Genomic DNA, 56,778 nt, shown 5'->3' on the forward strand with positions numbered 1-56,778 from the left:
GGGTAACGCCGGCTGCTTCAGCCGCGCCCTCAGGCGCTGGTAGGCGATGACGAACAAGGCCGCCGCCACGAAAGCGAAGGTGACTCGGAGCGCCACATGGAGTGGAAGCTGTTTGGCCGCGCCGAGGAAAATCGGGTGGCACAGGTAGATGCCGAACGTCGCATTGGCCAGTGTCTGCATCACGGGCGACGGAGGGATCCGGTCTCCCCAGCGCAGTGCGGCCAGCAGCACCAAGGCGGCAATCATGTGCGGCAGTGCCACGCCAGGCAAAGGGGAGAGCACCCATGTGGCCGCCACCAGCATCAATGCAACAGCAAGCGCTTGCGCACCCCATCGGGTGCTGCGGTGGAGGCCTATCAACAGCCCGATCAGCACGGCCGTGGAGGCCTGCATCCACTGCGCCAATGGATAGCCAATCTGGCGCGACCAGGGTTCCCATAGCCCGACCGTCGCCAGATTCGCCACGGTCGCCGTCATTGCCAGCCAGAACAGCACCTGGCGATCGACGGAGCGCTTCATCGCCGCCAGTGTCACGATCAGAGCGAAGATGAACGGGATGTACCAGAGGTGGATGCTGCTGCCGGCAAGTACCCCGGCGACCCAGCCCCCGCTGTAATCCAGCGACATGAAGGGGTGATGGCGTGCAAGGTTGATGGCACCAAACACCACAAACCAGAATGCCCACGGAATCAGCAGACGGCGCGCCAGCGCTGCGATCCGCACACGACGTGACCAGTTGCTGCCCACCTCGAACAGCATGGTGAGCATCAGGAATGCCGAGAGGCCGCTGTAGCTGATCTCGCTTCCCGCCGCCTTCGAGTGGTACCAGACAATGGCGAACGCAGCCAGGACGCGTACCAGCTCAATGCCCTGGTTGCGCCCGGAACGCTGCGTCACCGTCGTGAACTGTGCAGTCACCGGCCTGCGTCCAGCGCCTTCAGAAAGCGCACGCCACGATCGGCCCAATCGAAGCATCCCTGGGTACCCTCATAGGCATGGTTCTGCAGTCTGTTGAGGTAGTCGAAATCATCAATGCGTTCGCAAACCCCCTGTGCCAGCGCCGCCAGGTCGTTGAACTCGGTAAATGCGCTGGGCGCACTCACCCCCAGGCCGGAAACGGCGCCTTTCATGGCAAACATTGGCAGACGGTTGAAGACGTAGGTCAGCAGGCGCACCTTGAAGCCGCCGCCCAGGAAGTCTGCGACCACACTTGCCCGACAGGTCGCAAGGAATGCGTCGATGTCATCGACAAAGCCCATGAACCGTACGGTCGGGTAGCGGCTGGACAACGTGTCGCCGAGTGCATCATCGATCGGCCCAACCACGGCCATCTCGACGCCGGCACGATGGAAGACGGGCGCTGCATGCTCGAGCCAGCGCTCCAGGATCACCTGCTTCTGACGGGATTCACGCCCGCCCAGTACCACGACGCGTCGAGGAACCGAGGCATCGATCTGGCGTTGGACCACGCTGTTGCCCTGGTAGCCGGGGGTCAAGGTGACGTACTGCACACCTGGCAACTGGGCCTTGTAGAGTGTGGCATCATCGGGGTTGATCAGTGATAGCAGGTCCACTGATCGCACAAGGTCAAGCTCGGCCTTGCCCACCTTGATGCCATCCAGTTTGAGGGCAAGGCGCAGCAGCGGATTGCCGCCATACGCTGCGTATTTCTCCACGCGCACCGAGGCTTCGTGCTCATGTGAAATGTAGGAGACGCGCGTTGCCGGACGACGGGCGCGGTAGGCCATTACCTGGGGCAGAACATGGTAGGACCCAATATGATCGATGACGATCACGTCCCACTCTTCCTGAAGGGCAAGTGCCAAGGCCCTCGTGTAAGCAGTGGTCTGTCCGCGCCAGGCAATGTTGGGCAGGCGGGTGGCGACCGATCCCATGCGTCCCTTGCGCGGAGCGCCTGCGACGATCCAGCGTACCCCGTCTTTGTCGACCGGACCATCGGGCTGCACGCCATTGGTGGCAACCACTGCGGTCACGTCTGCGACGTGGGCAAACGAGATGGCCAGCCCCCTGGAATAGCTCATGTCGCCGCCGCGCGCCGGTGCGTACGGGAAAAGACGGCTGAGGATGAGAATGCGCTTACGGCGAACGGACGACATCGTGTTGTTCCTTGGTGCGGATGGGGGCCGGGACCGGACTGCTCACGTCCCAGTCCAGCTCGGCTGTGTCGCCGGGCTCCAGTGTGATCAACCATCCCTGCCGATCCTGCAGGTAGCGGCTGGCCCAGGACGAGGCGCGGAGATCTGCCACGTGGCCCTTGCGGATCACCAGATCGACGAGGATCCCGTCCTGTGCGAACTGCAGATGGTTCCCTTCGCGCGACACCACGTGCCAATCGGCGGAGATGAGCAGGTTGGTGCGCGGCCGGGGAAGATCCCCGTGCCAACGGTCGCTCACATGCAGGCAACCGTTCCGCAGCATCACACTGCGATCTGCGGTGCCATGCGTGAGATGCAGTGCCCCGGACACGCGATGTCCGCCCGCGACCGGGCCACATTCGGTCAGCTGCGCCTTGCTCATACGGCCCACCTTGAAACAGCCGCTGTACTCGACCGGCTCGACCTCATGCCAGCCTGGACCATTGTGGCTGGCCGCCGAGCGCTCGAAGCGTCTGCGCTCGCCTGTCGAGTACTGGTAAGTGCCCGGATCCACAATGAACCTTCTGCCGTGCAGGTCGATCTCCACCGCCAGGAAGTCGGCGTGCCCGTGCCCCGGATTCCAGTACGGGCCAATCGCACCGGCATCAAACAAGGCGAAGCAGCTTTCATCCTGCAGGCGGGCGTAACCGGCATGCCGCAGCACTTCAAGCGGCTGCAGTGAGGTGGGCTCCATCAATGCACCGACCGGAGGAACTTCGCCGAACCAACTGTCGTTGAACAGTGCAATCTCACCATCCGGATGCGACATCACCGCCCACGCATGCTCGGCCAGGGCGAGGCGCTCGCGGGCAAGTTCACGCGTGGTGGCGGCCAGGAACAGGGTGTCCCGGAACACGCGCAAGGCCATGACGGTCAAGCCTTGGTACATGGCCGAGCGCTCGGAAAGTAGTCCATCTTCGAGGACGCAATCCAGAATGATCCGATGCACGTCGTGGTTCAGGCGCGCCGCGATCGACGTCGGAACCTCTTCTGCGTGGCTGTAGTACAGACACAGCGCCGCCAGATTGCGTTCTACGTGATTGTTCTTGAGCTCATGCTCGATGGTGTCAAGCACGAAGGCGACATCGCGGCGGAGAAACGCCTCGATGGCGGCGACGAGTGAGGGCGCGAGCGTACGCTCCTGGCGTGCGACAAGGTAACCACTGAGTACGCTGAGTATCCGGTGCGACGCACTGTACGGGAACCAGTAGGAACTGAAGCATCCGCTCACCGCGAAGCTGCTGATGGCATTGAAGCGTGCCAGGATCGCTTCGACGGCGTGGTGATGTGTGACCGTGCCGGAAACCAGCATGGGGCAGATGAATCCCAAGTGCGCCAGCTTCATCCGCCAGAGATGAAGGTCCTTCTCGACGGCAATGGTGTGGTGCCAATCGATCGCTCCGATACTGCCGAAATCCACGGATTGACCGAAGAAGGTGAAGTGGCCACGGGCCACATCATCCATATCGTCCAGATACTCGTCACGATAGAACCGGGAGACGAACGCCACGGCCGTCCCAGTTGCTTCGGTGACGCGCGAGGCGATGGCAGGCACACGCGTACTGAGCCGCTCAAGGCGTCGCGCGTAGGCATTGGGAAACTGCCGGGCAAGGACGTTGCGAAGCACGCGCTTGAGATGATACCCAAGCATCTTCGCATCAAGCCGCGATGCGGCTTGCAAAGTTCGTAGATTGATTTCCAAAGTAGTCGTCCAGTTGCATCCGTCCTTGGAGGGCGCCGATAGAATGCCATCGGCGTCCCGTGCTTCATCGGGAGGCGATCCGCTCCAGCAGGGTGGGGTGGAGGCGCTCCAGATACTGGGTTCCGTAGTCCTGCGTGCCTGGCAGGGGACCAAGTGGTGCGAACGTTGTGGTGGGACGCGTCGCCAAGCCCTCAGGACCTGCGCCCTGGATCAGCAGCGTCAGTTCGTTCAGATGTGCGATGAAATCGGGTGACAGATACTGCGGCTGGCCGTCCCTTATCTCGCGCGCCATCTCGGCAATGCCGACAAACTTGTCCTGCGCGTAAACCTCCTTGCGACGTACCCATTCCTTGACGCGGGTTCGTAGGGAAGAACGCACCGATTGGTCCTTTTCCACCGCGTCGGACTTCCAGTTCCGTACCAGTCGCATGCGGCGCCCGCCGATGCCGAACAGCCTGCCCAACAGGCGGCTGTTGCGCAGCACCTGCAGCTTGCGCGCACTCAGGCTGCCTTTGGAGTAACGCTCCAGGTGGACCGGAGAACGGTACTGGCGGTAGCTGTCGGTAGATACCTCTCCTTCGGTGCCGATCACGCGCATGCGATGGTCGCGGGGCGCCACCACGCTGCAGGTGATCCGGGCCGATGCGCCATTGGCAAACGTCAGGCAAGCAACCGAATAGTCCGGCGTCCCGGAGCGGCCGGGCACGGCTGCTGCCTTGGCCTCAATCAGCTCATTGGAGTAGGCGGTAACCGCCGTTGCGGGGCCCAGCAAGCCACAGATCCAGACGAGATGGTAGCCCACGTGCTCAAAGGTGCAGCCTTCAAGGATCTCCTCCTCGAGTGGCCACGGGGCACCCGTGGGACTTCTTACCTTCTCGAACTCCATCAGGTGGATGGGGTTGTCATCCAGCTCGGCGTACACCAGAAGCGGTTTCCCGATCGCGCCGTCGCCAACCGCCTTGAACAGCGTCCTCACCGAGTCGCTGTAGATATTGCAGGGCGCGCCGTACATGCGCACGCCCTTGGTCGCGGCGATGGCGAACAGTTCCTGGGTTTCCTGCAGATCCCGGGTTATGGGCTTCTCACTGTAAACGTGCTTTCCAGCACTCAATGCCCGACGGCTCACGTCGAAATGCGCACCGATATTGGTCAGGTTCACTACGATATCCACCCGGGCATCCTTCAGCAGGGCATCCAGCGAGGCATAGCGCTCAAGACCATAGTAGGCACACACGCGATCCATCCGATCGGCTTTGAGATCGAAGACGCCCACGATGGCCAGTTCCGGATGAGCCCTGACGGTCCGCATGTAGATGTCGAATACAAACCCGCAGCCCACGATTGCAATGTTCACGATTCAGCTTCCACGTTGCGGTCAGGCAGTGTGCTGGCGATCAGGCCAGCGGCCCGCGCAGCGACCTTCATATTGGAGATCTTGGTGGTGCCTACCAAGACAGTGGCGATACGGGGATCATCGTGCAGCTCCTGGATGCGTGCCGTGGCGTACGCCGAGGGATCCTGCGCGACGGCCATCGCGCTCTGACCACCCAGGACTTCGCGGGCAATGACCTTCACGCCCTGCTGGAAGGCCTGCGCCAGGACCTGATCGTAATCGTGGGCACCAGGATGGAGCGGAAGCTGCAAGGCGCCTATTCGCGGATCCGCCAGCGCTGCCATGGCCGTGCCGACGTCATCGACCGATACGCCAACGACACGAATCTTGCCGGCTTGCTGGGCGTTGCACAGCGCCTGAATGGCTTCCCCATCGCGCAGCGTGCTTTCCTGCGGGCTGTGCAACAGGTAGACATCGATCGCGTCACGCCGCAGTCGACGCAGACTGCCGTCGATTGCCGCAGATATGAAGCCGGTGTCCCAGCGCGTGGGCAGCGGCTGACTACGCAGACTGCTTACGCCGTTTCGTGCCGCGTTGGATCGGCGCGCGACAAGCCGGATCAGGCCCTTTACCGGTACCAGAATGCGCTTGGAGAAGGGCAGATACTTGCCTCCCTTGGTGCACACCAGGCAGTCACTGCGGTTGCCGATAACGTTGCCGATCAGCCGCTCGCTATCCCCCTGGCCATACACGTTGGACGTATCGAAGAGCCGATAGCCCTCGTCCAAAGCGGCTGCAAGCAAGCGGGTGGCATCTGGGCCGGCAACCCCATTGACCGATCCGAGTCGGCTGCATCCCAGACCCAGCGGGGCGGGCTGCGTGCGGGAATCATCGCGCATGCATCGCTCCAGGCGCGACTACAACGCTACCAACGTCCGGGACGGGGGACTCAAGTTCGGCATGCGCGCGAGGCGGAATACAGAATATGGCCAGTGCGAACCAGGAGATCGGATCGACGAATGCCGCACCGGCGTACCAGACAATCCACGCACACACGATCGCCCGGAACGGGAGGGCCACACCCATCGTGCGCAGCAATGCCTTGGTCAGGGCCATGAACAGGAGGCCACCGACCGCCCCCATGTAGATCCACTGCCACCAGAATCCGTTCGACATCAGATCATTCGCCCGCAGCGTCGGGTCTGCGAACCAGGGGAACAGAGCGAAAGCACCCTTGTTGAGCCAGTTGCTGTCGATGATCGGGCGCGCGGCCTCTGCATTACCGACACCTACGCCCAGCAACGGATAGCGCTCCAGAACATCGATGCCGACGCTTGGTCCCACGGCGATGCGTCCAAAGAAGCTGCCGGTGGCACCGTGATCACCAAGCGCCAGCTTGCTGAGGGCGGCGAGCTGTGTCATGTACGACTGCGCAATCAGCGTCGAAACCAACGCGCCGCCCAGAAGGAACAGAACCAATGCACGCCCCTTCTTTGTCCGCGGCCAGTACATCCACGTCGCGATGGCGGCCATGAAGAACACGATGATCATGCTGGGACAGACCAGGTAAGTACCCGCCAGCATGAGCAGGCCGTTCCTCACCGCGTGTGGCTTACCTGCCGAGCGCATGCTGAGGATCGCCATGGTGCACAGGCAGAGCAGGGTGGTGGCCAGGAACGAAGGTTCGGTGGCCATGACCTTGGGCCGGATCTGGCCATACATGAGCTGATCGCGCTCGACGCCGTTGTACACGCCACGGCCAGATGCGGAGTAGATCGCCTGGCTGATGGCCTCGAACACGTCGCGCAAGGCGACGAATTCAAGAAGTGCAAGCAGCACAAAGAACAGCCACAGGCGCGTGGAAAGCTTTGCGAGTCGCGCTGGCTCAACGGTCGTTACCAGTGCGGCAACAGCGAGCATGAGCGTCATCGATACCAGCAACTGGATGCTGCCCTTGTACGTCTCAAACACTGCGGACGTGGACAGGAAAGGGAAGTTCAGAATGGGGGCAAGCACCAGTGCCGCAGCAAGCAGAAGCATCAGCGGAAGCGCCTTGAGAAGCGCCCTGTGATACAGCGCTGCAAGCGCAGCGCCGGCGGCCAGGCAGATGAACTGGGGAATCAGTACGCTGCCACCGCTATAGATGGACAGTCTGAGGTGTGCGCCGACGAAGAACGCGACCAGCAGCGTCAGCCCTACTGTCGAGCGGCTGAAGCTTCCATGCGCGTGGGGCGGTGCGTAGACGTGGTTCATCATGACGTGATCAACTTAAGGGCATGGTGCGATGAGAGGAAATCACCGGCCATTCTCCCCCACAGATGATGTGCGAGGGTGGCCGAAAGAAGGGTCGCGGCCAGGGCCAGCAGGTTCCACGGCTGTGCGACGCCGGCACTTGACCAGGTGGGGGCTGGGCGATTGAATATGGCAGGCAGAATGTCACCTATGGCCTTGCCGGCGAGGATGCCAATCACTGCTGCAGTTGGCCCGTACTGAATGCCAAGAAGGTAAGCCAGCGCAGGAGACAGTACGCCGGTGAGAAGCTGTCCGCCGATGTTCGCATTGATGGTGCCGTGCGCTATTCCCCAGAAGTAGGAGGGTGCACAGAGGATGTTGATCAGCCAGCAGACCGAAATCATCGCGACCAGTAACATGAACTCACTCGAGTATGTCTGTAGCCATAGAACGGACACCAATGGCGCTACGCCAATGGCTGCGATCATGAGCGATCCCCCTGCGAGGGCAGCGACGCGATTGCTCTTGATGAAGAGCGCGCTGCTTGCCGTGGAATCCCGCTGTGAGAGCTCTGCAAAGGCAGGCACGAGGTTCTGGAGTGCCATGATCGCGACTGTCCGGATCTGATAGACCATTCGATATGCCATCTCGAAGATGCCGACGGATGCGGGGCCTGCCACTGCTCCAAGGACCAGTTTGGAGAGGGGCTCAAACAGAAGATTGGCGATCGTACCGATCTGCAGCTTTGCGCCAAAGCCGAACATCTCCTTCAAGATCAGACCTGAGACGCGGGGAGGGCCCAGGATGGCGTGGGACTTGCGCGCAAAAATGGCCGACGCCGCAATGGTAAAGAGGTACTGGGCAGACTGTGCCCACGCAAGTCCGAGCAACCCGTGTGACTTGACAAGGAGATAGGACGCGACCACCTGGATGATCATGCCCCCAATGGAGGAAAGGGCGCGAAGGTCCGACCGTTGAATGCCGAGTAGCGTGGCTGCCAGCCCCGCATTGATGTTGAGCAGCCAGAAGGTGAACAGCGCCCAGGGCAACAGTTGCCGGGCCGCGGTCAGCTCCACGCCGCTCAGGGCAAAGCCCAGCGCGGCATTCAATGGCAGCCACCCGAGAAGCGCGATGACCGCCATGAGAACGGCGATGGTGGAAAGCGCTGTCCAGAAGTAGAGCGATACCTGGACATGCTCCTGGCGGCCACGTGCAGCGGCAATGAACCTGGATAGGCCAGCAGCTATGCCGACATCGGCTACCCGCCCGAATGCGGTAGTGGCAAGCACTATCGACCAGACGCCAAGCATGGCGACGCCAAGCTCAACGACGACACTTCGGTAGATGATGAATAGTCCCAGTCCACCAACGACGACTTCGGCCGCTGAGAAAAGAGAGTTTCGCTTCAGGTTCAAGGGGTCTGTTCTCTGTGCTTCCCGTGCAATGACGGCAGATCTGTTTCGGTGTGCGGATTAGTCTGCAATGCCGCGCGACGTGTTCTAGAGGTCAGGTGGCATGGGAAATCAGGCGCGTGCCCGTGTGAAGACAAACTTTCCCTTGAGCCTCAAGGCGGGTTTTTCCACCAGATACCAAGAGAGAATTGCCGGCAGAAGCGTGGCGGGAAGGCTTGCGAGGGAATTCTGCAAAGGACTCCACTGCGGGAAGGCGTACGCGAATACCTGTTGGACGGGAAACGCGTAGATGTACACACCGTAGCTGACATCAGGCATTGTTTTCGCCCAGTCAAGCGAGGGCATTGGGGCGAAGGCAATCTTGAAGCAGGTGACTGCAATTGCCGCGATGAGGGCGGGCTGGAACAGTGGGGTCGGCCATAGGACCGCCGCGGCCAGATACACGCCCAGGAGCATCGCCCATGAAACAGGCATGCCATCGCGGTATCGAGCGAAAAACATGCCAAGCAGAAACGCGAAACCCAGCCGATGGAACTTGGCGGCACTGTTTCCGTCAAAGAGCGCTGATTGGGTGGCATTCGTCAGCAGGGCATGGGCAATGAACGCCAGATACCCTGCAACGGCGACTACTGCAAACAGTCGGAACCAGCGCTCGCGGGAAAAGAATCCGCTGACGCTGAGAGCGATGACCAGGATGTAGCAGGTGAACTCGAATCGCAGCGTCCACAGTGACCCATTGATCACGCCGGCCAGCGGGTTGCCCAGGAATACCCCGGGCAGTTCGTAGCGAGGCATGTACATGATCGCGTTGCCGAAGATGTACTCCCACGTCTCGGACGTTCCCAGGTAGTCCACCAGGGAAAGCGCCGTGATTGACGAAAGTGCCAGCGTTGTAATGATGAGCATGGTCCAGAGCCCCGGAAGGATCCGAAGGCAACGGGCGGCCATGTAATCGGCAGCAGAAGGCGTGCGAAGCGCCGACTTGTATATGAGGTACCCGCTCATGGAGAAGAACGCAGACACGGCAACCCAGCCGGCAGAATAGCCGATTCCGGCGCTCAACGGATCATGCAGCCCCGAGGTGATGTCATAGGCATGCGAGAAGATGACCGATGACGCCGCGACCAACCGAAGCAGGTTGAAGTTGTTGTCAAGATGTGGCGAGATGCTCACGACACGGCTCCGCTAGGGTTGCTTCTTGGTAAAGAGGCGATCGACTTTCCGCGCAAGCAAGAACGTATTGTTCAATACGGGCCACTTCCACTTCAGCAACAACAGCAGCTGGATCAGATTGAGCCGCGCAACGCGAAGCCGTGAAGCCTTCCATGCGCTGCGGGGAAGGTGAGCCTTCAGGGCCTGCGACAGAGGCAATAGCGGCAGGAACCAGGACAGACGTCCGACCAGGCCCGTATCGCGTACGAAATGACGGTCATAGCGCTCGAAGTACTTTCCTGGCGCATGCCCGCTGCGCAGAAGCTGCACGCCGTCAACCTGTAGGTGGTGGCCGTGAAGCATGCTCAGGCAGACCACCAGCCAATCGTAGCCAAACATGTTCAATCCGGCTGGATAGCTGGCCTGGAGTGACTTGGTGCGGTACACGCCGTAAAGCCTGGCGCTGTCGCGCGGATTGTGCAGGTAGGTGCGCACCCGCTCGTCGGGCGTGCCGACGATGGGAAACGTACCGCGTGCACGGCGCACATCGCCATCGGGGTAACGGAAGTTCACCTCGGTGCAGCACGCTACCGCATCGGGGTTGACGTCGAGCTGGGCGATGCACAGCTCGGCGAACTGCGGCGACCAGATATCGTCGTCCGCTGCCCACATGTAGTACTCGCTGTCCGCAGACATCAGTACGCCGCGGAAGTTATCGCTTTGCGGAATGGTTTGCGGGTGTCGCACGTGTCGCACGCGAGGGTCACGGGCGGCGTACTCGGCGCAGATCTCGCTGGTGCCGTCGGTCGACCCATTGTCGTGGATCAACAGGACGAAGTCCGTGTAGGTCTGCCCGATCAGGCTGTCGATACAGCGGCGTGCAATGTCCACGCCGTTATAGATTATAAGGCCGATGGTCAGGCGCGGCGTCATGGCATGGCCTTGAGCAGCAGCTGGCTCATCAATCCGCGGGCGAAGTCGTCAATGGACTGACGAGCCGTGGTCGGCTGCAGGGTGGACGCGTACTCAAAATCATCTCCGGCCTGCGGCCCGTTCGGCTGCTGACGCTCGACGATGCAGCTACCCGTGGCCAGTTCATCAGAGATGGCAGCGCACCGCTGGGCGAACTCGAACACCGTGCAGGACGCGTCGCCAACGGGATTGATTACCTGCCAGGCCGAAGATGAGGCATCCAGCCAGCGCCTCACGCTGTCCGCGATGTCGTCGGTTCCCACGAAGTTGCGTCGCTGTTGCCCGGTCGAGCGGATGACGATGCGGCGATCCATCACCGCTTCGCGCGGGAAGGAGAAGGGGATCAGCGTCCAACGACGGAATGCGTCAAGATCACCCAGGGCGCCGAACACGGCGCATGGCCGGAATGCGGCGGCGGTCACTGCACCTTGTGCGTACCGACGGAAGACCTGTTCGGTGGCGTAGTGGGAGATCGCATAGTCCGATACCGGATTCTGTGGTGAGCGCTCGTCGATGTGGCCCAGCATCGGACCGTACACGTGTGCCGAGGAAATGTAGGCAAGACGCGTGGCACCCGCCGCGACGGCCTGACGCGCCAGCGCGCCCGCGCCGAACATGGCCATTCTGGCAGCACGGACGGGATCTTCGCGGAAGTCTTCGTCGACGATGCCGGCGCAGTGGACCAGGGCATCTGCCGCCGGCAGCGCTGCTGAATTCAGTCCGTCCACGTCAGCCAGGTCGAGGCGTACGTCCGCGTGCGCGCTGCGGCCGAGGGTGATTACCTCGTTGTCCTGGGAGAGATTCCTGTGCACGGCCTGTCCGATGAGGCCGCTGGCGCCGGTGAGCAGAATGCGCATTTCAGCTCCGCGGGAATGGGGTGTTGGTGACGCTGGCGTCCAGGTGCCATGCCGGGTCGAAGTCCGGAGCGGCGGCGTCCTTTTCGGAGATCGAAAGCGGCGCGTGCGGGAACTCCACCCCGAAACGCGGGTCGTTCCAGCGGACACAGCGCTCGTTCTTGCTGTTGTATGCCGCACTGACGAAATAGAGCATTTCGACATCGTCGGTGAGGGACATGAAGCCGTGCGCGCAGCCGCGAGGCACATACATCATCCGGCGGTTTTCCGCGCTCAGTTCTGCGCCGAACCATTTGCCGAAGCTGGGCGAGTCCGGGCGTAGATCAAGCACGACGTCGTACAGGCTGCCGGCCGTGCATTTGACAACTTTCACCTCGGCAGAGTCGCCGAGCTGATAGTGAAGGCCGCGCAGGGTGTGCCGCGCCCGGGTGAACGAGGTGTTGAACTGCAGAAAGTTCGTTTCCAGTCCATGCGCGGCGAACTCGTCTTGACAGAAGAGGCGCGAGAAGAAGCCGCGATCATCGCTGCGGGGCTCCAGATCGATCAGGTACACGCCATCCAGCGGGGCGGGGGTGAACTTCATGGTGTCGTTTCCTTTCCGGAGGCGCGCTCAGCGCGTCGCCAGTCCTTCGTATTCATCGATCTGGGCAAGGGTGAGGGCGGTGGCATCCTGCCCTTGGTGCTGCCGGATGTACCAGTCAGCAGACCATTCGACGGCTTGGCGCCCGGTCAGGCGGGGATGCCAGCCGAGCACACGGGTTGCCAGCGAGGCGTCCAGGGTCAACATCGTCATCTCCACCGGATTGTCGCCTTCGTCCAGGCGCCATGTTTCGCGCATGCCCAATGCCTCTCCAAGCGTTTCAGTGACTGCCTGAACACTCATTGGGGAATCTGTCGCGGGCGCAAGGTTCAGTGCATTGGGGAGTGCCACGGCGCCGTCCGATGCCAGTGCCTCGACGTAATCCAGATAGCCGGACACCGGGTCCAGGACATGCTGCCACGGCCGGGTGCTGCCGGGGTTGCGCAAGGTCACTGGTTGGCCGGTAAGCATGGCGCGCCAGATGTCGGGGATTAGGCGATCCTCCGACCAGTCGCCGCCGCCTACCACGTTGCCGGCACGCGCCGTGGCCACGCGGATCCCGGCCTCTTCGAAGTAGCTCTGCCGGTAGCAGGAGACCAGTTCCTCGCACGCCGCCTTGGAGCTGGAGTAGGGGTCGTGACCGCCCAGTGGATCGGTTTCAACGAACGGACGGCCGGAGTCGTCGTTCATATAAACCTTGTCCGTGGTGACGACGAGGATCGCGCGCAGGCGGGGGGCGCGGCGAAGCGCGTTCAGCACGTGCAGCGTCCCCATGACATTGACGTCATAGGTTTCTGCCGGCTCCCGATAGGAGCGACGGACCAGGGGCTGGGCCGCCATATGGATCGCCACCGTCGGGTCGCAGGCATCCACCGCACGCTGGAGTGCGAGAGGGTCGCGGATGTCGCCGATCGTGGAGGTCATGCCCTTGGCGTTGCCGATCAGGTCATGAAGATTGGGGGCGGTCTCGGGCGCCAGCGAGTAGCCGTGCACCTGCGCGCCCATGCGGGCCAACCAGAGCGCGGTCCAACTGCCCTTGAAGCCGGTGTGCCCGGTGAGGAATACGCGTTGCTTGCTCCAAAAATCACAGTTCGGCATGTGCTTAGTCCCAGATCTTCCACGGGGCCTTGCCGGCGTCCCAAAGCGCTTCCAGGGACTGTTTGTCCCGGAGCGTGTCCATGGGCTGCCAGAAGCCCTTGTGCTCGAAGGCGGCGAGCTGGCCGTCGCGTGCCAGGCCTTCCAGCGGCTCGCGTTCCCAGATCGTGCTGTCACCCGCGATCCTGTCGATGACGCGAGGGTGCAGGACGAAGAACCCACCGTTGATCTGCGCACCGTCACCGGCCGGCTTCTCGGTGAACTCGGTGACCTTTCCGTCCTGGATGACCGTGGCGCCAAAGCGGCCCGCCGGGCGTACCGATGTAAGCGTGGCGTCCTTGCCATGGGCGTTGTGGAATGCCAGCAGCGAGCTGATGTCGATGTCGGCAACGCCATCACCGTAGGTCATGCAGAACGGCTCATCCTTGCCGAGGTAATCGCGAACACGGCGCAGTCGGCCGCCGGTCATCGACTCGGTGCCGGTATCCACGAGGTGAACCTTCCACGGTGGCAGCTGCGAATCACCGTTGAACTCCAGCGAGCGGTTGGCAATGTCGACCGTGATCGAGGAGTTGTGCAGGGCATAGTTCGCGAAAAACTCCTTCACGTAGTAGCCCTTGTACCCCAGGCATACGATGAACTCGTTGATGCCATGGGCCGAGTAGATCTTCATGATGTGCCAGAGGATCGGATGGCCGCCGATCTCAACCATCGGCTTCGGTCGCACGGCCGTCTCCTCGGCCAGACGCGTTCCCAATCCACCCGCGAGGATGACTGCTTTCATGCTTTCTCCTGGATAAATTCTCGACAAATCGTGTGGTGCAGCTGTGTTGCTTCCGTGCGGCAGCCTGTATCCATGCAGCTCTCCGGTGCGGGATTCTCGCACCGTCGCTATGTTCCCGTCGGGCATGCTGCCCGCTTTCAACGGGACTTTGCCGGATTCCACACCGCGAACGTCTGGCCTCGCAGTGCACGCGCAACCCCCTGCAGCGTGGCCAGCATGGCGAGCACGACCTCTACAAGTGAGGAGAGTGGGCCCCTGGTCGTCTTCGTGCCTACGATCGCCACGGCGATGAGCACGAGCACGCTCACCATCCCAAGCACGGGCCAGAGCAGGCTGATGGCAGCCACGCCGGCCGCTGCACCCGCCAGCAGGAAGGCCCCGCCGAACCAGCGCAACGTCTTGTGCGAGAAGTAGCGGAATCTGTTGTCGGACGTCAGTTGGCGCCGCTTTGGAGCCAGCACGGCGTGGGTATGAAACGCGCGCGCGGAAATGCGTACCTTGCGCGCAAATTCGTCGGCACGCACCGAAACCAGCTGCTCATAGGCAACGACATCGTTGCACTTGATCAACCGCAAGCCCCTGAAGACAACTTCCATCGAGACCGTGAAGTCGTCGAGCACGGTATCGGGAAAACTGGGATACAGCGCTGTGCGGATTGAGAAGATGGAGCCATCCGCGCCCATCACGCTGCCGCTACGGGACTCAAGGTCCTTGATCTTCTCTTCCAGTCGCCAATAGAGCCCGCCCACGGCAGCGGTCGCCGATCCATCTGCGCCCAGATAATGGAGGGCGCCGCAGACGCCGCCAACCTCCTGGTCGGCATAGCATGCGAAGAGTGCGCGGGGTGCCTGGAGATCCAGCAGCACATTGGCGTCGGTAAAGATGAGATAGCGGGACCTTGCCTGGCCGGCCATCAGCTTCATGCCGTGTGCCTTCCCGTTCCTGCCGCCGCCGCGCACCAGCGTGACGAACGGCGCGCCCTGCGCGATCAGGTCGGCGGTTCCATCAGCGGAGCCGTCGTCGAAGGCCATGAACTGCATCGCGGGGTACTGCTGGCGCAGTTCCCTTAGATTGGCCAGCTTCTGTGGCATGGCCGACGCCTCGTTGTAGGCGCAGAACAGCAGGGTGAAGTCGGCGCCATCTCCGCAGTCCGATGGTCCCAGGCGAACGGGCCGGACCTTCGATGCAGCGAGTAAGGCAGGGTAGATGAGGTAGGGATAGATCACTGCCAGGACGCAGGTGACAGTGAACACAATGAGCAGGGTAATGAGCATGTCGGGCAATAAAGGGGCGTTGGCAGGCAGGTCGATACATCGAAAGGGCCCGCGCAGCAACACGCCGTCAGGAGTGACACCTGTGTCGGCAAGTACGGCGCGTCAGATTTCTCAGTATGCGTTCTTGTGCACGAATCCCTTGAACAGAGTCATGAAAACGATCTTCAGATCAAACCAAAGGGACCAGTTCTCAATGTAGAAGAGGTCGCACTCGATGCGCTTCTGCAGATCCGTGGAGCCGCGCCAGCCGTTCACCTGGGCCCAGCCGGTGATGCCGGCCTTGACCATGTGCTTCTTCATGTAGGCCGGAATCTCATTCTTGAACTGGTGCACGAAGACCGGGCGTTCCGGGCGCGGCCCAACGATGGACATATCGCCGAACAGAACGTTGATGAACTGGGGGAGCTCGTCCAGACTGGTCTTGCGAAGGAGGCTGCCGATGCGCGTGGCGCGGCTCTCCCCCGATCTGGCCCACACCGCTCCGGTGGATTGTTCGGCGTCCACGGGCATGGAGCGGAATTTCAGCATCCAGAACGTCTTGTTGTTCCAGCTCATGCGCTCCTGCCGATAGAACACCGGACCGGGCGAGCTGATCTTCACGGCGGCTGCAATGGCAAGCATGATCGGGGAAATGATCAGCAGGATCAGCGCGGCGAGCACGCGGTCCTCGACTGCCTTGAGAAGCCGGGCGCCCCCCTGGAGCGGGGTCTGCTGCAGATTGATCACTGGCAGGCCGGCGACCTGTTCCACAGAGTGGTTCATGAGGTGCAGGCCGAACATGTCTGGCACGAATTTCACGTCAGCCGTGGAATGCTGAAGCTGGTTCAGGGCAGCGGTGATCTGCGCTTCATCGCGCATGGGCAGTGCAATCCAGACCTGGTCGATCTGCTGGGTTTCAACGAAGCTGCCCAGGCCCTCGATGCCGCCCAGTGCCGCCACCCCGTCCAGGGTGCAGCGGTCGGATTCGGCGGCAAACCAGCCACTGACCGTGATACCGGTCCAGCTGTTGTCCCGCAGGGTATTGATGATGTGCTGGGCATCGGGATTTGCGCCGACGATCACCGCGCTGCGCAGGTCCATTCCGCGCGACCGCACCCAGGCCGAGCCGATCCGGATCAGCACGCGCAGCGTCATGACGCCGGCCAGGCTTGCTCCAAACCACGTGGCCAGCCACAGGCGGGACAGCTCGTCGGTGACCTGGATGGCCGTTGTGTAGGCCACCAGAGCGCAGAAAATGATGACCCACTTCAACAGCAGTTGGGCAAATTCGGCGATCAGTCCGCGCCCGCGCCAGCTGCCGTAGAGCCTGGAGGCCCCCAGCACCAGCACGGCAAACAAAGAGGTGATGGCCACCAGCCGCCAGTAGTCGACGGGCATGTGGAAATGCCCAAAGCGCCACGCATACGCGACGAAGGCGCCGGCAATGAGAAGAAGTGGGTCGCCCAGACGAAGGACGAGCCCAAGCGCGGTGCCAAAACGGCCTGCCGCGATGTTCCAAAGCCCTGAGTGGTGGCGTGATGGCGCGATCCACATGTTCTGATCTTCCTTGATTGAAGTAGCGGCGCCTGGCAGCCCAGCTTCTCGGGCCGCTCCTGCAAACAGCATGCCGGTGTGATGGCGCGTAACGTGACGGCGGTTGCAAAATCGATCAGCTATGGTAGCAGATGAGGTGGGGGCGATAAGCGCCTACGCTTCGAGCCCTTCTGGCTCCGTGACCTTCGCAGTCGGGACGGCCGTTGCTGGCGACCCGCAGCCCAGCCGTATCAGCCACTTACGGCGGTCCCGGTGGCCCGCTGCGGTCAAAACTGCTGTACACTTTCTGGCTGTCTAGCGAACGCTCGGTTTCCGGCGCGCTTGGTTCATGGATGAATGATCCGGGGGATTTGTGTTCAAGAAGTTGTTGCTTGTCTGTGTCGGCAACATTTGCCGCAGCCCTACCGCTGAAATCCTGATGCGCGACGCGTTGCGTGACAGGGTGGGTGTGGAGGTGTCATCGGCGGGTCTGCAGGCGCTCGTTGGCAAGCCGGTCGATCCGATGGCCGCTACGCTGCTGCGCGAGCACGGTCTGGATCCGGACGCACATCGCGCACGGCAGGCGACGCCCGAGGTGCTCGCGGCGGCTGACCTGATCCTGGTGATGGAGCAGGCGCATGTCTCGCGCATCATCCGTGACGCACCGCAAGTTAGCGGCAAGACCTTCCTGCTCGGACGCTGGGACTCGCTGGAAGTGCCCGATCCCTACCGGCAGCAACGGATTGCCTTTGAGCACGTCTACTCCTTGATCGAGAAAAGTGTCGATCGCTGGTCCAAATACATCAAGTAACGATCCGCCCGGTTGCGGTGCAATTGAGTGAAATGGAAGCCAAGATGAAGGAAAACCCTACACGCGCCGTCCGCGGGGACGACGAGTTTGACCTGCGGGAGATGTTGGGTGTTCTGATCGACCGAAAGTGGTGGATCATCGGAACTACTGCCGTCTTCGCGGTCATTGGTGTCGCTTACGCGCTGCTTTCTACGCCGGTGTACCAGGCGCAGGCGATGGTCCAGGTGGAATCGAAGATGCCGACGATTCCCGGTCTCGCGGATCTGACCTCGTTGGCCAGCGGCGGAAGCACGGCGGCGACGACGGAAGTGGCGCTGTTGACGTCGCGCTCCGTGGTGGGCACTGCGGTGGATCAGCTGCAGCTCGACATCCTCGCCAAGCCCAAGCGCTTCCCGTTGCTGGGTGGCTTCTTCGTACGCCGGTTCGAAGCCCGCAATCCCGAGGAGCTGGCCGAGCCCAAGATGGGCCTGTCCCGCTACGGCTGGGGCGGCGAGATGCTTAAGATCCACCGTCTGGAAGTTCCGCGTGCTTACGTGGACGAGCCTCTGACGTTGACGGTGACCGATGCCAAGGGTGCCTTTGAGCTTATGGACGCCGAGGGTGACATCCTGCTCAAGGGCAGGGTTGGCGAGGCGGTGCAGCGCAAGGGTTTCCGGCTTGAAGTGGCGCAGTTGCGCGCCCAACCGGGGATGCGCTTTACGGTGTCCAAGCTGCGTCGATTGGACGTGGTTGCCGGCTTGCAGGAGGAAATCAAGGTCGGTGAGCAGGGCAAGGAGTCGGGCATCCTGCGGATTGTCTACGACAATTCCGATCCGGTTCTGGCCCAGCTTGTCGTGCAGAAGGTTGCCGAGGCCTATGCCCGCCAGAATGTCGATCGCAGCTCGGCCGAGGCCGGCTCGCAGCTTCAGTTTGTGAAGGACCAGTTGCCGACGGTGCGCAAGCAGGTGGAGGAAGCGCAGGTGGCGATGGCGACCTACCAGTCGCGCGCCAATTCCGTGGACATCACCATGCAGACCAAGGGTCTGCTGGAACAGGAAGTTGCCGTTGAAACCAGCATCCAGGAGCTTCGCCTGAAGCAGGCGGAGATGGATCGCAACTTCACGCGTGAGCATCCGGCGTACCGGGCCTTGCTGAGGCAGTTGTCGGATCTGCAGGGCCGCAAGGACGGTTTCCGCCGCGAAGTGAATGCGTTGCCGGATACGCAGCAGGAGTTGCTGCGTCTGACCCGTGATCTGCAGGTCAGCAATGAGCTTTACACCGCTCTGCTCAACCAGGCCCAGCAGTTAGACGTGGCGCGTGCCGGCACGGTGGGCAATGTGCGTATCGTTGACGACGCAATCGTCGACGTAAGCAAGCCCGTCAAACCGCAGAAGGGGCTGATCGTCCTGGTGTCGGTGATTCTGGGTGCGCTGCTGTCCTCGGGCGCCGCCTTCCTGCTTCGTATGCTGAATCCAGGCGTCGAAGATCCTGCGCAGATCGAAGAGCTTGGTCTGCCGGTGTATGCAGCGATTCCGTTGAGTGTCTCCAGCAATCTGCTGAAGATCCAGAAGGGCAAGGGGGGCAAGACCCGGATTGTGGCCGATGGTCGATCGCACCTGCTGGCTGCCGCAGAGCCGGCGGACCTTGCCGTGGAGGCGCTGCGTAGTCTGCGTACCAGCCTGCACTTCGCGATGATGGAGGCGAAGAACAACGTCATCGCCATCTCTGGTCCGCGTCCCGGTGTGGGCAAGACGTTCATCTCGGCCAACCTGGCGGCGGTGGTCGCCCAGGCCGGGCAGAAGGTGCTTGTAATCGACGTGGATATGCGCAAGGGCACGCTGCACAAGGTTCTCGGTGTCAGCCACGTCAGTGGCTTGTCCGACGTCCTTGCCGGCAAGCTGACGGCCCACGATGCGATCCACGCGTTCCCGGGCCTGGAGCAGATGCACTACATGACCCGGGGCGACATTCCGCCCAATCCCTCTGAGCTGCTGATGCACCCGCGGTTTGCCGCGATGCTCGAGGCGTTGTCTGCGGAGTACGATCTGGTGATCGTGGATACGCCGCCGATCCTGGCAGTGACGGATGCCGCCATCGTCTCCAGCCATGCGGGTTCGACGTTGATGGTGACCCGATTCGGGGTGAATCAGCCGAAGGAGATCCTGCTCTCGATGAAGCGATTCGAGCAAAACGGTATCCAGGTCAAGGGCGCGATCTTCAATGCGGTGGAGAAGCGTGCCACGGGCTACTACAGCTATGGCTACTACGAGTACGCATCCAACGAAAAGTAAGCGATGGGCGCGCACGGCGTGCGCGCCGCCGACCGTATGGTAATGAAGAAAGGCCGGGAGCATGCGCTTCCGGCCTTTCTTCTATCCAGCGCCCCAATCGGATGCGCTACTTGCTGATGGCATCCAGGTTGTCGAAGAAGAACTCCGGATCACGCTCTGACGTCGCCTGGTACAGGCTGTACGTGTGGCCCACACGGGCACCGCCATCGCGGTACAGCGGACTCCAGAGGAAGTTGGCGCGTGCACGCGTTGAACGCGGCAACAGGAAGTCAAACGGCACCGAAACGTAGATACCCTTGTCGAAGCTGCCTTCGCCGAAATCCTTCGAGGAAACGTCCGTCTTGGTGGCGTAGGCTCCCATGGTGACGCCGTTGTCGAATGCGCGGGACACCGCAAGCGTTGCACCCCAATCCTTGGCCAGATAGCGGCCGGCACTGAGTGCGCTCACGATGCGCCGCTCCTCACCCCACATGTAGTAGAAGCTCGCATGGCCAGTGGCAACGCTGTAGTCGCGGAAGCTCAGGCGCTGGTCGAAGTCGCGTTGCTTGACCCAGTTGGCTTCCACACCCACGGCCCAGCGCTCATTGAGCGGACGGTAAAGAACCTCGCCGCCGACGCCAGCGTACATCGACTCGAGCAGGCCGGCATACGCCATGCCGTAGAGGTCGCGGCCCAGCCGACGGGTGCCAGTCAGCTGCAGGCTGGGCAGGGTCAGGTCTTCGGTCGTCATGTACTGACGCAGGTTGGTACGTACGCGTGGCAGGCGGCTGGGGGCGTCGTAGCGGAACTTGTCGTAGTTGTTGTACGCGTTGTAGCTGACCGTGCCGCTAAGCCACAGGTTGCGTGATAGGTAGACATTGGCGCTGTAGGTGCCTGCCACCTGGAAGAGCACGAACCCGTCAGGTCCACCGAGGGATTGCTGATAGCCGATATTGAAGGCGCCGTCGAAACGGTGAGGCGGCGCTTGGTACAGCGTTTCCCTGTATTGCGCAGCAGGGGGTGTCATTTCGATGTGACCCGCCAGACTGCTCAGTTCGGTCTTGTGCTCGAGATGATCGACGAAACTCTCCCGCTCGATACTGGTCTCGACAATCGGCATGCCCAGCCGGGTGTTCTGCACCGTAAACCAACTGATGTCAGAAGGAAGCTTGCCATCGAGGATGCGGGCGGTACGACCAAGGCCTTGGGCAGGATAGTAGAAACGCCGCTGCTCGCCACTGACGATGACTTCCGAGCCGCGCTGGCTGATGCGTTGTACTCGCAGGCCGGCGTTCTGGTCGAGCTGATTGGCTACGCTGGCCCAGTCAACGGGCGCGCTGGCAGCGACCGATTCGCTCGCGCCAACGGCTTCGTCCGCATCTTTCCGCTGTCGCAAGGGTACCGGCGGCGGATCCAGCAGCTTCGGCATGGAGCTGGCTTGGGCGAGGTTGGTACGCAGGGTGACCCCGAACATCGCCAGATCGCCGCGCTCCCAGCCCAGATGCAGGTGCACGTTCTTGTTTACGGCGTACGTGGCGCCCACGTTGAACGGGCTGCGCTGGCGCTGGTTGTTCTGCTGGGGCTCGTGCTTGTAATCGTTACCATCGTATTCGAGCTTTAGTTGCAGTGGCTCCCATGGCGTCTGGTATGCCACGCCGCCAAAGACGCCGACGGGTCCGCGAAACATGCCGTCGCTGTTGAGGCTGCCCGTACCTTGGGCTTTCGGCCGTGTCTCGAAGCGGTCGTCAATGGAGGTGAGCGGATTTCTGAAATCCCCGCGATTGCCGATGTAGCCCGTGGCCAAGCCCAGGCTGGCGTCAAAGGCGCCCATCCGCTTGCTGGCCACCAGGTACTCACTGGAGAACAGGCCAGTACCGCCCAGGTCGCGGAAGCCCGCGGACACTTCGGGGATCCAGCGGCTTTCCTCCAGCAAGCGGATCTTCAGGTCGATCGACTTGTCCTTGTAGTTCTGGTTTCCGCTGAGCCAGGCGGGACCGTAGCGTCGATTGGCTACCGACACGTAGCGGAACGCGCCCTCCACCCAGGGCAGCGGCTGCAGCACGATGTTGTAGCGGCTGTACGGCGAGGTGTGGCTGGCGGTGAAGGCGACCTCGCCCTCGTCGGCCATGCGCGCCGTTGGCGTCTGCAACAGGCCGATGCCGCCCCAGTCACTGGCGGTGGGTGCCGGTGCGTTCTGGGCGTACAGGGCACTACTAATGCTGAGGCTGAGTGCGGCAAGTGCAAGGCGCGCGGCCGGTGTGCGAAGCGAAGAAATCAAAGCGAAACTCCGGGCGCATCCAGCACCTGGGTGGCGAGGAAGCGGGCGACTTCCTCGTTGAGATCGGGGGCGGTCTGGCCGAGCGTACTGGCCTGCAGCGGCACATAGACGATGGCGCCTGGTGCAAGCGTGGACGCCGGTGAGCGGTTCCACAGGGCGATGCCGAGTTTCTCCGCGTGGCCATCGGGCTGGATGACGTACAGGTCATCGCGGCTGGCGGCGGCAAGGGCAGGGCAGTGCGCCAGATAGGTATGCGGTGCCTGGTCGGGCACGTGTTCCAGCACGCACTGCTGGGCCACCGCACCCATCACCGTGACAGTGGCGGGGCGGGGTGGGTAAACCAAGCGGTCGCCATCGGCCAGCGGGCGGTTCTGCGATAGTGCGGCTTCAACATTGCGCGCGGCGAGCAACGCGGGAACGCGGCCGGTCACCGGCATGCTGTCGATCTCGCGGGCAAGCGCGGTCGCCGCCTGCGCGCCGTCGGGGTCGCGATCGGCGCGCTCCTCGAGCTGGCCCAGGTCGAACAGGACGCCGGCCTTCAGCCGCGTCTGCGCCACCTGTTCGGCTTGGCGGAGCCATGCGGCTGCCAGTGGGTAGGCGCTTGGCAGCGGTTGGGCGGCAAGCGCGGCATCGCTTAGTCGGGCGCCGGTCGGCAGAACCTGTGTGCCGGGATCACGCACCTGGCCGAGGACGTCAACGTTGATCGTGGGGGCGGCGATGCTGGTGCCGCAGGTGACCAGGCCCAGTGCGAGGGCGAACAATCGCTGCTTCATCGGCGTTGCAGGTCCAGGCTGTACGGCTTGAGTTGTGTGATGTCCAGTCGGGTACCCGGCGCGATCATCTGCTGGCTCTTCCAGATGAAGCCGCTGGCGGGGTCGACCCAGTAGTGGTTCTCACCACTCCACTGCGTGCCACGCAATGTCTCGCGAACGTGCACCAGCGTGCGCACCTTGCCGAGGATGTCCACCGGTTCAGTGCCCAGACGCTCCAGCGTGCCGGTGACCGGGACGCCGTAGCGATAGCCGGGCATCAAGTCATAGCGACGCTGGACGGTGACGCTGCCTTGAAGCGTGTGCAGGGTGTGGAACGGGTTGTCGCCCTCGATCCACATCTGCTGCAGCTCCGGCGAGCCACCATGTGTGCCAACCAACAGCCCATCCTGCAGGAACACGATGCTGCGCTCGCTGCTGTACCACGCCTGCCGCCCGGCATCGATGTTGCCCAGCACCAGCACGGCGCCGCCGTTGGGGCCGCTGACCTTGATCTGCGGATACGGCTTGGCGGCCACCTCGGCTGCGGAGGGCTGCACGTCCGGCGTGCCCTTCACGGCCAACTGCGCCGTCTGGATGCTGGTACGCGCCACCACGCCGCAACCGGTCAGTGCAAGGGTGATCAGCAGCAGCGCGGCGATGCCGCGCTGCGCCTTGGTCGGGGCGGCGAGAGCGCTCCTGCTCATCAGTGAACCACCGTCAGTTTTCGAGATCGTTGCGCGCGCTTGCAGCGTTGCTGATGATCGAGGTGAAGGGCAGCAACTGGTTCACGAAGCGGCTCCAGCGGGTGACGCCCGCTGCGCCGACGAAGACCACGTCACCGGGAATCAGTTCGAACTGACTGGCCACGGCGAACGCGGCCGGCGACCTTGCTTCCAGGTGATACACGGTGGACGGCATGCTCTGCAGGTCCTGGGAGCCGCGAATCACGTAGACGGCGTTGCCGTTGGCCGTCGTCTGCTGCATCCCGCGTGCGCGCCCAAGGGCCTGGCTGAGCGAAATATCGCTGGTCTTGAAGCTCATCGCGCCGGGCTGGTTGACTTCGCCGACAACGAAGATCTCTTTGCGATCCAGGTACGGCACGTACAGGTGGTCGCTGGACTTCAGGAAGATGTTGGTTGCGCCACCACCTTGGCGACCGAGGCGATCCAGGTCAATGGTGTAGGTGACGCCATCGCGGGTCAGGCGCACACCGGACAGGTCAGCCTGGGTGGCGTCCAGACCGGACTGGCTGATGGCATCGCCCAGGGTGAGCGGAGTAACGGTAAGTGGAACCGTGGCCGCCTGACGCGATGCGCCGGTGACCCAGACGCGCTGGCTGGCGTAGGTCAGGATGGACACGTCCACCTGCGGCGCCTCGATATAGCGCGCCAGCTTCCTGGTGAGTTCTTCGCGGAGCTGGCTCGGCGTCATGCCGGCGGCCATTACCTTGCCCACGTAAGGATAGAAGAGCGTTCCATCGGACTGCACGGGGCGGCCAGCAGCGTTGAGCTGCTGCTGCGGGCCTGCGGGTACAGTCAGTTCGGGGTGATCCCATACTGTGATGTACAGCACGTCGCCCGCGCCGATCTGATAATCCTTGGGCTGATAACTGGTCAGCGCAGTGGGCAGGCCGGGGAGGTCGCGCGCGGCGCGGTCCATGGCGATCAGTTTCGGCGTGATCGGAATCAGCTCGATCTGGTCGTTTCCGACCGGCTGGTCATCACGTGCGAACGCGCTGGAGCGCATGTGCTGACCGGGTGCGAACATGCAGCCAGACAGGGAGAGGGCGAGTGCCAAAGTGGCGCCGAGACGCTTGCAGTCCATCGATGATTCTTCCTGGCCCTGTCGGGCAAAACAAAAACCCCCGCCGGACCTGCGCCCGGCGAGGGCGTGATGACATTGTTCCGGCTAGCGGATCAATTGGTGCCGGTGGTGCCCGTCGTACCGGTGGTGCCGGTCGTGCCCGTGGTGCCGCCCGGGCCCGGAGGCGTGGTGCCGCCGCCGTTGTTGTTGCCGGCGTCATCCTTGCTGCTGTCCGAGGCGACGCTGTAAACGACGGCCGCGACGGCGATGCCGCCACCGATGGCAGCTGCGGTGGTCAGGGTGCCGGCAGCGGCGCCGCTGGCGGTTCCGGTGCCTGCGACTTCAGCGCTCGCCACTTCTGCGCCGGGTTCAACCGGTGCTTCCTGGGCGAACACCGGGGACGACATACCCAACAGGGCCAATGCGGCAATAATCTTCTTCATTACGGGGTCTCCTACTCCGTCAGGTAAATATTTCACGCGTATGGTGGCCGCGTTCGCCCTGCAGTGTCAAGGTTAATGCGTCATTCCGCACGGCGCGCGGCCGTCGGAATTCTGGCAATCACCGGTGGGGATGATGACGTGCGAACACGCTGTCGCGTCCCGACAGTTCCGTGGCAAGGCGCACCACCAGATCGTGCGTACGCACGCTTGGCATCGTCAGCGGCATCAACAGGCCCATGCAGAGGGCAAGCACCAGGGTGCGCGGCGGCGTGGTGAACGCGGCCGGGTGCGCCGACAGCGCCGCCACAGAGGCCGCCGTTCCCAGCAGCCAGCCACCGACTACTTCGGACAGCGAGTGGGCATTGAGCGGCAGCCGCGACCACGCGATGGCGGCGGCCAGCACGACGCCTGCGACCGCCCAGCCCCGCGGTGAGCGGCACCGGCCATGTGCGGACAGGTAGGCGACGACCGGATAGATGGCCGCGCTCATGGTGGCGTGACCACTGAAGCCGGTGAAATCGAGCCGGGCCAGCCCGACGCCCCAGCCGAGGAAGGCCAGTTTTGAGGCTAGTGTCAGCGACGCCGCGATAGCCAGCGCTACCGCCCACCGCCAGCGCAGCGGCGCGCTCGCGGCCGGTGCGACGAGCATCAGGGTCAGTCCCAGCGGCAGCAGCCAGCGGCTGTCGCCGAGCTGGGAAAGATGGACCCACAAAGAAGACATCCGGTCACGTGAGGCGGGGGAGAGGGGGCAGCATAGGGCAGGCGGGCTGTGCCGATGCTGAGCCGGATAGCCGCCTGCATGTTCGATCGCGGCCGTGCGGCCTAGAATGGCGCATTGTCCGGGCCGCGTCCCGGCGCACAACGCCCCAGGAGTCTTGAATGAACGTTACCGTTGCAGAAGGTGTAGTGGTCGGGAATCGCCTCCCGTTCGTGCTGTTTGGCGGCTTGAACGTGCTGGAAGACCTGGATTCGACCCTGCACGCGGCCGAACACTTCACCACGGTAACGGCCAAGCTGGGCATCCCGTACGTGTTCAAGGCCTCGTTCGACAAGGCCAACCGCTCGTCGATCGCGTCCTACCGCGGCGTCGGCCTTGAAGAGGGGCTGCGCATCTTCGAGGAGGTCAAGCGTCGTTTCGGCGTGCCGGTGATCACAGACGTGCACGAAGTGGCCCAGGCTGCCCCGGTGGCCGAGGTTGTCGACGTGCTGCAGATTCCGGCCTTCCTGGCCCGTCAGACCGACCTGGTGGCGGCCATTGCCCGGACCGGCCGCGCGGTCAATATCAAGAAGCCGCAGTTCCTCAGCCCCACGCAGATCAAGCACATCGTGTCCAAGATCCGCGAGGCCGGCAATGAGAACATCATCCTGTGCGAGCGCGGCTCGCAGTTCGGCTACGACAATCTGGTCGTGGACATGCTGGGCTTCCGCGAGATGATCGAGTCCACCGGCGGCCTGCCGGCGATCTTTGACGTGACCCACAGCCTGCAGCGCCGCGACGCGGGCAGCGAAGCCTCGGGTGGCCGCCGCCGCCAGGTGGCCGAGCTGGCCCGTTCGGGCATGGCGCTGGGCTTGGGCGGGCTGTTCCTTGAGGCCCACCGTGACCCGGACCACGCACGCTGCGATGGCCCCAGCGCGCTGCCGCTGTCGGCGCTGGAGCCGTTCCTGGCCCAGATCAAGGCGCTGGACGAACTGGTCAAGGGCTTCCCGGAACTGGATATCCGCTGAGGCGGCCTGCCAGCATTCGGCGGCGACGGCCTTGGTCCCGTCGCTGAATGTGGGTATCCTTGATGGCTGCACGCCGAACTGGCGCGTGCAGTCAGCGGTCTGGCGGGTATTTTCCGCTCCGCACTTGGCCCCGTAGCTCAGCTGGATAGAGCGTCCCCCTCCTAAGGGGAAGGTCGCCCGTTCGAATCGGGCCGGGGTCACCATATTTCAAGCACTTACGCGATGTTGCACGCCTGCAATCGCCGTGTGCGCGTAGAAAATGTGCCGAAGGTGGTGAAGACTCCCGCCGACACCCGCAGACTTGGCATCCGCTGAGCTCAGCCAAGGCAGCCATAGCAGGTGCGCTCAATGGCATCTTTCGCCACTGCCCGGACTTTATTCGGCTGCCGCCGTTCTCGTCGGGGTGGGTCTGGACCAGTAGCCGACCCGCAACCACGTTCGAGGAATGCCCGAGCTCGACTTCTACCCTGTTCAACTAAAGCAGATCTCCACGAAAGGGAATCTTAATAACCACACTCCCATTCGTGTGGCCGAGTACATTCCAGGTTTGGATGCCCCAGATGATAGGGGTTTCCCTGCTCGTTTTTCCGGTTTTACTCCGATGTCTTAATGGTCCACTTTGCCCGCCGGATCCTAAGTTACCCCGTCGCTTTGTTTGGCGTCGTACAGGTGGGGCGGTAAGGGCGTGGCGCGAGCAACTGCGTCGAGGGTAGACAAACTGCGCCGTATTTAGCTTTTACGCTCAGAATGCCAATCTCGTCATATTAGCGCCCGGAAAGGCTGGATAGACTCAGCCGGCACGCATGATGCGTGCACTACGCCAATTCCGAGGACGATAGTCATGTTGAAAGGATTTACACCTCTCGCCGCAGCTGCGCTGTGCCTGCTTGGCCTGTCCGCCTTCGCCCAAGACGCCGCAGCGGGTCAATGGGTCGACAGCGGCAGAACCGCGTACTTCAGACAGAGCGCTTACATCAGCGCTTTTGACTACACCTGCAACGCCGGCCAGAATCCTATCAGTGGTTTTCCAGGCAGCTGCCCCAACGATCCGGCCAGTGGCTGGACGGCCAACTATGACGTCTCCAGCGCAGAGGCCAATAGTCAGCGCATGGCCTGCAACCACAATCCGTACCAGATCGGCTCGACTTGCTACGGCATTGCTTATGCGATCAACGGGAACGCCTACGCCGGTGATCTGCCGGCCGCGTGCAACGTCGGCGCGCGCACAGTGGTCTATTTCTCCCTCATGGAAACCGTCGCGATCCAGTACGAAGAGCTCGACTTGAACATAGTCGAATCGGCGACAGAGTACGTCTGCCAGTAAACCGGTAGCAGAACGCCGCCGCCGAGCGCGACGGCGTTCTGCTCCCCTGACCGTCTGTACGGCGGACCAGTTACGGCCAGTCGCCGAATCTGAAAACCCGACCCGTAGCCTGCGCGCAGTGTTGATCTCTAAGTTCTTCGGAAGCTTGATCTGCACCATGGCCGGCGCAGCAGATGAGATCCGGAGGATACGTCGGAAGGTAGCCAGTGCCGGCGAGGCAATACCCCCACCGGCTGCGTTCTTTGCTGCGACAGAGAAAGCGAAGCCGTGGCCAATTCGATGCTTCACGACGAAAGTCGGCGCACTCCTCGGCCGGAGGGTGATTCGCGCTGATGGTCAGCGGGCTCGCGGCCTTGCTCGCGGCGCATCTGAGCACTCTAATGAGCTCCTATTTTGGTGGCTTGGCATCTGAGCGCCGTGGTGTTTGGCCCACTATTGGCGGACGAGGAGCATCATGTCTTCTGCGGTATGGCGTGCTACCCACGGAGGTCATCTCGACTCCTCCAAACGAGGGGCGAGCATTCCATCTGGCGCATCGCGGGCGTCATGGCGCTCTACTCTCCAAGCGCGAACAGGCCTCGGTTTCAACAATAAGCCACTGCTTGGCCCCCGCGTAGAGGTGCGCGCTGGGGCAGTAGCGCTAATCCGCTGATCAGCTGCCATCTTGTAAACTCGCCGGCCGGACCAGACCTCAGGCGCGACACGCGACCTACAGAGCTGGATGGAACCACCGGGCTTCGCTGCACCTTTCCTACGTAGACATGGACGACATCGTGGACTTGATTTCTTCCTACTCGCGCTTCTATGCGCTCCCGCTTACCGAGCAGATCGTTGCGGCGATCACGGCCGATTTCGCTTCGTTGGATGTCCCCGATCTGGTCCACGCGCACCTGGGCAACAATCCGCGGTACTTCGGCGGCATCGACAAGACGCTTTCCGGCTTCGTCGTGCTCGACGACGAGGGCGACAACTACACCCTGCTGGACCTCCGGGGAGGCGGTCAGGTGTGGTGGCAGGACCACGAGACCCGGCTGGTGGAACCGCGTTTCGCCAGTCTGGCCGATTACCGGGCCTTCCGGGCGCGGATGTCGGAAAAGGAACTGGAGTTGGACGAGCTCGACGAGTGGGACGTCGGCGACGACAGGGAGGATGCAGAGGCCGCGCTGTTGCACGAGTACGCATGGACGCCCTCTCCGCAGGACGGCGGCACCGCCGGCCTGCTCACGCGCTACCAGTGGGTGATGCAGGCGCTTTCGCAGGCGGCCTGCGACAACCAGGGCCAACCGTTGCAGGGCCCGGATGAACTGGGTGCCGAAGCGTTCAACCTTTATCTGAGCACGTTCCCCACCAAGGAACACGAACAGCGCGAGTTCGAGGCAGCACTGCCCTTACTGAGCGGGGACGTGCACCTCGCCGTTTACTGGCTGCTGCACACGCGACTGCTCGGCCAGGATGCGCGCCTTGCGCAGGTGCTGGAGCAGGTCGCCGAGGTGGCTACGCCATTGCTGCGCGCATTCGTGGCCACCTTCGGGACAATGGCTGACGACGCAGACCTGCCGGTCGTCCCCGATTTCCGCCACCGCCGCGCACGCATGCTGGTGTGGGCGCAGATCGACGCCAAGGCGCCGGTTGCGCAGCGTCTGCGGGCGCTTGCCGTATCGCCAAAGTCGGTAGGGGCCATGGTTCTGGATCACATCGACAGCGCGCTGGAGCGCGATGCCGACGCACTGGACCCGGCGGCCACCCTGCAGGCGCTGGATCGGATCACCGACACCGATGCCCCGGCGACATGGGCTCTGCGCGCGCGCATGCAACTGTGTCTGGGCGAGGACGCAGGCGGGGCTGCGGACGCGGCCACGCAGTTGCTCGCCGCGTCACCGACGGCGCACTGGCAGGTCCTTGCCATCCTGCACCCTGTTCACCAGGCCATCAGCGATGGTCGCGCGCTCCTGACCGTCGTTCAGCCGTTGCTGGCATGGGACGACCTGATGCTGCGCGTACTGGATATGGCCGAGCACGCGCAACGGTTGCTTGGCGACGCGGAGCCGGCGCTCAGTGTCGAGGCGCTGGCTGGCAACCGTCGCCTGGCTGAGGACCTGCTCACCATCTGGGATGCGCCTGACTTCGCCGAGGGCGTCGCCCAAGCCGCTCCGGCCACGCGCGATGCAATGGCCATACGCCTGGCACGGCGCCCGGACCTGGCGGACGACGATGATGCGCGGCGATGGGCAATCGGCCATCTGCTCGACAGCACGCTGCCGACGCGGATGGAGCTGGTGCAGCGCGCCTTGCCGCAATTGAGCGGAGAACTGCAGGCGTCGCTGTTGCCGGAACTGTGCCGCAGCGTCACCGATGCTGGCGGCGCACTGGTCCCCCTGCTGGTCGCGATGATCGGAGAGCCGCCTGCCAATGGTTATCTTGCGGAACTGGACGCCGATGACCGGGTTGACGCCATCCTGGTGGGTCTGCGCGCTTTCTGGAGTGACGCGCGCCTGTTCGAGTCGCTGATGGCCCTGTTGAACGCCTCGCCGCTCAACAGCGTGCTGACCGATCGGGTCGGCGAGGACATCAAACGCCTGCGGGACGTGCTGGACACGACCCAGCGCCAGCGTCTGTTCCACTGGGCCTTGGCACGCATGCAAGCCCGCGCGGCAGTGCTTGCGCCTGACAACAGCGACGACCACCCGGCAAGGCGCGTACTGGAGGCAATGACGTCTGTGGACATGACCGCCACCATCCGCATCGCGCTGGAAGACGCGTCGGCCGCCATGCAGCGGGGCGAGCATGCGCACAAGCAAGCACTCGATATGCTGTACGTCAGTCTGGGCAGAATGGACCCGCAAGCATCGGGCAACACCGCTTACCTGTTCTCGCGTCTGTGGGACGAGAGGGGCCTTCCGCGCGGGCTGTGTTTCGCGTTGTCCGAGTGCTGGACGCCCGCATTGCATGACCAGGTCCTGGAGCGCCTTGGCGCGCAGCCGTCCATCGCCGCCGCTGCCCTCTACTGCGCAAGTCATGGCTGGGAAAGCCGCCACAGCGAAACGCTGGACGTCGCCGAGCGGGTTCTGGCCTGGCCGCTACCGGACGACGCGACCGAGCGCGGGTTGCTCAAGTATGTGCTGCTGATGGGCTGTGTTGCTGCGCTTTCGCTGAAGAAGCACGCGCAGGTGCGTATGCTCTATCCGCCCGCAAGCGCCATCGACGCTACTGCGTATAAGGTGGGCGCGCACACCACCACCGTGTTCGACCCGTTCGCGGACAGTGCTTTGCAGGCCAAGTTGCGCGGCGCGCTGGGTGGCGAGAAAGGGCAATAGCAGACTGCAGTGCTGGCCCGGCTTGAGGGCGCAGGCGCTTGGGGCATGTCCGTCGCCGGACGTGCCCCAAAGCGGCTGGAAGAGGTTATTCCCGCCTGCGTAAGAAGTCGTCAAACACCACGCTGCTGATGGCCTGTCTCGCCTGTCTCGCCTGTCTCGCTTTGCAGCCTGGGCAGCGCATCGCAATGCCACCGGGCACTGCCAGCAGTGTTGATTCGTCCGCCGCAGTGAAGTGGTGGTTGCACTTGAGGCAAGACGCGGTCACGGAAGTGACACGCGCTGCGCGATCGCTGGAGAGCTCGCGATCGCCAGCAACTTCAATCAGATGGAAGACACCTGTGGAGGACATCGTTGGCTGATCCATCGTGTTGCTGAAGGAGTAGACGCAAGTAGACCAGTGCAGGTGAACTGCGCCGGTGCAGTCATGGTCAACGTCAGGTGTAGAGCGGAACTCGCCGCCACTGCTCTAGACTATCGGCCTTAATCTCCAGGACGGAGCACATGCAGGCATTGAACATTGGCGCCACGATCCGCCTGGATCTCACTCCGGTCACAAGCTGGGACGAATACCACGATGCCTTCGTTGCAGCTTTCGGCCTGCCGGCATTCTATGGCCGCAACGGCCATGCGCTGCTTGACTGCCTGTCCTCCCTGCGCGACCCCGACGCAGGGATGAGCCGGGTGGTGGTAGCGCCCGGGGAGGTCGTTCTGGTGCAAGTGGATGGCCTGGCCGCCATGCCGCGCGAGCTGCGCGAGTCCTTCATCATGACGCTGGAACTGCTCAGTGAGCGTTGCGCGGCGCGCGAACAGTCGTCGCCCATTGTCCTCATGATCATCTAGGCGCAGCTGCCGCTGCAGGGGAGGGGCGGCTGGCGGGCAGCGCCGTTCCAAGATGCTTCGCAAAGAACCGCGCCATCACCCGATACGCCTGCTGGCTTTCCGGCAGCTTGGCATCCAGATGGAACGCGTGCCCCAGCCCCTCCCACACATGCAGGTCCGACACGCGCTCCAGATCGACCAGCCGGCTGTGCATGTAGGACACATTGCTCAGCTCCGCCGCGCGGGTGCCGGTGATGAACAGCGTGGGCGGAAACTGCGCCAGCAGCGGTTCGGAAAACACCGGCGACACCAGCGGGTCGCGGAAGTCGACGTCGCCGTAGTAGAGGTCCTCCATGATGGGCAATGTGCCGTCGGCATGGGGCAGCAGGGCGTCGTTGATCGCGGCCATGACGTAGCGCGAGTCCCCGCCGTAACGCGCATCGCCGCCCGCGCAGAACAGGCCGGCAGCGCCTGGCATGGGCAGCTTCTCCTTCGCGAACCAGGCCAGTGATTCGCCGGTGAGCACGCCACCTGCCGAGCAGCCGAAGATGCCGATGTGCGCGGCGGGCAACCGCGCCAGTGCCGCCCGGTACACCGCCGCGACATCCTCGCTGGCCGCAGGGAAGCGGTGCTCGGGGCCCTGGCGATACTCCACGGCAAGTACGGTCATGCCCGTCATCGCCGCCACCGGGATCGCCTCGAGCAGGCCCAGGCTGTCGGCGCGTCCGAACACAAAGGCGCCGCCATGCAGTTCGATCAGCAGGCGTTGGTTCGCGGGGTCAGCCGGTGCACTGCGTGGCTGCACGCGCACCACCGGAATGCCGCCCCAGGTTTCGTGATGCAGCTCCATCGCGAAGCGTTTGCGCAGTTCGGCGATCTCGCCATACGCCCATTGGTCGGTCCCCTTGCGGATACTGTCCAGCTGCGCAAGGACCGCAGCATTGTCCAGCTTGGCCGTGGGATCGCCGTGGATCACTGCGCTGCGTACGCTGTCCTGCGCCTGCGGGCTGAGATAGGGCGACACCGGCAATGCGAAGCTGGGCACCTGGCGCACGCCGTCAGTAGGCGCTGCGGCGTGCGCGCCGGGGGCCAGCAGCAGGCACAGCGGAAGCGCCGACATCCATTTCGAAACAGCCATGTGCACGGTCCACGTTGCGGGAATGCGGCACAGGATAGCGCCCGGCGTGGCCTCGTACTAAGCGTCACCGTGTCGATACGTGCACGGTGCCGTCGCCGGTTGTTGACGCGCTACCGGCGATGCTCTGCCATCCCACCCGTTGGAGCTACCCGATGAACGCATCGTCGCATTCGCCGCCCGGCGCGCCCCCCACGCCCACGCCAGGGTCGCCTGTTGCGCCGCCGGTGGAAGTGCCGGTGAGCCCGGAACCGCCGGTGCAGGAGCCGCCTGCCGAAGCACCGCCCCAAGGTGATCCTCCCGCGCAGGTCCCGCCACTCGAGGCGCCGCCTGAAGGCGATCCGACCCCTGCAGCGCCGCCGGTGGAAGCGCCGCCGGCCTCACCGCCTGGGCAGCAGTAGTACGACGGGTGGCCTGCCTCAGTCCTTCGATGGGGGCGCCTCGTAGTCGGCCGGGGTGACCTTGCCGTCGTCCTGTTCCGGCATGTCCTTGTCCTTCCACCGGGCGTCGTCATTGCGGACCTTGTCCGGCGTGAACGCCTTCTGCTGATCGTCTTCGGGCGTGCCGCGTGGGTGGGTGGGTATGTTCATTCGCTGACTCCTGTGCGGGTGGAACCCGAGCATCCTGCGGCCCGGGTGAACGTCCCGTCGCCCTCCCTCAACATGGCGCACACGGTTGAGTCACCCGACCGGTACGCGGCACGGCGTAGCAATGGTGCATCCCTCACTGGAGCAGAATATGCGCGCTTTGACCTACCACGGCAGCAAGGACGTCCGTGTCGACACCGTCCCCGATCCGGTGCTGGCGGCTCCCGACGACCTGATTCTGCGCGTGACCGCCACGGCGATCTGCGGCTCGGACCTGCATCTGTATCGCGGCAAGATCCCCGACCTGCACAGCGGCGACGTGCTGGGCCATGAGTTCATGGGCATTGTCGAAGAGGTCGGCAGCGGTGTGAGCGACCTTCGCCCGGGTGATCGTGTGGTGATCCCGTTCGTGATTGCCTGTGGCGCCTGCTTCCATTGCCGTCTTGCCGAGTTCGCCGCGTGCGAAACCACCAACAGCGGCAAGGGGGCGGCGACCAATCAGAAGGGCATCCGTCCGCCGGCGGCGCTGTTCGGTTACAGCCATCTGTATGGCGGCGTGTCGGGTGGGCAGGCCGAGTTCGTGCGCGTACCCAAGGCCAATGTGGGTCCGTTGCGGATTCCGGACGGGCTGTCCGACGAGCAGGTGCTGTTCCTGTCGGACATCCTGCCCACCGGCTACCAGGCGGCGATCAATGCCGGGGTCAAGCCCGGCTCCAGTGTGGCGATCTTCGGCGCAGGGCCGGTTGGCCTGATGAGCGCGGCGTGCTGCCGCCTGCTGGGGGCGGAGACCATCTTCATGGTCGATCACCTGGCGTACCGCCTCGACTTCGCGCAACGCACCTACGGGGTGACGCCGATCGACTTCACGCGCGTCGATGATCCGGCCGAATACATCGTCACCCAGACCAACGGACGCGGCGTGGATGCCACCATCGAGGCAGTCGGGTTTGAAGCCGAGGGCAGTGCGCTCGAGTCGGCGTTGACCACGCTGAAGGTGGAAGGCAGCAGTGGCGTGGCGATCCGCCAGTGCATCGCGGCCACGCGTCGCGGCGGCACCGTGAGCATTCCCGGCGTGTATGCCGGCTTCGTGCACGGCTTCCTGCTCGGCGATGCCTTCGACAAGGGGCTGACCTTCAAGATGGGCCAGACCCACGTTCAGAAGCTGATGCCGGAGCTGCTCGACCATATCGCAGAAGGCAATCTCGATCCGGGGGTGATCGTCACCCACCGCATGCCGCTGGAAGAGGCGGCCAAGGGCTACGAGATCTTCGACCGCAAGCAGGAGGATTGCCGCAAGGTGATCCTGACGCCCTGACATGGGTACGGTGAGCAACATCGCCACGCCGCGTACGGAAACGCCTGCCTTGGTGCAGCACGCGCAGGCATGGCTGGCCCGCCATCCCGCGCTGCCGCTGCCGGGGGCGGGCGACACGCTGGGGCGCTGGCGGCTGTTGGCGCAGATCGGGGCGCAGGATCTATGCCTGGCCAAGCTGCTGGAGGCGCACTATGACGCCGCGGCGATTCTGCATGAACTTGACGCCCCGCCGCTGGCTACCGGGGAACTGGCGGCGGTATGGGCCGCCGAAGGACCGGCGGCGACGCTGGCCTTCGATGCCGGCAGCAGAACGCTGAGTGGCGCCAAACCGTGGTGCTCGGGTGCCGATTGGGTGGGCGCGGCGCTGGTGACGGTGCGGGTGGACGGGCACTGCCGGCTGTTGCGTGCGGACCTGCGACAGGCGCGCCTGAAGTGCGACACCCAAGCCTGGCAGGCCACCGGCATGGAGCGCATCCCCAGCGCTACCGCGCATTTCGAGCGGGTGCCGGCCGTGGAGATCGGGGCGGCCGACGCCTACCTGCAACGCCCCGGTTTCTGGCATGGCGGCGCGGGTATCGCCGCGTGCTGGTTCGGGGCGGCAACGGCATTGGCCGCGCCGCTGCGGTGCTCGCCCAAGGCGGGTGAACCGGGCGTGGCAGCCGGGCTGCTGGGCCAGGTCGACATGAGCCTGTCCGCGTGCGCGGCGCTGCTGCGTGAGCTGGCGGACTTGATCGACGCCGCCCCCACACACGCCCACATGACCGAAGTGGTGAGGGTGCGCAGCGTGGTGGAGCGCGCTTGCGTGCAGACCCTGGATCTGGTCGCGCGGGCGCTTGGGCCGGGGCCCATGTGCATGGACCCGGAGCACGCGCGGCGCTGGAGCGACCTGACCGTGTTCATCCGCCAGAGCCACGCCGACCGCGACTGGCAGCAGCTGGGCATGGACTGCCATCGCGAGGGGCGGGCATGGACGTTGTAACGCGCCACATTGCCGGCGACGGCGTCAGCGAGGCACAGTGGCAGGCGTGCGCGTGGCTGGATGCGCTGCCGGTGGGCGATGCCGCCACGTTGCTTGCGGGCCATGCACGGCTGGTAGTGGTGTCGCCGCACCCGGACGACGAAGTGCTCGCCTGCGGCGGACTGATGGCCGCTACCCAGGCGCTTGGGCTGCCGGTGGTGGTCATGTCGGTTACCGATGGTGAGGCCTGCTATCCCGGTCAGTCGGCGTGGCCACCGCGCCGGCTGCGTAGCACGCGCCAGCAGGAACTCGCGCGTGCATTGGACTGCCTCGGCCTGGCCGATGGTGTCCATCACGCGTTCCACATGGATGACGGTGCCGTAGCCGGTAGCGAAGCAGCGCTGGCGGCGCGCCTGCTGGCGTTGCTGCGCGCCGATGATCTGGTGCTGGGGCCGTGGCGCCTCGATGCACATCCCGACCACGAGGCAGTGGGCCGCGCCTGCGCGCTCGCGGCCGCATCACGTGGCTGCACGCTGCGCGAATTCCCGGTGTGGGGCTGGCATTGGCTGGATCCGCACGACGTATCGCATGCCTGGGCGTCCGCGACGCGCGTCCCGCTGAGCGCCCAGCTGATGCAGCGCAAGCGCGCGGCCATCACCCAGTTTTCGACCCAGCTTGGCGCGGTGGACGGGCTGGACTGCGACCCCATCCTGCCACCCACGGTGGTGCAGCGTTTCGAGCGTGACTACGAGGTGTTGATTGGATGAACACGACCGCCTACTTCGACGCGCTCTACCAGCAGGACGACCCGTTCGCGTACCGCACCCGCTGGTACGAGGCGCGCAAGCGTGCCCTGACCCTGGCCAGCCTGCCACGGGCCCACTACCTGCGCGGCTGGGAGCTGGGGTGCTCCAACGGGGTGCTCACCGCCGCACTCGCGCCGCGCTGCGCGCAGTTGCTGGCCACCGACCTGAGCGAAGAGGCGGTGAGCGCGGCGCGCGTTTCCTTGGCCGCACAGTCACATGTGCAGGTCGAGCGTGCCGAGCACCCGCGTCAGTGGCCCGATGGCACGTTCGACCTGATCGTGTTCAGCGAGCTGGGCTATTACCTGGACCCGCCCACAATGCAGGCGATGGCGGCACGGCTGGCCACGTCGCTGGACGCGCAGGGGGTGCTGATTGCCTGCCACTGGCGGCCGGACTTTGCACAGGCCAGGTGCTCGGCCGCGTTCGTGCATGCCCAGTTGGACGCGTTGCTGCCGCGGGCGTTCTCCTGGTGCGATGCGGACATGCTGCTGCAGGGCTGGTCGCGCGACACCCGCTCGGTTGCCGAGCACGAGGGGCTGCGATGATCGCGGCGATCGTACCGGCGCACAACGAGGAGCGGCTGATCGGTCCCTGCCTGCAGGCGTTGCAGGCGGCCGCGCAGCATCGCGCCCTGGCCGGCGAAGACGTGCGGATCATCGTGGCCCTGGACCGCTGCAGTGACGCCACGGCGGCGATATGCCGACGTTTCGGGGTACAGGTCGTACGGGTCGAGGCGGGCTGTGTGGGGGTGGCGCGTGCAGTGGCCAGCGATCACGCCCTGGCACAGGGCGCGCGATGGATCGGCTGCACCGACGCCGACAGTCGCGTGCCGGCCGATTGGCTGGTGAAACAGGTGCAGTGCGGTGCCAGCGCTTTCTGCGGGGTGGTGACTGTGGACGATTGGCAGGACTATGCGCCGACCGTGCAGCGAGCCTTCGGGGCCAGCGAGCAGGCACGGGACGGCCACCTGCACGTGCACGGGGCGAACATGGGCTTCAGTGCCAGCGCCTACCGCGACAGCGGCGGATTTCTTCCCCTGGTGACCGGCGAAGACGTCGCCCTCATTGCGGCCATCCAGGCCAGTGGCGCGCGCGTGGCCCGCCTTGCCACGCCACAGGTGGTAACCAGCGCCCGCCGTCATGCGCGGGCGGTGAACGGATTCAGCGACTTCCTGCGGCGGCTGGAAGCACAGCTGTGCGGCAACGCGGATCCGCCCGAAGCAGTGCTCGCTGGCAGCGCGACCAAACCAGCGGCTGCGTGCTGATGGCAGCGGTGGATCTGCTCGGCTGGGCGGCGACCGGCATCCTGGTGGCGACGCTGTGGCGTCAGATCTGGAAACAGTGGCACGCGCCCGACAGCGAGGCGGTGTCCACCTGGTTGTTCGTCGGGCAGATCAGTGCCTCAGTGCTGTTCATTCTGTACAGCATTGCGTTGCAGTCCTGGGTGTTCGTGGTCACCAACAGCCTGGTGCTGGGCACCGCGGTAGCCGGGCAGGTGCTGGCGCGCGTGAAGCAACGTCGCGACGTGTCGTGAAGACGCAATCGCATGGCGAACACGCGATGGAAACAATCGCAACGCGCCGTCGATACGTCACTGAACCGCTTGTTTTCAGTGTCACGCCGACTTCATTGGCGATGCGGAAAAGTGGATCCACCCAAGCACGGGCAAGCCCGAAACTTCAGGAGCAGATCGCAGTGACTACCGAAACCAAGACCACGCACACCTTGAATGACCTGATCGAAATCGCCCGCGACGGCAAGGATTTCTACACCGAGGCGGCCGGCAAGGTGAAGGACGCAGAACTGTCTGCGCTGTTCACCCGCATCGCCGGGGTGAAGGACGAACTGGTCCGCTCGCTCAGCGCCACGGTGGTGGCCGCCGGTGGCAAGCCGGCCGACCACGGCACGGTGGTGGGGTCGATGCAGCAGTTCTACGGCAAGGTCCGCGCCACCTTGGGCGACACGCAGTACGGTTATGTGGCTGAACTGGAGGAATCCGAGGATCGCCTGCTGAAGGCGTTCAAGGACACCCTCACCGACAGCGACACCACCCCGGCCGCGCGCCAGGAAGTGCAGCGGCTGCTGCCGCAGGTGCAGGAATGCCATGCGGTCATGCGCGACCGCAAGCATGCAATGAAGCACTGACCGCAGGGCATCGCGGCGCCTTGATCGGCGCCGCATGAACACGCGCAGTGCACCGCGCAGACAGCCCCGGTACGCCCGGGGCTGTCTGCGTCTGGCGGCCGAACGCCGCCGTACGGGGGGTGGGGATTTGGTGCATACTCGATCGAAAGGGCTGACTGGATCTGTTATGGAACACATGCGTTGGCTGACGCTTCGGCTTGGCAACAATCAATCCATCGGACCGAAGGTGCTGTCGGACCTGTGGTCCAATGCCTGCGAAACGAACCAGTCGTCGGTGACCCGCGACACGATGCCGGGCAAGTCCACGTCCTATGCGCTGCATGCGCCGTTGTCGCTGGCGTATCCGAAGCGCGCCGAGCTGCGCATGCGCAAGCTGTTGGAAGAGGCCGGTTACACCTTCACGCTGGGGTCGCTGGCCGATCGCCCGGCCCCGCAGCCGCTTCGCGTGCGCTGATCACGGCGGCGCGAGCCGCCGGACCATGATGCGCACCGGAAACCCGCCGGCATGCACGATCGATTCCAGCGGCATCCAGCCGAGCCGGCGGTACAGGCCGCCATCATCGGCTTCGGTCTGCAGATAGACCTCGCGCACGCCTTCGCTGGCGGCGCGCGCCATCAGGTCGTTGATCAGGGCCTCGGCGATGCCCTTGCCGCGTTGCGCGGCATCCACGTAGACGCCCCCCAGCCAGTGAAGACGTTCCGGGCGTTCCGCACGTTCATGGAACTTCAGCTGTGCGGCCGCGACAGGGTGATCGTCCTGCATCGCGATCAACAGCATCGGCAGGGCGTCGGGCTGCAGGAACACCTCCAGCCGTTCGCACTCGTCGGCCAACGTCCGGCCGGGCACGTGGTGCCCCCACTGCTGGAAGTACCAGGCCGCGACCTGTGGCAACAGCTGGGGCCGATCACTCAGGGTGACCCGAAGCAGGGCGGTCACGACGCGGCCGGGTAGACGGCGAGGATCGCGCAGCGGGACAGGGTACGGTTGATGGGCGGTTCCGGCAGGGGCCCACGTTCGGAAATCGCGACCAGGATGGGGTCCACCGTGGGGATCACTTCCAGCCGGTCGCCCGGGTGCCCACAGATCACGCCGGTATTGAAACCGGAATGGAAACGCACCTGTGGCGAGTGCACCAGCTCGCAGGATGACGCCACTTCGATGATGTAGCGGCGGTGGCCACCGGAGTATCGGGGGTTGGTTTCCACGGTGACGCCCTGCGGGCTGTCGCTCCAGCTGCGCACATGGCGGGTGCTGAAGCAGTACGACGGTGAACCGCGGAAGGTGCGCCGCTGCTCGGTGACATTCACCTCGCCCAGCGTGACCGGGCGCGCAACGCCGCTCTGCTTTGCCTGCTGTGCAAATTCGCGGCGGCTGATGCGGTCCACCGCGGTGATGGTGCAGGTTGTGTCGCCGGCGACGACCCGCTCATCGCCGGTGCCGCAGACCCAACTGTCGACAGCGGCAACGCGCGGGTCTTCGGCGGCGAGCAGTCCCGGGCAGGCAGCATTGAAGCGCAGCCGCCACGGTGACTGGTGGCGGTCGAGCAAGGTGATGCTGTCGGGGCTGCTCTGGTTCATCTCCAGCAGGCCCTTGGCGTCCATGCACTGCGGGCCCGGCGCAGTACGCGCGGCGGACACTGGGGCAGAGGATTCGGCGTGGGCAGTGGTCAGGGGAAGCCCCACGGCCAGGATCGCAAGCAGGGCCGGAAACCGGCGGCGCTGCCGCACAGGCGGAATGGAAGGGGACGTCACGGCATGCACTCCTTGCTGACTGGACGGTCCCGACTATAGCACCGGCCCGCGCGGCCCTTGTTGCACCGGGCACAGGGGGCGCGCAGACTCCTCCTTCCCCCGGGTTCCGTACTGTCTTCGGCCATGTCCACCGCTGCCTTCAACCTGCGTCGCTACGGCCGCACGTCCAGCGTGGACCGGCATGACTTCGCGCAATGGGTGGTGCCGCTGCAGGGCGAACTGACGTTCGAACTGGAGGGGTGCGGCGCACGCCTGGACGTGTGGCAGGGCGCCTTCGTGGCGCCGTCGGCAGGGCACGCGCAATGCGCGCTGCAGGACGATCACTTCCTGATCGTGGATTGCCCGGCTGCGCTGCTGGATGACGACACCGTGGAGCGCCTGGCGCGGCACCCGGTGCTGGCATTGCCTGCGCCCGTACGTGCGATGGCGCGCCGTGTCAGCGCGGCGGGCACCGGCCAGATCGACCCTGCGGTAGTGGCGCGTGAGATGCCGCTGCTGCTGGAGGCCTTTTCGCTGGCTGGCAGTGCCACCCGCCTGCAAGCGGTATGCGCGCGCATTGAACGCCAGCCCGGTCAGGCCTGGCCGGTGGAGCGCATCGCGGCCGAGGTAGGCGTGAGTGGCAGCCGAGTGCACGCGTTGTTCCGGCACGCGTTCGGCCTCAGCCCGCAGGCCTGGTTGAGCAGCTGCCGTCTGCGCTGGGCGCGCTGGCCAGTTGGCCGGCACCGACCTGGCCATCGCGCAGATTGCCCAGCACGCGGGCTACTCCGAACAGAGTGCGTTGACCCGGGCACTGCGCCGCGAATGGGGCATGAGCCCGGCCGAATACCGGCGCCGGCAGCGGCAGTAGCCTGGGTCAAGACCGCCGCTGTGCCGATGCCTACACTGGCGCCTTGTTTCGGGTAGCGGTGCACGCGTGCAGATGAATCGATCGATGGGAGTGGGCATCGCCAACGGCATTGCCGCGGGCGCGCTGTGGGGCGTGGTGTTCCTGGCGCCGGCGATGCTGAGCCAGTTCGGTGCGGTGCAGCTGTCGGCCGGTCGCTATCTGGTCTACGGGCTGATCGCCGTGGTGCTGCTGGCCCCCCGTTGGCGCGACCTGCGCACGCGCATCGGCATGGCCGAATGGCGCGGCCTGCTGTGGCTGAGCCTGGCCGGCAACCTGGTGTATTTCGTGTTGCTGGCCAATGCCGTGCAGTGGGCCGGTGGCGCGGCGGCGTCGCTGATCGTCGGCCTGATTCCGGTGGTGGTGACGCTGGCGGGCGTGCGCGAGAAGGGCGCCGTGCCGTTGCGCAAGCTGGCGCCCGCGCTGCTGCTGTGCCTGGCCGGGGTGGCGTTGGTGGGCTATGAGGCGCTGCAGGCCGAGCACGCGCAGGGGTCCACCGGCCGTCGCCTGCTGGGCCTGCTGTGCGCGGTGGGCGCGCTGTTTTCGTGGGCGGTGTATTCGATTGGCAACAGCCGCTGGCTGGCACGCCGACCGGACCTGTCCGGCCACGACTGGTCGCTGTTGACCGGCGTGGCGACCGGCGCGCTGTCGCTGTTGCTGGTGCCCAGTGCGTTCCTGCTGCCGAGCGCATCCCACGCCGCGGTGGACTGGGGCTGGTTCTGGCTGATCAGCGCCGGGGTGGCGGTGGTGGCCTCGGTGCTGGGCAACGCGTGCTGGAACCGCGCCAGCCGCAATCTGCCGCTCACCCTGACCGGCCAGATGATCGTGTTCGAGACCCTGTTCGCGCTGCTGTATGGCTTCGCCTGGCAACAGCGCTGGCCGACCCCGATGGAAACAGTCGCGATCGCGTGCCTGGTATCCGGGGTGCTCATGTGCGCCCACGCGCATCGGCCGCCGCGGGCAATTGCGGAACATGTGGGCTGAGTGCGTTGCTGTGGCTGCATGGTCTCATTCGCAACCTTTTTGCCGACGATGCAGGCTGATCGCGCCCCGCTCGATCTTGCACTGCAACACTTGACAAGCCCCCCGCCGGCGTAGTTTTCTTGGCCCATGGTCTCTATCGCCGCCACCGCCCAGCTCTGCACCGCCGCCCTCGCGGCCGGTCGAGGCGTGCCTGCGCAGACCACCGGTACCACCACCATTACCACCGTCACCACTCGCCTGGTGCGGCCCGTCGTCTTCGCGTAATTTCCGAAAACAACGGCCCCGCACCCGGAACAGGTTGCGGGGGAGCGCCTTCAACCTGACCCGATGCGGGGCCTCGAATCGAGGTCTTCATGTCATCCGTCGCCGTCCTGCCTGCTGCCGCTGAACCCGCTGCCCCCGAACTGCGGGCTGCCACCTCCACCATCGTGCATAAATTCGGCGGCACTTCGGTGGCCGATGCCGAGCGCTACCGCCATGTCGCCCAGCTGCTGCTGGCGCGCGAGGAAGCGGTGCAGGTCACCGTGGTGTCGGCCATGAAGGGCGTCACCGATGCGCTGATCGCGGTGGCCGGCCTGGCCGCCGACAATGCGCCGCACTGGCGCGACGCGTGGCACGCGCTGCGTGCGCGTCATCGCGGCGCCGCGGTGGCATTGCTGGGCGAACACGCCGGCCAGATGGTGGAGTGGCTTGATGCCCGGTTCGAGCACCTTGCCGAGGTTCTCGGCGCGCTGGCGGTGATCGGCGAGTTGCCGGTCGAAGTGGTGGACCGGGTGCAGGGGTTGGGCGAGGTGTACTCGGCGCAGCTGCTGGGCCAGTACCTGCAGAGCCTGGGCGAAGCGTGCGCGGTGCTGGACGCACGGGATGTGCTGGTGGTGGATCGCGGCGAGCTGGGGGTGGACGTGGACTGGGTGCAGAGCGCACAGCGCCTGGCGCGCTGGCGTGAGGCGCATCCGTCGCCGCGCGTGGTCGCCACCGGTTTCGTGGCCCGCGACCGCCGCGACCGCATCACCACCCTGGGGCGCAACGGCAGCGACTATTCCGGTGCGATCTTCGCGGCGCTGTTCAATGCCGATGAACTGCACATCTGGACCGATGTCGACGGCGTGCTGTCGGCCGACCCGCGCGTGGTGCCGGAAGCCGTGCAACTGGACGCACTCAGCTACGACGAGGCCTGCGAGCTGGCGTACTTCGGCGCGAAGGTGGTACACCCGCAGACGATGTCGCCGGCGATCGAGCGCGGGCTGCCGATCATCATCCGCAATACCTTCAACCCCCTCCACCCGGGCACGCGCATCACCGCCGAACGGACCGTTGCCGGGCCGATCAAGGGCTTGACGCTGAGCCCGGACCTGGCCGTGCTGAACCTGGAGGGCACCGGCCTGATCGGCGTGCCGGGCACGGCCGAGCGGGTATTCGCCTCGCTACGCAACGCGCACGTGTCGGTGGTGATGATCTCGCAGGGGTCGTCGGAGCATTCGATCTGCTGCGTGGTCAAGCAGGCCGAGGCAGTGCGCGCGCGTGATGCACTGCTGCAGGCCTTCGCCCATGAACTCAACCTGGGCCAGGTGCAGCGCGTGCAGCTCACCGACAACGTCAGCGTGCTGGCGGCGGTGGGGGATGGCATGGCCGGGCAGCCGGGCGTGGCCGCACGCCTGTTCGAATCGCTGGGGCGGGCGCAGGTCAACATCCTGGCGATCGCGCAGGGTTCGTCCGAGCGCAACATCTCGGTCGCCGTCGACAGCCGCCACGCCACCAAGGCACTGCGCGCCGCCCATGCCGGTTTCTGGCTGTCACCGCAGACCTTCTCGGTGGGCGTGATCGGGCCGGGCAACGTCGGCGCGGCGCTGCTGGACCAGCTGCAGGCAGCGCAGTCGCAGCTGCTCGGGCGTGCCAACGTCGACCTGCGGCTGCGCGCGGTGGCCTCGCGCAGCCGCATGGTGCTTGATCAGCGCGGCCTGCACGGCGACTGGCGCAGCGCACTGACCGCATCGTCCGACGCCACCGATCTGGAGGCCTTCACCGAACACCTGCTGTCGGCCCACCTGCCGCATGCGCTGGTGATCGACTGCAGCGGCAGCGCCGAGGTGGCCGACCGCTACGCCGGGTGGCTGGCGGCCGGCATCCACGTGGTGACCCCGAACAAACAGGCCGGCGCCGGCCCATTGCCGCGCTACCAGGCCATCCGCGAGGCGGCCGCCGCCAGCGGTGCACGTTTCCGCTACGAAGCCACGGTGGGGGCCGGCCTGCCGGTGATCACCACGTTGCGCGACCTGGTCGATACCGGCGACGAGGTGCTGGCCATCGACGGCATCTTCTCCGGCACGCTGGCGTGGCTGTTCAACAAGTACGACGGCCAGGTGCCGTTCTCGCAGCTGGTGGCGCAGGCCCGCGGCATGGGCTACACCGAGCCGGACCCGCGCGATGACCTGTCGGGCGTGGATGTGGCGCGCAAGCTGGTGATCCTGGCGCGCGAGGCCGGGCGCGATCTGAGCCTGGAGCAGGTGCAGGTGGAGAGCCTGGTGCCCGAGGCGCTGCGTCAGGCCGGGGTGGAGGAGTTCATGGCCGGGCTGGATGCGGTGGATGCGGTCTTCGCCGAGCGCCTGGCCGCGGCCCACGCGCGGGGCGCGGTGTTGCGTTACGTGGCGCGGCTGTCGCCTGACGGTGCGCAGGTAGGGCTGGTGGAGCTGCCGGGCGGGCACGCGTTCGCGAACCTGCGCCTGACCGACAACGTGGTGCAGTTCACCACGCGCCGCTACTGCGACAACCCGCTGGTGGTGCAGGGCCCGGGTGCGGGCCCCGAAGTGACCGCCGCTGGCGTATTCGCCGATGTGCTGCGGGTGGCGGTGGGCGAAGGAGCGCGCCTGTGAGTCGTGGTGATGACAACGTGGCACGCGCGTTCTCGCCGGCGTCGGTGGGCAACGCGGCGGTGGGTTTCGACATCCTGGGGCATGCCATCGCCGGCGTCGGCGACACGGTGACCGTGCGCCGCATCGCGGCGCCGGAGGTGCGTATCAACGCCATCCGCGGCACGCCGTTCGCGCTGCCACTGCACGCGCCGGACAACACCGCGGGTGCGGCGTTGATCGCGCTGCGCAAGGCGCTGGCCTTGCCGTTCGGATTCGAGGTGGAGATCGACAAGGGCATCGCGCTGGGGTCGGGCATGGGCGGGTCGGCGGCGTCCTGCGTGGCTGCGCTGGTGGCGGCCAATGCGCTGCTGGACGCGCCCCTGCCGCGCGAGGCGCTGTATCCGTTCGCGCTGGAGGGCGAGGCGGTGGCCAGCGGCGGGCGGCACGGCGATAACCTGGGCCCGATGCTGCTGGGCGGGCTGGTGTTGAGCACGGCCGAGCGGCTGGTGCCGATTCCGGTGCCGGACGCCTGGCACAGCCTGCTGGTGCATCCGGAGGCCGTGCTGGAAACCCGCCGCGCACGCGCGGCGCTGCAGGGCAGCTACGCGCTGGGGGAGTTCGTTGAACAGAGCGCCAACCTCGCGCTGGTGCTGAGCGGCTGCTTCACCGCCGATGCGTCGCTGGTGCGTGCCGGGCTGCGCGACGTGCTGGTAGAGCCGCGCCGCGCGGGGCTGATTGGCGGCTTCCATGCCGCACGTGATACGGCGCTGGCGGCCGGTGCGATGGGCGCCAGCATTTCCGGTGCCGGGCCGAGCGTGTTCGCCTGGTTCGAGCGGCGCGACGCCGCGCTGGCGGCGCAGGCGGCGGTGCAGCAGGCCTTCGCCGATGCCGGGTTCGACAGCCAGGGCTGGGTCTCGCCCTTGAACGCGCCGGGCGCGCACCTGCTGTGAGTGTGGTGCTTCTTAACTTTCTTCCAGGATGACCGATGAATTTCGTTTCCACCCGTCACACCGCACCGCCCGCCACGCTCAGCCAGGCCATTGCCGCTGGGCTGGCCCCCGATGGCGGCCTGTATGTTCCCGCGCAGCGCCCGCAGGCATCGGCATGGCAGCCGCAGGGCTCGCTGGCGCTGGATGCTGCTGCGGTGCTGGCACCGTACTTCGACGGCGATGCGCTGGCACCGCACCTGCCGCAGCTGTGCGCCGATGCCTTTGATTTCCCCGCGCCGCTGCGCGCATTGAGCACCCCCGGCGACCATGTGCTGGAGCTGTTCCATGGTCCCACCGCGGCGTTCAAGGATTTCGGCGCGCGCTTTCTGGCTGCCAGCCTGGCCCGGTTGCAGCGTGACCGCGAGCAGCCGCTGACGATCGTGGTGGCGCACCTCCGGTGATACCGGCGCGGCAGTGGCGGCGGCCTTCCACGGCCAACCGGGCATCCGCGTGGTGGTGCTGTACCCCGATGGGCGCGTGTCGCCCCGCCAGGCGCACCAACTGGGGTGCTTCGGCAACAACATCCACACGTTGCGCGTGGCTGGCTCGTTCGATGACTGCCAGGCGATGGTGAAGCAGGCCTTGGGCGATCGCGAGCTGCAGGCGCGGGTGCCGCTGAGTTCGGCCAACAGCATCAGCCTGGGGCGCTGGTTGCCGCAGATGAGTTACTACGCGCATGCCGCGCTTGAGCACCACGCCCGCACCGGCAACGTGCTCAACCTGGTCGTCCCCACCGGCAACCTGGGCAACGCGATGGCCGCGCTGCTGGCCCGGGCGATGGGCCTGCCGCTGGGGCAGATCGCACTGGCCACCAACGCCAACGACGTGTTGCCGCGCTTCTTCCACGGCGGCGCGTACCAGCCGGCCACCAGCGTGGCGACGTTGGCCAATGCGATGGACGTGGGCGCGCCCAGCAACTTCGAACGGCTGCGCTGGCTGTATGCCGATGACGATGCGGCATTGCGCGCGGACCTGCACGTGGAGGCGGTGGATGATGCGGCGATCCGTGCGTTGATCGCGCGGCGCTGGACGCAGGCCGGCGAAGTGTTCTGCCCGCATACCGCCACCGCGGTGGCGGTGCTGGAGGCGTTGCGTGCCGATGGCATGCCGGGCGACTGGGCGGTCGCGGCGACGGCGCACCCGGCCAAGTTCGAATCGGTGGTGGAACCGTTGATCGGCCAGGCGCTGGACGTGCCGCCGTCGCTGTCGGCGCTGCTGCAGCGGCCGGCGCACGCGCAGCCGTGCGCGCCGGAGTACGCGGCGTTGCGCGAAGTCCTGCTCGCGTAGCGCCGGGCTTTGCCCGGCTGCTGTTCGTTCCGGGGTCATGACGCTTGATGCCAGCCGGGCAGAGCCCGGCTCTACGCGTTACTCGCCGGAGTGGCTGCTTACGTAGCGCCGGGCTTTGCCCGGCTGCCGTTCGTTCCGGGGTCATGGGCGGCTGTCGCCAGCCGCGCAGAGCCCGGCTCTACCGGTTACTCGCCGGAGAGTGTGTGCAGGGCGGCTTCGTCGAGGATCTCGACGGTGTTCAGGTGGGGCAGGGCGATCAGGCCCTGCTGGCGCAGCTTGGTGAACGTGCGGCTCACCGTTTCCATGGTCAGGCCAAGGTGGTCGGCGATATCGCCGCGGCCCATGGGCAAGGTCACGCGCAGGCCGTTGCCGCCCAGGCGGGCTTCGCGGGCGGCCAGGCGCAGCAGGAAATCGGCGAGCTTTTCCGCCGGCTGCAGGCGGGCCAGCGACATGGCCGCGTCCTGCGCAGCGTCCAGTTCCTGGCAGGCGCGCTGCAGCAGCTTGCGCTCCAGGTGCGGGAAGCGGGCGCGCAGCTCTTTCATCTGCGGCAGCGCCACCCGGCAGACGCGGCTGTCGGCGATGGCCTCGATGTCGTAGCGGTGATGGTCGTTGCCGCTCAGGCCCAGGTAATCCCCCGGCAGCACGAAACCGCTGATCTGGCGGCGGCCGTCGGGCAGTGTCCGCACCAGGCGCAGTGCGCCGGCGGTCAAGGTATAGACATGTAGGCGCGGTTCGCCACTGCGGGCCAGGGTGGCGCCCAGCGCCACCGGCTGCGACACGGTCACCCGTTCCAGCGCCAGCACTTCGTCCGGCGACAACGCCGAGCACACGGCCAGATGACGTACCGAGCAGTGCAGGCAGTCGCGCAGCGGCGAGCAGCCCGGGCTGGCGGGATCTTCAACGGCGGAAAGGGCGGTACCGGAGTGGGGCCGGGTCATGTCGAACCAGGGAGCGGGGCCTGCTTATGATACTTCATGCGGCCATCGGCCCGGACCGGCGCGATCAGCGCAGCCCCGCGCGCTGGCTGCGGCTAGAATATGCACCACGCTCATCCCCCGATTCGCAGGAGTCCCGCAAGTGATCAAGCCCCGTACGCCGCCCGGCATCATGGAATTGCTGCCGCGCGAGCAGATCGCGTTCCAGCGCATGCTGGACGTCATCCGCCGCAACTACGAGCGGTTCGGGTTCCTGCCGGTGGAAACCCCGGTGTTCGAGCTGTCCGACGTGCTGCTGACCAAGTCCGGCGGTGAAACCGAGCGCCAGGTGTACTTCGTGCAGTCCACCGGCGCGTTGGCCAACGCTGCCGAGGCCGGCGACAAAACGCTGCCCGAGCTGGCCCTGCGCTTCGACCTGACCGTGCCGCTGGCCCGCTACGTGGCCGAACACGAGCATGACCTGACGTTCCCGTTCCGTCGTTACCAGATGCAGCGCGTGTACCGCGGCGAACGTGCCCAGCGTGGCCGCTTCCGCGAGTTCTACCAGTGCGACATCGACGTGATCGGCAAGGACACCCTGAGCACGCGCTATGACGCCGAAGTCCTGGCGGTGATTCATGCGGTGTTCGCCGAGCTCAGCATCGGCGCCTTCAGCATCCAGCTGAACAACCGCAAGCTGCTGCGCGGCTTCTTTGAAAGCCTGGGCGTGGCCGACGGCGAGCGCCAGCTGGCGGTGCTGCGCGAAGTGGACAAGCTGGACAAGCGCGGCCCCGACTACGTGCGCGAGACGTTGGTGGGCGAAGGCTTTGAGATCCCGGCCGAGCAGGTCGAGCGCATCCTGGCCTTCGTCGCAGTCCGCTCCAGCAGCCACGCCGACGCGTTGGCGCAGCTGGACGCGCTGCTGGCCGATGCGGCCGCCAGCGAGACGCTGAAGGTGGGCGTGGCCGAGCTGCGCGAAGTGCTGGAGCTGGTCAAGGCGCTGGGCGTGCCGGAAACCGCGTACTGCCTGAATTTCTCCATCGCGCGCGGCCTGGATTACTACACCGGCACCGTGTACGAAACCACGCTGACCGACCACCCGCAGATCGGCTCGATCTGCTCCGGTGGCCGTTACGAAGACCTGGCCAGCCACTACAGCAAGTCCAAGCTGCCGGGCGTGGGCATTTCCATCGGCCTGACCCGCCTGTTCTGGCAGTTGCGCGAAGCGGGCCTGATCGCCGGAATCGAAGACAGCAGCGTGCACGCGCTGGTGGCATTGATGGACGACGCCAGCCTGCCGCAGTCGCTGGACATCGCCCGCCGCCTGCGCGCCGGTGGCATCAACGCCGAAGTGCAGATGGAGCCGAAGAAGATCGGCAAGCAGTTCCAGTACGCGGCCAAGGCCGGGATCCGCTTCGTGGTGCTGGCCGGTGACGATGAGCTGGCCCGCGGCGTGGTGGCGGTGAAGGACCTGCTGCGCGAGCAGCAGTTCGAAGTCTCGCGCGAGGAACTGGCCAGCACCCTGCAGGTGGAACTGGAGCAGGCCAAGGTCATGCCGTGAGGCGGTTGGGGGCGGCGGCAACGCTGCTGCTCCTGCTGACCGCGTGCCGGACCGATCCTGCGCTGCACAGCCAGCGGATCGGTCCGGGCCAGTACCGGCTGACGGTCGACCGCTGCCACGTGATCGACCGGGAGCAGTTGCAGCGTGACCTGCGCGGGTTGGCCGGGCAGAAGTGCCCGGACGGGGCAGGGGAGCTGGAAGTCATCCAGTCCATCCCCAGCCGCCAGGGCAGCCTGTTCGGCGAGTGCCTGCGCAGCGGCGCCCTCCGCGCCGAGGTAACGTGCCGGTAGGTACCGACCGTTGGTCGGTACGCCCCTAAAGCGCCCGCTACCCAAAACAAACGCCCGCTCAGCGGGCGTTTTTCGTTCCCGCCCCCTGAACCAACCCGGTCCGGACATCAACCCGGTTTGACCGAGCGTTGTCGTTTGCGCTAATGTAATAGCACGCTATTACATTGATACGATGAAACTACGCCCCGCCCCCCGAGAAAAAGACGCCCAGGCCGATCTGGCCTGCCTGGCTGCGGCCTTCGCCGCGCTGTCCAGCCCCGAACAGGTCACCGCCTTCCTGCGCGACCTGTGCACCCCGGCCGAGCTGGAGGCGCTGTCGGACCGCTGGAAGGTGGTGCCGCTGCTGCAGCAGGGCGTGCCGTATCGCGAAATCCACGAACTGACCGGCGTCAGCGTGACCACCACCGGGCGCGTCGCGCGTTCGCTGGAGCATGGGCACGGCGGCTATACCGCCGCCATTGCCGTCACCGCCACGCCTACGCCCCCCGAATCCGAGTAAGAGAGCCTCCCCCATGAGTGCAACCCAGAACGCCCCGGCCCGTGACCGGCTGCGGATCGCCATCCAGAAGAACGGGCGGCTGGCCGAGCCGGCGCGCAGCCTGCTCACCGCCTGCGGGCTGAGCTGGCGGCAGAGCCGCGACAAGCTGTTCTGCTACGGCGAATCGCTGCCGGTCGACCTGCTGCTGGTCCGCGACGACGACATCCCCGGGCTGATCGCCGATGGCGTCTGCGACTTCGGCATCGTCGGCCGCAACGAGCTGGACGAGCAGGGTGCCGCGCGCCGCCGGATCGGCCTGCCGGACGCCTACCAGGCGCTGCGCGGCCTGAATTTCGGGCAGTGCCGGTTGATGCTGGCGGTGCCCGACGAATGGGAATGGACCGGCGTTGAGCAGCTGGCCGGCAAGCGCATCGCCACCAGCTACCCGGCGATCCTGGCCGACTGGCTGGCCGCGCGCGGCGTGGATGCGCAGGTGGTGGAACTGTCCGGGTCGGTGGAAATCGCGCCGCGCCTGGGCACCGCCGACCTGATCTGCGACCTGGTCTCCAGCGGCGCCACCCTGGCCGCCAACCAGCTCAAGCCGGTGGAAACGCTGCTGGAAAGCGAAGCGGTGCTGGCCGGCCCGGTGAAGACCCCTGACGACGCCCGCGCCGGGCTGATGGCGATGCTGCTGCGGCGGCTGGATGGCGTGGTCAAAGTGCAGGACAGCAAGCTGCTGATGTTCCGCGCCGCGCTGGACCGTGTGTCCGAGCTGACCCGGCTGCTGCCCGATGCCGACCCGCTGGTGCAGCTGCCCGACGACGGCGGCCACCTGCGCCTGCAGACCATGTGCCACGGCGCCTTGACGTGGCAGCGGTTGGAAGATCTGGAGCGCGCAGGCGCCCAGGGCCTGATGGTATTGAGCGTGGAGCGTTCGCTGGCATGAACCGTCTTTCGATGAATGTAGTGCAGTGGTCCACCCTGGACGCCAGCGCCCAGGCGCAGGCGCTGCAGCGCCCGGTGCAGGCCGTGGCCGCGCAGACCCGGGATGCGGTCGCCGGGTTGATCGCTGCCGTGCGCGCCGACGGCGACGTTGCGCTGCGCGAGATCAGCCTGCGCTTCGATGGCGTGGCCCCCGAATCCTTTGAAGTCAGCGAAGCCGAATTCGCCGCGGCCGAACAGGCCGTTCCGGACGACCTGCGCCAGGCGATGGTTGAAGCGGCCGCACGCATCGGCGTGTTCCACAAGGCCGGCATGAGCCAGGGCTATGCGGTGGACACCGCGCCGGGCGTGCGCTGCGAGCGCGTGGTGCGGCCGATTGGCCGGGTGGGCCTGTACGTGCCGGCCGGCAGCGCCCCGCTGCCGTCCACCGCGTTGATGCTGGGCGTGCCCGCGCAATTGGCCGGGTGCCGCGAAGTGGTGCTGTGCACGCCGCCGCGCAAGGACGGCAGTGCCGACCCGGCGGTGCTGGTGGCCGCGCGCCTGACCGGCGTGCACCGCGTGTTCAAGCTGGGCGGCGCGCAGGCGATCGCGGCGATGGCCTATGGCACCGACAGCGTGCCGGCCTGCGACAAGCTGTTCGGCCCCGGCAACAGCTTCGTTACCGAAGCCAAGCAGCAGGTGGCGCAGGACGGTGCGGCGGCGATCGACATGCCGGCCGGCCCGTCCGAAGTGCTGGTGATCGCCGACGCCGGCGCCAATCCCGCGTTCGTCGCCGCCGACCTGTTGTCCCAGGCCGAGCACGGCCCCGATTCGCAGGTGCTGCTGCTCACCGACGACGACGCCCTGCTGGCGCGGGTCGACGCCGAAGTGCAGGCGCAGCTGGCGCGTCTGTCGCGCGTGGCCATCGCCACCCAGGCGCTGCAGGCCTCAAAGCTGATCCGGGTGGATTCGCTGGCCCAGGCCTTCCAGATCAGCAACCGCTATGCACCCGAGCACCTGATCCTGGCCCTGCGCGAACCCCGCACGTGGCTGGAACAGGTCGAGGCGGCGGGCTCTGTCTTCCTCGGCGACTACACGCCTGAGGCGCTGGGCGATTACTGCAGCGGCACCAACCATGTGCTGCCCACCGCGGGCGCCGCACGCGCCTACAGCGGGGTGAGCGTGGCCAGCTTCCAGAACCTGATCAGCGTGCAGTCGGCCACCGCGCAGGGCATTGCCGCGATCGGCGGCTGCGCGCGCACGCTGGCCCGTGCCGAAGGCCTGGACGCGCACGAAAATGCGGTGGCACTGCGCATGCAGGTGGCCGCATGAGCGCGCCGGACGCGGTGATGTCGCTGGTCCGTGCGGACCTGCAGGCCTTCGCCGGCTATTCGTCGGCGCGCAGCAGCGCGCTGGTCGGCGATGTCTGGCTCAACGCCAATGAGTCGGCCTGGGCCAACCCGGCCGACAGCGAAGGCCGGGCACGGCGCTATCCGGATCCACAGCCGGCTGCGCTGCGTGCACGCTTGGCTGAACTGTATGGCTGCGCGACCGAGCAGCTGCTGATCGGCCGTGGCAGCGATGAGGCGATCGACCTGCTGGTGCGCGCGCTGTGCGAGCCCGGCCGCGATGCGGTGCTGGTGACCCCGCCGGTATTCGGCATGTACGCGGTGTGCGCGCGGCTGCAGAACGCGCCGCTGCTGGAGGTGCCGCTGCGCGACGACGGCAATGCGCTCAACGCCGATATCGATGCGATGATCGCCACCGCGCTGGCCGGCAACGCCAAGCTGGTGTTCCTGTGTTCGCCCTCGAACCCGGCTGGCAGCGCGATCACGCTGGAGCAGGTGGAACGGGTGGCCACGGCGCTGCAGGGCAGGGCGCTGGTGGTGGTGGACGAGGCCTATGCCGAGTACGCCGCGCTGCCGTCGGCGGTTACGCTGCTGCCACGTTACGACAACGTGGCCGTGCTGCGCACGCTGTCCAAGGCGCACGCGCTGGCCGCCGCGCGCATCGGCAGCCTCATTGCCGCGCCGGCGCTGATCGCGCTGCTGCGCCGCTGCCAGGCGCCGTACCCGATTCCCGGCCCCTGCGCCGAGCTGGCCCTCGCTGGCCTGAGCGACAGCAACCTGCAGCTCACCGCCTCGCGCGTGGAGCGCATCAAGACCGAGCGCGGCCGCCTGCAGCAGGCACTGGCCGTGCTGCCGGGCGTGCTGCGCGTCTACCCCTCGCAGGGCAATTACCTGCTGGTGCGCTTCAGTGATGCGCAGCAGGCCTTCGATGCGCTGTTGGCGGCCGGTGTGGTGGTGCGCGACCAGCGCGCCGCGCCGCAGCTGCACGACGCCCTGCGCATCACCATCGGCAGCACCATGGAGAACGACCGTGTGCTCAGTGCGCTGGCTGCGCGGAGGGTCGCGGCATGACGCCCATCCTGTTCGTGGACCGCGACGGCACGCTGATCGAAGAGCCGGCCGATTTCCAGATCGATGCCTATGAAAAGATCCGCTTCGTGCGCGATGTGATCCCGGCGATGCTCAAGCTGCGCGATGCCGGTTACCAGTTCGTGATCGTCAGCAACCAGGACGGTCTGGGCAGCGAAGGCTACCCGCAGGCCAGCTTCGACGGCCCCAACGACCTGATGCTGCAGATCTTCGCCAGCCAGGGCATCGTGTTCCGTGACGTGTTGATCGACGGCACTTGGCCGCACGACAACGCGCCCACCCGCAAGCCGGGCATCGGCATGATGCTGCCCTACCTGCAGGACCGCAGCATCGACTGGGCCCGCTCGGGCATGGTCGGCGACCGGCCCACCGACATCCAGTTCGCCGAGAACATGAAGATCCGTGGCTTCCAGCTGCGCACCGAACAGTTCGGCGGGCAGTGGGACTGGAACGGCATCGCCCACGAACTGGCCGATGCACCGCGCCGCGCCACCGTGCAGCGCAATACCAAGGAGACCAGGATCCGCGTCGAGGTCGACCTGGACCGCACCGCCGAGCCACAGACCCACACCGGTCTGCCGTTCTTCGACCACATGCTGGAGCAGATCGGCAAGCACGGCGGTTTCGCGTTGAGCGTGCAGGCCGAGGGCGACCTGCACATCGACGAACACCACACCATCGAAGACACCGGCCTGGCCCTGGGGCAGGCGCTGCGTGAAGCGCTGGGCGACAAGCGCGGCATCGGCCGCTACGGCTTCACCCTGCCGATGGATGAAACCCTGGCCAGCGCCGCCCTGGATTTCAGCGGCCGGCCGTATTTCGTGTTCGAAGGCGAGTTCAAGCGCGAGCGCGTGGGCGATATGCCCACCGAGCTGGTGCCGCACTTCTTCCGTTCGCTGTGCGACGCCGCCGGGCTCAACCTGCACCTGAGCGTGCGCGGCGACAACGACCACCACAAGGTGGAGGCGTGCTTCAAGGCACTGGCCCGCGCCCTGCGCCAGGCGCTGCCGCGCCAGGGCACCGCACTGCCCAGCACCAAGGGGGCGCTGTGACCGAGGTTGCCCTGATCGATGCGGGCGGCGCCAACCTGGGGTCGGTGCGCTATGCACTGGAACGTCTGGGCGTGCAGGTGCGGCTGGTACGCGACGCGAAGGGCCTGCAGGGCGTGTCGCGGGTGATCCTGCCCGGCGTGGGCGCGGCCCCGCACGGCATGGCGCGCCTGCATGCGCAGGACCTGGTGCAGCCGCTGCGCGAGCTGCAGGTGCCGTTGCTGGGCATCTGCCTGGGCATGCAGCTGTTGTTCGAGGGCTCCGAAGAGGGGCACGTGGAATGCCTGGGGCTGATGCCGGGGGTGGTCCGCCACCTGCACCCGGCCACCGGCATCCGCGTGCCGCACATGGGCTGGAACCGCCTGCGGCCGCTGCGCGACTCGGCGCTGCTGGACGGCGTGCCCGAACGTGCCAGCGCCTACTTCGTGCACAGCTATGCGGCACCGCTGGGCGAGCACACGGTGGCGGCCTGCGACCACGGCGGCCTGTTCGCCGCGGTGGTGCAGCGCGGCCTGCACAGCGGCGCCCAGTTCCATCCGGAGCGTTCGGCCGCCACCGGCGCCCGGATCCTGCGCAACTTCATCGAGAACGAACCGTCATGAGTTTCACCGTCTATCCCGCCCTGGACATCCGCGAAGGGCGCGTCGTGCGCCTGCTGCAGGGCGACTACGCGCAGCAGACCACCTATGGCGACGACCCGTTGCCGCGCGCCCAGGCATTCGCCGATGCCGGCGCCAGCTGGATGCACCTGGTTGACCTGGATGCCGCACGGGCCGGCGGTTACACCTTGGCCCCGCTGCTGTCGGCGATTGCCCGGCAGACCGGCTTGAAGGTGCAGACCGGCGGCGGCGTGCGCTCGCGC

General features: G+C 65.6%; 53 protein-coding genes, 1 tRNA gene and 1 pseudogene (2 of these 55 only partly in view). 29 read left to right on the forward strand and 26 right to left on the reverse strand.

The annotated features are described in order from the left end of the window. The 15 genes from ACZ0AE_RS08610 to ACZ0AE_RS08680 form a co-directional block, all read right to left on the reverse strand. A protein-coding gene (locus ACZ0AE_RS08610) for an acyltransferase family protein (RefSeq protein ID WP_463600833.1) crosses the window boundary here: on the reverse strand, positions 1-918 show its 5' portion. 9 nt of this gene lie to the left of the window's left edge; 918 of the gene's 927 nt are visible here — the first part of the coding sequence; it begins with the start codon at positions 916-918; its stop codon lies beyond the left edge, outside the window. Further along, complete coding sequence (locus ACZ0AE_RS08615; RefSeq protein WP_463600834.1) at positions 915-2,117, reverse strand: hypothetical protein; 1,203 nt, start codon at positions 2,115-2,117, stop codon at positions 915-917. The genes ACZ0AE_RS08610 and ACZ0AE_RS08615 overlap by 4 nt, the downstream gene beginning before the upstream one ends. Continuing rightward, positions 2,098-3,858 (reverse strand): heparinase II/III domain-containing protein, encoded by a 1,761-nt coding sequence (locus tag ACZ0AE_RS08620; protein ID WP_463600835.1) that lies wholly within the window; start codon positions 3,856-3,858, stop codon positions 2,098-2,100. Before ACZ0AE_RS08620 ends, ACZ0AE_RS08615 begins: the two co-directional genes overlap by 20 nt. Before the next feature lie 64 nt (positions 3,859-3,922). Then, positions 3,923-5,212 (reverse strand): Gfo/Idh/MocA family protein, encoded by a 1,290-nt coding sequence (locus ACZ0AE_RS08625; RefSeq protein ID WP_141058381.1) that lies wholly within the window; start codon positions 5,210-5,212, stop codon positions 3,923-3,925. Beyond that, positions 5,209-6,090 carry an aldo/keto reductase gene (locus ACZ0AE_RS08630; protein WP_463600836.1) on the reverse strand — a complete coding sequence of 294 codons (882 nt, stop codon included), beginning with the start codon at positions 6,088-6,090 and terminating at the stop codon, positions 5,209-5,211. The genes ACZ0AE_RS08625 and ACZ0AE_RS08630 overlap by 4 nt, the downstream gene beginning before the upstream one ends. Continuing rightward, positions 6,080-7,447 carry a hypothetical protein gene (locus ACZ0AE_RS08635; protein WP_463600837.1) on the reverse strand — a complete coding sequence of 456 codons (1,368 nt, stop codon included), beginning with the start codon at positions 7,445-7,447 and terminating at the stop codon, positions 6,080-6,082. The genes ACZ0AE_RS08630 and ACZ0AE_RS08635 overlap by 11 nt, the downstream gene beginning before the upstream one ends. Further along, positions 7,444-8,838, reverse strand: a complete 1,395-nt coding sequence (locus ACZ0AE_RS08640) for an oligosaccharide flippase family protein (RefSeq protein ID WP_463600838.1) — start codon at positions 8,836-8,838, stop codon at positions 7,444-7,446. The genes ACZ0AE_RS08635 and ACZ0AE_RS08640 overlap by 4 nt, the downstream gene beginning before the upstream one ends. A 108-nt stretch (positions 8,839-8,946) precedes the next feature. Further along, the gene (locus ACZ0AE_RS08645) at positions 8,947-10,008 is read right to left on the reverse strand and encodes an acyltransferase family protein (protein ID WP_463600839.1); all 1,062 of its coding nucleotides are present in this window, start codon (positions 10,006-10,008) and stop codon (positions 8,947-8,949) included. Between the two features lie 12 nt (positions 10,009-10,020). Beyond that, positions 10,021-10,920: a glycosyltransferase family 2 protein gene (locus ACZ0AE_RS08650; RefSeq protein WP_463600840.1), complete on the reverse strand. Its 900-nt coding sequence runs from the start codon at positions 10,918-10,920 to the stop codon at positions 10,021-10,023. After that, positions 10,917-11,816 carry an NAD-dependent epimerase/dehydratase family protein gene (locus ACZ0AE_RS08655; protein ID WP_463600841.1) on the reverse strand — a complete coding sequence of 300 codons (900 nt, stop codon included), beginning with the start codon at positions 11,814-11,816 and terminating at the stop codon, positions 10,917-10,919. The genes ACZ0AE_RS08650 and ACZ0AE_RS08655 overlap by 4 nt, the downstream gene beginning before the upstream one ends. Position 11,817: 1 nt before the next feature. Continuing rightward, positions 11,818-12,396, reverse strand: a complete 579-nt coding sequence (rfbC, locus tag ACZ0AE_RS08660) for a dTDP-4-dehydrorhamnose 3,5-epimerase (RefSeq protein WP_141058374.1) — start codon at positions 12,394-12,396, stop codon at positions 11,818-11,820. Between the two features lie 27 nt (positions 12,397-12,423). Continuing rightward, positions 12,424-13,491 carry a CDP-glucose 4,6-dehydratase gene (gene rfbG / locus ACZ0AE_RS08665; protein ID WP_463600842.1) on the reverse strand — a complete coding sequence of 356 codons (1,068 nt, stop codon included), beginning with the start codon at positions 13,489-13,491 and terminating at the stop codon, positions 12,424-12,426. 4 nt (positions 13,492-13,495) lie between these two features. Then, on the reverse strand, positions 13,496-14,272 hold the full coding sequence (gene rfbF / locus ACZ0AE_RS08670) for a glucose-1-phosphate cytidylyltransferase (RefSeq protein WP_463600843.1): 777 nt from the start codon (positions 14,270-14,272) through the stop codon (positions 13,496-13,498). A 137-nt stretch (positions 14,273-14,409) separates the two neighbouring features. Further along, positions 14,410-15,546: a glycosyltransferase gene (locus ACZ0AE_RS08675; protein WP_463600844.1), complete on the reverse strand. Its 1,137-nt coding sequence runs from the start codon at positions 15,544-15,546 to the stop codon at positions 14,410-14,412. 111 nt (positions 15,547-15,657) lie between these two features. Continuing rightward, on the reverse strand, positions 15,658-17,079 hold the full coding sequence (locus tag ACZ0AE_RS08680) for an undecaprenyl-phosphate glucose phosphotransferase (RefSeq protein ID WP_463600845.1): 1,422 nt from the start codon (positions 17,077-17,079) through the stop codon (positions 15,658-15,660). A 352-nt stretch (positions 17,080-17,431) separates the two neighbouring features. Between ACZ0AE_RS08680 and ACZ0AE_RS08685 the strand changes: the two genes are divergently transcribed. Together ACZ0AE_RS08685 and ACZ0AE_RS08690 are read left to right on the forward strand one after the other, a co-directional pair. After that, entirely contained in the window at positions 17,432-17,869 is a 438-nt protein-coding gene (locus tag ACZ0AE_RS08685; RefSeq protein ID WP_141058369.1) for a low molecular weight protein-tyrosine-phosphatase, read from the forward strand. 32 nt (positions 17,870-17,901) lie between these two features. Beyond that, entirely contained in the window at positions 17,902-20,139 is a 2,238-nt protein-coding gene (locus tag ACZ0AE_RS08690) for a polysaccharide biosynthesis tyrosine autokinase (RefSeq protein ID WP_463600846.1), read from the forward strand. Positions 20,140-20,245: 106 nt separating this feature from the next. Here ACZ0AE_RS08690 and ACZ0AE_RS08695 read toward each other — a convergent pair whose 3' ends face one another. The 6 genes from ACZ0AE_RS08695 to ACZ0AE_RS08720 form a co-directional block, all read right to left on the reverse strand. Beyond that, positions 20,246-22,393, reverse strand: coding sequence for a YjbH domain-containing protein (locus ACZ0AE_RS08695; RefSeq protein WP_463602080.1), 2,148 nt, complete (start codon positions 22,391-22,393; stop codon positions 20,246-20,248). Further along, positions 22,393-23,169: a capsule biosynthesis GfcC family protein gene (locus ACZ0AE_RS08700; protein WP_463600847.1), complete on the reverse strand. Its 777-nt coding sequence runs from the start codon at positions 23,167-23,169 to the stop codon at positions 22,393-22,395. The genes ACZ0AE_RS08695 and ACZ0AE_RS08700 overlap by 1 nt, the downstream gene beginning before the upstream one ends. Beyond that, positions 23,166-23,852, reverse strand: a complete 687-nt coding sequence (locus ACZ0AE_RS08705; RefSeq protein ID WP_463600848.1) for a YjbF family lipoprotein — start codon at positions 23,850-23,852, stop codon at positions 23,166-23,168. Before ACZ0AE_RS08705 ends, ACZ0AE_RS08700 begins: the two co-directional genes overlap by 4 nt. A 13-nt stretch (positions 23,853-23,865) precedes the next feature. Then, positions 23,866-24,972, reverse strand: coding sequence for a polysaccharide biosynthesis/export family protein (locus tag ACZ0AE_RS08710; protein ID WP_141058366.1), 1,107 nt, complete (start codon positions 24,970-24,972; stop codon positions 23,866-23,868). Between the two features lie 92 nt (positions 24,973-25,064). Then, positions 25,065-25,394 carry a hypothetical protein gene (locus tag ACZ0AE_RS08715; RefSeq protein WP_463600849.1) on the reverse strand — a complete coding sequence of 110 codons (330 nt, stop codon included), beginning with the start codon at positions 25,392-25,394 and terminating at the stop codon, positions 25,065-25,067. Between the two features lie 118 nt (positions 25,395-25,512). Beyond that, the gene (locus tag ACZ0AE_RS08720) at positions 25,513-26,115 is read right to left on the reverse strand and encodes a phosphatase PAP2 family protein (RefSeq protein WP_463600850.1); all 603 of its coding nucleotides are present in this window, start codon (positions 26,113-26,115) and stop codon (positions 25,513-25,515) included. A 158-nt stretch (positions 26,116-26,273) separates the two neighbouring features. Here ACZ0AE_RS08720 and kdsA point away from each other — a divergent pair, with 158 nt between their 5' ends. The 5 genes from kdsA to ACZ0AE_RS08745 all read left to right on the forward strand — a co-directional run bounded on the left by kdsA (position 26,274) and on the right by ACZ0AE_RS08745 (position 32,597). Next, complete coding sequence (gene kdsA / locus ACZ0AE_RS08725) at positions 26,274-27,119, forward strand: 3-deoxy-8-phosphooctulonate synthase (protein WP_141058363.1); 846 nt, start codon at positions 26,274-26,276, stop codon at positions 27,117-27,119. A gap of 126 nt (positions 27,120-27,245) precedes the next feature. Then, a tRNA-Arg gene (locus ACZ0AE_RS08730) sits at positions 27,246-27,322 on the forward strand. A 638-nt stretch (positions 27,323-27,960) separates the two neighbouring features. Next, complete coding sequence (locus ACZ0AE_RS08735; RefSeq protein ID WP_463600851.1) at positions 27,961-28,443, forward strand: hypothetical protein; 483 nt, start codon at positions 27,961-27,963, stop codon at positions 28,441-28,443. Between the two features lie 761 nt (positions 28,444-29,204). Continuing rightward, positions 29,205-31,757, forward strand: coding sequence for a hypothetical protein (locus ACZ0AE_RS08740; protein WP_463600852.1), 2,553 nt, complete (start codon positions 29,205-29,207; stop codon positions 31,755-31,757). A gap of 501 nt (positions 31,758-32,258) precedes the next feature. Then, a complete protein-coding gene (locus ACZ0AE_RS08745) occupies positions 32,259-32,597 on the forward strand; it encodes a barstar family protein (protein WP_463600853.1) in 339 nt (112 codons plus the stop codon). Here ACZ0AE_RS08745 and ACZ0AE_RS08750 read toward each other — a convergent pair. Together ACZ0AE_RS08750 and ACZ0AE_RS08755 are read right to left on the reverse strand one after the other, a co-directional pair. Continuing rightward, entirely contained in the window at positions 32,590-33,714 is a 1,125-nt protein-coding gene (locus ACZ0AE_RS08750) for an alpha/beta hydrolase fold domain-containing protein (RefSeq protein ID WP_463600854.1), read from the reverse strand. The genes ACZ0AE_RS08745 and ACZ0AE_RS08750 overlap by 8 nt on opposite strands. A gap of 416 nt (positions 33,715-34,130) precedes the next feature. Next, complete coding sequence (locus ACZ0AE_RS08755) at positions 34,131-34,301, reverse strand: hypothetical protein (protein ID WP_463600855.1); 171 nt, start codon at positions 34,299-34,301, stop codon at positions 34,131-34,133. A 148-nt stretch (positions 34,302-34,449) separates the two neighbouring features. On the opposite strand from ACZ0AE_RS08755, the gene ACZ0AE_RS08760 reads away from it, so the two are divergent. The 8 genes from ACZ0AE_RS08760 (at position 34,450) to ACZ0AE_RS08795 (ending at position 39,975) form a co-directional block, all read left to right on the forward strand. Further along, positions 34,450-35,613: a zinc-dependent alcohol dehydrogenase gene (locus ACZ0AE_RS08760; RefSeq protein WP_463600856.1), complete on the forward strand. Its 1,164-nt coding sequence runs from the start codon at positions 34,450-34,452 to the stop codon at positions 35,611-35,613. 1 nt (position 35,614) lies between these two features. Next, the gene (locus tag ACZ0AE_RS08765; RefSeq protein WP_463600857.1) at positions 35,615-36,592 is read left to right on the forward strand and encodes an acyl-CoA dehydrogenase; all 978 of its coding nucleotides are present in this window, start codon (positions 35,615-35,617) and stop codon (positions 36,590-36,592) included. Continuing rightward, complete coding sequence (locus ACZ0AE_RS08770; RefSeq protein WP_463600858.1) at positions 36,580-37,338, forward strand: PIG-L deacetylase family protein; 759 nt, start codon at positions 36,580-36,582, stop codon at positions 37,336-37,338. Before ACZ0AE_RS08765 ends, ACZ0AE_RS08770 begins: the two co-directional genes overlap by 13 nt. Continuing rightward, positions 37,335-37,922 (forward strand): class I SAM-dependent DNA methyltransferase, encoded by a 588-nt coding sequence (locus ACZ0AE_RS08775; protein ID WP_038688673.1) that lies wholly within the window; start codon positions 37,335-37,337, stop codon positions 37,920-37,922. Before ACZ0AE_RS08770 ends, ACZ0AE_RS08775 begins: the two co-directional genes overlap by 4 nt. Continuing rightward, positions 37,919-38,641 (forward strand): glycosyltransferase family 2 protein, encoded by a 723-nt coding sequence (locus ACZ0AE_RS08780; RefSeq protein ID WP_038688671.1) that lies wholly within the window; start codon positions 37,919-37,921, stop codon positions 38,639-38,641. Before ACZ0AE_RS08775 ends, ACZ0AE_RS08780 begins: the two co-directional genes overlap by 4 nt. Further along, complete coding sequence (locus ACZ0AE_RS08785; RefSeq protein ID WP_463600859.1) at positions 38,641-38,910, forward strand: hypothetical protein; 270 nt, start codon at positions 38,641-38,643, stop codon at positions 38,908-38,910. Before ACZ0AE_RS08780 ends, ACZ0AE_RS08785 begins: the two co-directional genes overlap by 1 nt. Before the next feature lie 161 nt (positions 38,911-39,071). Next, positions 39,072-39,521 (forward strand): PA2169 family four-helix-bundle protein, encoded by a 450-nt coding sequence (locus ACZ0AE_RS08790; protein WP_137189345.1) that lies wholly within the window; start codon positions 39,072-39,074, stop codon positions 39,519-39,521. 166 nt (positions 39,522-39,687) lie between these two features. Continuing rightward, a complete protein-coding gene (locus ACZ0AE_RS08795) occupies positions 39,688-39,975 on the forward strand; it encodes a hypothetical protein (protein ID WP_038688668.1) in 288 nt (95 codons plus the stop codon). On the opposite strand, the gene ACZ0AE_RS08800 is transcribed toward ACZ0AE_RS08795, so the two are convergent. Together ACZ0AE_RS08800 and ACZ0AE_RS08805 are read right to left on the reverse strand one after the other, a co-directional pair. Further along, the gene (locus ACZ0AE_RS08800) at positions 39,976-40,458 is read right to left on the reverse strand and encodes a GNAT family N-acetyltransferase (protein ID WP_463600860.1); all 483 of its coding nucleotides are present in this window, start codon (positions 40,456-40,458) and stop codon (positions 39,976-39,978) included. It abuts the gene before it with no gap. Further along, positions 40,455-41,273 carry a DUF6491 family protein gene (locus tag ACZ0AE_RS08805; RefSeq protein WP_463600861.1) on the reverse strand — a complete coding sequence of 273 codons (819 nt, stop codon included), beginning with the start codon at positions 41,271-41,273 and terminating at the stop codon, positions 40,455-40,457. Before ACZ0AE_RS08805 ends, ACZ0AE_RS08800 begins: the two co-directional genes overlap by 4 nt. Positions 41,274-41,396: 123 nt before the next feature. Here ACZ0AE_RS08805 and ACZ0AE_RS08810 point away from each other — a divergent pair, with 123 nt between their 5' ends. The 5 genes and pseudogenes from ACZ0AE_RS08810 (at position 41,397) to thrC (ending at position 48,265) form a co-directional block, all read left to right on the forward strand. Further along, positions 41,397-42,176 (forward strand): AraC family transcriptional regulator, encoded by a 780-nt coding sequence (locus ACZ0AE_RS08810; RefSeq protein WP_463600862.1) that lies wholly within the window; start codon positions 41,397-41,399, stop codon positions 42,174-42,176. A gap of 16 nt (positions 42,177-42,192) precedes the next feature. Then, a complete protein-coding gene (locus ACZ0AE_RS08815; RefSeq protein WP_038688664.1) occupies positions 42,193-43,140 on the forward strand; it encodes a DMT family transporter in 948 nt (315 codons plus the stop codon). A 353-nt stretch (positions 43,141-43,493) separates the two neighbouring features. Further along, positions 43,494-46,010, forward strand: a complete 2,517-nt coding sequence (thrA, locus tag ACZ0AE_RS08820; protein ID WP_463600863.1) for a bifunctional aspartate kinase/homoserine dehydrogenase I — start codon at positions 43,494-43,496, stop codon at positions 46,008-46,010. Further along, positions 46,007-46,939: a homoserine kinase gene (locus ACZ0AE_RS08825; protein WP_463600864.1), complete on the forward strand. Its 933-nt coding sequence runs from the start codon at positions 46,007-46,009 to the stop codon at positions 46,937-46,939. Before thrA ends, ACZ0AE_RS08825 begins: the two co-directional genes overlap by 4 nt. A gap of 35 nt (positions 46,940-46,974) precedes the next feature. Then, positions 46,975-48,265 (forward strand): annotated as a pseudogene (gene thrC, locus ACZ0AE_RS08830) (threonine synthase). Between the two features lie 185 nt (positions 48,266-48,450). On the opposite strand, the gene ACZ0AE_RS08835 reads toward thrC, so the two are convergent. Beyond that, positions 48,451-49,203 carry a Crp/Fnr family transcriptional regulator gene (locus tag ACZ0AE_RS08835; RefSeq protein ID WP_038688658.1) on the reverse strand — a complete coding sequence of 251 codons (753 nt, stop codon included), beginning with the start codon at positions 49,201-49,203 and terminating at the stop codon, positions 48,451-48,453. A 139-nt stretch (positions 49,204-49,342) separates the two neighbouring features. Here ACZ0AE_RS08835 and hisS point away from each other — a divergent pair, with 139 nt between their 5' ends. From hisS to hisA, 9 genes are all read left to right on the forward strand, one after another. Continuing rightward, a complete protein-coding gene (gene hisS / locus ACZ0AE_RS08840; protein WP_447593335.1) occupies positions 49,343-50,740 on the forward strand; it encodes a histidine--tRNA ligase in 1,398 nt (465 codons plus the stop codon). Then, positions 50,737-51,030 (forward strand): hypothetical protein, encoded by a 294-nt coding sequence (locus tag ACZ0AE_RS08845; protein WP_463600865.1) that lies wholly within the window; start codon positions 50,737-50,739, stop codon positions 51,028-51,030. The genes hisS and ACZ0AE_RS08845 overlap by 4 nt, the downstream gene beginning before the upstream one ends. Before the next feature lie 172 nt (positions 51,031-51,202). Further along, a complete protein-coding gene (locus tag ACZ0AE_RS08850; protein ID WP_463600866.1) occupies positions 51,203-51,529 on the forward strand; it encodes a YerC/YecD family TrpR-related protein in 327 nt (108 codons plus the stop codon). 13 nt (positions 51,530-51,542) lie between these two features. Further along, the gene (gene hisG / locus ACZ0AE_RS08855; RefSeq protein WP_038688653.1) at positions 51,543-52,454 is read left to right on the forward strand and encodes an ATP phosphoribosyltransferase; all 912 of its coding nucleotides are present in this window, start codon (positions 51,543-51,545) and stop codon (positions 52,452-52,454) included. A gap of 11 nt (positions 52,455-52,465) precedes the next feature. Continuing rightward, the gene (hisD, locus tag ACZ0AE_RS08860) at positions 52,466-53,761 is read left to right on the forward strand and encodes a histidinol dehydrogenase (RefSeq protein WP_463602081.1); all 1,296 of its coding nucleotides are present in this window, start codon (positions 52,466-52,468) and stop codon (positions 53,759-53,761) included. Then, positions 53,758-54,849 (forward strand): histidinol-phosphate transaminase, encoded by a 1,092-nt coding sequence (hisC, locus tag ACZ0AE_RS08865; protein WP_463600867.1) that lies wholly within the window; start codon positions 53,758-53,760, stop codon positions 54,847-54,849. The genes hisD and hisC overlap by 4 nt, the downstream gene beginning before the upstream one ends. Further along, positions 54,846-55,919 (forward strand): bifunctional histidinol-phosphatase/imidazoleglycerol-phosphate dehydratase HisB, encoded by a 1,074-nt coding sequence (gene hisB, locus ACZ0AE_RS08870; RefSeq protein ID WP_137189355.1) that lies wholly within the window; start codon positions 54,846-54,848, stop codon positions 55,917-55,919. Before hisC ends, hisB begins: the two co-directional genes overlap by 4 nt. Further along, on the forward strand, positions 55,916-56,518 hold the full coding sequence (gene hisH / locus ACZ0AE_RS08875; RefSeq protein WP_463600868.1) for an imidazole glycerol phosphate synthase subunit HisH: 603 nt from the start codon (positions 55,916-55,918) through the stop codon (positions 56,516-56,518). Before hisB ends, hisH begins: the two co-directional genes overlap by 4 nt. After that, positions 56,515-56,778, forward strand: the 5' end (the start) of a protein-coding gene (gene hisA / locus ACZ0AE_RS08880) for a 1-(5-phosphoribosyl)-5-[(5-phosphoribosylamino)methylideneamino]imidazole-4-carboxamide isomerase (RefSeq protein WP_038688645.1). 471 nt of this gene lie beyond the right edge of the window; 264 of the gene's 735 nt are visible here — the first part of the coding sequence; its start codon is at positions 56,515-56,517; its stop codon lies off the right edge, out of view. The genes hisH and hisA overlap by 4 nt, the downstream gene beginning before the upstream one ends.

The organism is Stenotrophomonas sp. AC248 (genome assembly GCF_979258185.1).

Bases quoted from the DNA above. Each gene is read 5' to 3' on its own strand.
- ACZ0AE_RS08755 (WP_463600855.1), bottom strand. From the start codon at position 34,301: ATGAACATACCCACCCACCCACGCGGCACGCCCGAAGACGATCAGCAG.
- ACZ0AE_RS08700 (WP_463600847.1), bottom strand. From the start codon at position 23,169: ATGAAGCAGCGATTGTTCGCCCTCGCACTGGGCCTGGTCACCTGCGGC.
- ACZ0AE_RS08770 (WP_463600858.1), top strand. From the start codon at position 36,580: ATGGACGTTGTAACGCGCCACATTGCCGGCGACGGCGTCAGCGAGGCA.
- ACZ0AE_RS08635 (WP_463600837.1), bottom strand. From the start codon at position 7,447: ATGATGAACCACGTCTACGCACCGCCCCACGCGCATGGAAGCTTCAGC.
- ACZ0AE_RS08810 (WP_463600862.1), top strand. From the start codon at position 41,397: ATGTCCACCGCTGCCTTCAACCTGCGTCGCTACGGCCGCACGTCCAGC.
- hisG (WP_038688653.1), top strand. From the start codon at position 51,543: ATGAGTGCAACCCAGAACGCCCCGGCCCGTGACCGGCTGCGGATCGCC.
- rfbC (WP_141058374.1), bottom strand. From the start codon at position 12,396: ATGAAGTTCACCCCCGCCCCGCTGGATGGCGTGTACCTGATCGATCTG.
- ACZ0AE_RS08850 (WP_463600866.1), top strand. From the start codon at position 51,203: ATGAAACTACGCCCCGCCCCCCGAGAAAAAGACGCCCAGGCCGATCTG.
- ACZ0AE_RS08650 (WP_463600840.1), bottom strand. From the start codon at position 10,920: ATGACGCCGCGCCTGACCATCGGCCTTATAATCTATAACGGCGTGGAC.
- ACZ0AE_RS08630 (WP_463600836.1), bottom strand. From the start codon at position 6,090: ATGCGCGATGATTCCCGCACGCAGCCCGCCCCGCTGGGTCTGGGATGC.
- ACZ0AE_RS08655 (WP_463600841.1), bottom strand. From the start codon at position 11,816: ATGCGCATTCTGCTCACCGGCGCCAGCGGCCTCATCGGACAGGCCGTG.
- ACZ0AE_RS08750 (WP_463600854.1), bottom strand. From the start codon at position 33,714: ATGGCTGTTTCGAAATGGATGTCGGCGCTTCCGCTGTGCCTGCTGCTG.
- hisB (WP_137189355.1), top strand. From the start codon at position 54,846: ATGACGCCCATCCTGTTCGTGGACCGCGACGGCACGCTGATCGAAGAG.
- ACZ0AE_RS08785 (WP_463600859.1), top strand. From the start codon at position 38,641: ATGGCAGCGGTGGATCTGCTCGGCTGGGCGGCGACCGGCATCCTGGTG.
- ACZ0AE_RS08815 (WP_038688664.1), top strand. From the start codon at position 42,193: ATGAATCGATCGATGGGAGTGGGCATCGCCAACGGCATTGCCGCGGGC.
- rfbG (WP_463600842.1), bottom strand. From the start codon at position 13,491: ATGCCGAACTGTGATTTTTGGAGCAAGCAACGCGTATTCCTCACCGGG.
- ACZ0AE_RS08615 (WP_463600834.1), bottom strand. From the start codon at position 2,117: ATGTCGTCCGTTCGCCGTAAGCGCATTCTCATCCTCAGCCGTCTTTTC.
- ACZ0AE_RS08795 (WP_038688668.1), top strand. From the start codon at position 39,688: ATGGAACACATGCGTTGGCTGACGCTTCGGCTTGGCAACAATCAATCC.
- ACZ0AE_RS08780 (WP_038688671.1), top strand. From the start codon at position 37,919: ATGATCGCGGCGATCGTACCGGCGCACAACGAGGAGCGGCTGATCGGT.
- ACZ0AE_RS08715 (WP_463600849.1), bottom strand. From the start codon at position 25,394: ATGAAGAAGATTATTGCCGCATTGGCCCTGTTGGGTATGTCGTCCCCG.
- ACZ0AE_RS08675 (WP_463600844.1), bottom strand. From the start codon at position 15,546: ATGCTCATTACCCTGCTCATTGTGTTCACTGTCACCTGCGTCCTGGCA.
- ACZ0AE_RS08760 (WP_463600856.1), top strand. From the start codon at position 34,450: ATGCGCGCTTTGACCTACCACGGCAGCAAGGACGTCCGTGTCGACACC.
- hisD (WP_463602081.1), top strand. From the start codon at position 52,466: ATGAATGTAGTGCAGTGGTCCACCCTGGACGCCAGCGCCCAGGCGCAG.
- ACZ0AE_RS08710 (WP_141058366.1), bottom strand. From the start codon at position 24,972: ATGGACTGCAAGCGTCTCGGCGCCACTTTGGCACTCGCCCTCTCCCTG.
- rfbF (WP_463600843.1), bottom strand. From the start codon at position 14,272: ATGAAAGCAGTCATCCTCGCGGGTGGATTGGGAACGCGTCTGGCCGAG.
- ACZ0AE_RS08690 (WP_463600846.1), top strand. From the start codon at position 17,902: ATGGAAGCCAAGATGAAGGAAAACCCTACACGCGCCGTCCGCGGGGAC.
- kdsA (WP_141058363.1), top strand. From the start codon at position 26,274: ATGAACGTTACCGTTGCAGAAGGTGTAGTGGTCGGGAATCGCCTCCCG.
- ACZ0AE_RS08705 (WP_463600848.1), bottom strand. From the start codon at position 23,852: ATGAGCAGGAGCGCTCTCGCCGCCCCGACCAAGGCGCAGCGCGGCATC.
- thrA (WP_463600863.1), top strand. From the start codon at position 43,494: ATGTCATCCGTCGCCGTCCTGCCTGCTGCCGCTGAACCCGCTGCCCCC.
- ACZ0AE_RS08735 (WP_463600851.1), top strand. From the start codon at position 27,961: ATGTTGAAAGGATTTACACCTCTCGCCGCAGCTGCGCTGTGCCTGCTT.
- ACZ0AE_RS08680 (WP_463600845.1), bottom strand. From the start codon at position 17,079: ATGTGGATCGCGCCATCACGCCACCACTCAGGGCTTTGGAACATCGCG.
- ACZ0AE_RS08720 (WP_463600850.1), bottom strand. From the start codon at position 26,115: ATGTCTTCTTTGTGGGTCCATCTTTCCCAGCTCGGCGACAGCCGCTGG.
- ACZ0AE_RS08745 (WP_463600853.1), top strand. From the start codon at position 32,259: ATGCAGGCATTGAACATTGGCGCCACGATCCGCCTGGATCTCACTCCG.
- ACZ0AE_RS08835 (WP_038688658.1), bottom strand. From the start codon at position 49,203: ATGACCCGGCCCCACTCCGGTACCGCCCTTTCCGCCGTTGAAGATCCC.
- ACZ0AE_RS08740 (WP_463600852.1), top strand. From the start codon at position 29,205: ATGGACGACATCGTGGACTTGATTTCTTCCTACTCGCGCTTCTATGCG.
- hisC (WP_463600867.1), top strand. From the start codon at position 53,758: ATGAGCGCGCCGGACGCGGTGATGTCGCTGGTCCGTGCGGACCTGCAG.
- ACZ0AE_RS08775 (WP_038688673.1), top strand. From the start codon at position 37,335: ATGAACACGACCGCCTACTTCGACGCGCTCTACCAGCAGGACGACCCG.
- ACZ0AE_RS08765 (WP_463600857.1), top strand. From the start codon at position 35,615: ATGGGTACGGTGAGCAACATCGCCACGCCGCGTACGGAAACGCCTGCC.